Source organism: Nocardia sp. NPDC002869 (assembly GCF_046764065.1).
GTDB lineage: Bacteria > Actinomycetota > Actinomycetes > Mycobacteriales > Mycobacteriaceae > Nocardia > Nocardia rhamnosiphila.
This window is the reverse complement of record NZ_JBKOOL010000022.1, coordinates 1-51393: the sequence shown is the minus strand read 5'-3', so window position 1 is coordinate 51393 and position 51393 is coordinate 1. Positions and strand designations below refer to the sequence as shown.

43 protein-coding genes are annotated in these 51393 nt (G+C 69.1%); 25 read left to right on the top strand and 18 right to left on the bottom strand.

The genetic code is table 11. The features are described from left to right. Positions 1-148 precede the first annotated feature (148 nt). Positions 149-1174 (bottom strand): glutathione S-transferase family protein, encoded by a 1026-nt coding sequence (locus ACLML9_RS06820; protein WP_411944683.1) that lies wholly within the window; start codon positions 1172-1174, stop codon positions 149-151. Positions 1175-1212: 38 nt separating this feature from the next. Between ACLML9_RS06820 and ACLML9_RS06815 the strand changes: the two genes are divergently transcribed. Together ACLML9_RS06815 and ACLML9_RS06810 are read left to right on the top strand one after the other, a co-directional pair. Beyond that, positions 1213-2007, top strand: a complete 795-nt coding sequence (locus tag ACLML9_RS06815) for an enoyl-CoA hydratase/isomerase family protein (protein ID WP_411944682.1) — start codon at positions 1213-1215, stop codon at positions 2005-2007. A 115-nt stretch (positions 2008-2122) separates the two neighbouring features. Beyond that, positions 2123-3475 carry a class I adenylate-forming enzyme family protein gene (locus ACLML9_RS06810; RefSeq protein WP_411944681.1) on the top strand — a complete coding sequence of 451 codons (1353 nt, stop codon included), beginning with the start codon at positions 2123-2125 and terminating at the stop codon, positions 3473-3475. A 3-nt stretch (positions 3476-3478) separates the two neighbouring features. Here the strand turns inward: ACLML9_RS06810 and ACLML9_RS06805 are convergent, their stop codons facing one another. After that, positions 3479-4237: a tyrosine-protein phosphatase gene (locus ACLML9_RS06805; protein WP_411944680.1), complete on the bottom strand. Its 759-nt coding sequence runs from the start codon at positions 4235-4237 to the stop codon at positions 3479-3481. Between the two features lie 470 nt (positions 4238-4707). Here ACLML9_RS06805 and ACLML9_RS06800 point away from each other — a divergent pair, with 470 nt between their 5' ends. After that, positions 4708-5124 carry a TetR family transcriptional regulator gene (locus tag ACLML9_RS06800; protein ID WP_411944679.1) on the top strand — a complete coding sequence of 139 codons (417 nt, stop codon included), beginning with the start codon at positions 4708-4710 and terminating at the stop codon, positions 5122-5124. A gap of 44 nt (positions 5125-5168) precedes the next feature. Beyond that, the gene (locus ACLML9_RS06795; protein ID WP_411944685.1) at positions 5169-6341 is read left to right on the top strand and encodes an amino acid deaminase/aldolase; all 1173 of its coding nucleotides are present in this window, start codon (positions 5169-5171) and stop codon (positions 6339-6341) included. A gap of 117 nt (positions 6342-6458) precedes the next feature. On the opposite strand, the gene ACLML9_RS06790 is transcribed toward ACLML9_RS06795, so the two are convergent. Both ACLML9_RS06790 and ACLML9_RS06785 read right to left on the bottom strand, forming a co-directional pair. Continuing rightward, a complete protein-coding gene (locus tag ACLML9_RS06790; protein ID WP_411944678.1) occupies positions 6459-9800 on the bottom strand; it encodes an AAA domain-containing protein in 3342 nt (1113 codons plus the stop codon). 104 nt (positions 9801-9904) lie between these two features. Continuing rightward, the gene (locus tag ACLML9_RS06785; RefSeq protein WP_411944677.1) at positions 9905-11707 is read right to left on the bottom strand and encodes a DEAD/DEAH box helicase; all 1803 of its coding nucleotides are present in this window, start codon (positions 11705-11707) and stop codon (positions 9905-9907) included. Positions 11708-11767: 60 nt separating this feature from the next. Here ACLML9_RS06785 and ACLML9_RS06780 point away from each other — a divergent pair, with 60 nt between their 5' ends. Together ACLML9_RS06780 and ACLML9_RS06775 are read left to right on the top strand one after the other, a co-directional pair. Continuing rightward, positions 11768-12634, top strand: coding sequence for a carbon-nitrogen hydrolase family protein (locus ACLML9_RS06780; RefSeq protein WP_411944676.1), 867 nt, complete (start codon positions 11768-11770; stop codon positions 12632-12634). Beyond that, entirely contained in the window at positions 12634-13269 is a 636-nt protein-coding gene (locus tag ACLML9_RS06775) for a phosphoribosyltransferase (protein WP_411944675.1), read from the top strand. The genes ACLML9_RS06780 and ACLML9_RS06775 overlap by 1 nt, the downstream gene beginning before the upstream one ends. A 34-nt stretch (positions 13270-13303) precedes the next feature. On the opposite strand, the gene ACLML9_RS06770 is transcribed toward ACLML9_RS06775, so the two are convergent. Together ACLML9_RS06770 and ACLML9_RS06765 are read right to left on the bottom strand one after the other, a co-directional pair. Next, positions 13304-14431 carry an acyl-CoA dehydrogenase family protein gene (locus tag ACLML9_RS06770; protein ID WP_411944674.1) on the bottom strand — a complete coding sequence of 376 codons (1128 nt, stop codon included), beginning with the start codon at positions 14429-14431 and terminating at the stop codon, positions 13304-13306. Positions 14432-14440: 9 nt separating this feature from the next. Further along, positions 14441-15613 carry an acyl-CoA dehydrogenase family protein gene (locus ACLML9_RS06765; protein ID WP_411944673.1) on the bottom strand — a complete coding sequence of 391 codons (1173 nt, stop codon included), beginning with the start codon at positions 15611-15613 and terminating at the stop codon, positions 14441-14443. A gap of 228 nt (positions 15614-15841) precedes the next feature. Between ACLML9_RS06765 and ACLML9_RS06760 the strand changes: the two genes are divergently transcribed. From ACLML9_RS06760 to ACLML9_RS06740, 5 genes are all read left to right on the top strand, one after another. Further along, on the top strand, positions 15842-16564 hold the full coding sequence (locus tag ACLML9_RS06760) for a hypothetical protein (RefSeq protein WP_411944672.1): 723 nt from the start codon (positions 15842-15844) through the stop codon (positions 16562-16564). A gap of 104 nt (positions 16565-16668) precedes the next feature. Continuing rightward, positions 16669-17352: an alpha/beta hydrolase gene (locus tag ACLML9_RS06755; RefSeq protein WP_411944671.1), complete on the top strand. Its 684-nt coding sequence runs from the start codon at positions 16669-16671 to the stop codon at positions 17350-17352. Between the two features lie 38 nt (positions 17353-17390). Next, positions 17391-17774 carry a hypothetical protein gene (locus ACLML9_RS06750; protein WP_411944670.1) on the top strand — a complete coding sequence of 128 codons (384 nt, stop codon included), beginning with the start codon at positions 17391-17393 and terminating at the stop codon, positions 17772-17774. Then, the gene (locus ACLML9_RS06745; protein WP_411944669.1) at positions 17767-19026 is read left to right on the top strand and encodes a WXG100 family type VII secretion target; all 1260 of its coding nucleotides are present in this window, start codon (positions 17767-17769) and stop codon (positions 19024-19026) included. The genes ACLML9_RS06750 and ACLML9_RS06745 overlap by 8 nt, the downstream gene beginning before the upstream one ends. After that, positions 19023-19769, top strand: coding sequence for an ESX secretion-associated protein EspG (locus tag ACLML9_RS06740; protein ID WP_411944668.1), 747 nt, complete (start codon positions 19023-19025; stop codon positions 19767-19769). Before ACLML9_RS06745 ends, ACLML9_RS06740 begins: the two co-directional genes overlap by 4 nt. 191 nt (positions 19770-19960) lie before the next feature. Here the strand turns inward: ACLML9_RS06740 and ACLML9_RS06735 are convergent, their stop codons facing one another. Beyond that, positions 19961-20740 carry a hypothetical protein gene (locus ACLML9_RS06735; RefSeq protein ID WP_411944667.1) on the bottom strand — a complete coding sequence of 260 codons (780 nt, stop codon included), beginning with the start codon at positions 20738-20740 and terminating at the stop codon, positions 19961-19963. Positions 20741-21044: 304 nt separating this feature from the next. Here ACLML9_RS06735 and ACLML9_RS06730 point away from each other — a divergent pair, with 304 nt between their 5' ends. The 3 genes from ACLML9_RS06730 (at position 21045) to ACLML9_RS06720 (ending at position 23555) form a co-directional block, all read left to right on the top strand. Continuing rightward, positions 21045-21335 (top strand): hypothetical protein, encoded by a 291-nt coding sequence (locus ACLML9_RS06730; protein ID WP_411944666.1) that lies wholly within the window; start codon positions 21045-21047, stop codon positions 21333-21335. A gap of 523 nt (positions 21336-21858) precedes the next feature. After that, the gene (locus ACLML9_RS06725; RefSeq protein WP_411944665.1) at positions 21859-22944 is read left to right on the top strand and encodes an S-(hydroxymethyl)mycothiol dehydrogenase; all 1086 of its coding nucleotides are present in this window, start codon (positions 21859-21861) and stop codon (positions 22942-22944) included. Further along, the gene (locus ACLML9_RS06720) at positions 22941-23555 is read left to right on the top strand and encodes an MBL fold metallo-hydrolase (RefSeq protein WP_411944664.1); all 615 of its coding nucleotides are present in this window, start codon (positions 22941-22943) and stop codon (positions 23553-23555) included. The genes ACLML9_RS06725 and ACLML9_RS06720 overlap by 4 nt, the downstream gene beginning before the upstream one ends. 229 nt (positions 23556-23784) lie before the next feature. On the opposite strand, the gene ACLML9_RS06715 is transcribed toward ACLML9_RS06720, so the two are convergent. The 6 genes from ACLML9_RS06715 to ACLML9_RS06690 form a co-directional block, all read right to left on the bottom strand. Further along, a complete protein-coding gene (locus tag ACLML9_RS06715; protein ID WP_411944663.1) occupies positions 23785-24264 on the bottom strand; it encodes a nitroreductase family deazaflavin-dependent oxidoreductase in 480 nt (159 codons plus the stop codon). Positions 24265-24284: 20 nt separating this feature from the next. Continuing rightward, entirely contained in the window at positions 24285-24863 is a 579-nt protein-coding gene (locus tag ACLML9_RS06710; protein ID WP_039824411.1) for a TetR/AcrR family transcriptional regulator, read from the bottom strand. Positions 24864-24881: 18 nt separating this feature from the next. Beyond that, positions 24882-26348 carry an FAD-dependent oxidoreductase gene (locus ACLML9_RS06705; RefSeq protein WP_411944662.1) on the bottom strand — a complete coding sequence of 489 codons (1467 nt, stop codon included), beginning with the start codon at positions 26346-26348 and terminating at the stop codon, positions 24882-24884. Continuing rightward, positions 26348-27385, bottom strand: coding sequence for an NAD(P)-dependent oxidoreductase (locus ACLML9_RS06700; protein WP_411944661.1), 1038 nt, complete (start codon positions 27383-27385; stop codon positions 26348-26350). Before ACLML9_RS06700 ends, ACLML9_RS06705 begins: the two co-directional genes overlap by 1 nt. Continuing rightward, on the bottom strand, positions 27385-28134 hold the full coding sequence (locus ACLML9_RS06695) for an SDR family oxidoreductase (RefSeq protein ID WP_411944660.1): 750 nt from the start codon (positions 28132-28134) through the stop codon (positions 27385-27387). The genes ACLML9_RS06700 and ACLML9_RS06695 overlap by 1 nt, the downstream gene beginning before the upstream one ends. A 71-nt stretch (positions 28135-28205) precedes the next feature. After that, positions 28206-29675: an aldehyde dehydrogenase gene (locus ACLML9_RS06690; protein ID WP_411944659.1), complete on the bottom strand. Its 1470-nt coding sequence runs from the start codon at positions 29673-29675 to the stop codon at positions 28206-28208. A gap of 312 nt (positions 29676-29987) precedes the next feature. Here ACLML9_RS06690 and ACLML9_RS06685 point away from each other — a divergent pair, with 312 nt between their 5' ends. The 5 genes from ACLML9_RS06685 to ACLML9_RS06665 all read left to right on the top strand — a co-directional run bounded on the left by ACLML9_RS06685 (position 29988) and on the right by ACLML9_RS06665 (position 35135). Then, the gene (locus ACLML9_RS06685) at positions 29988-31193 is read left to right on the top strand and encodes a cytochrome P450 (protein ID WP_411944658.1); all 1206 of its coding nucleotides are present in this window, start codon (positions 29988-29990) and stop codon (positions 31191-31193) included. Then, entirely contained in the window at positions 31194-31994 is an 801-nt protein-coding gene (locus tag ACLML9_RS06680; protein WP_411944657.1) for an SDR family oxidoreductase, read from the top strand. Further along, the gene (locus ACLML9_RS06675; protein ID WP_411944656.1) at positions 31994-33217 is read left to right on the top strand and encodes a cytochrome P450; all 1224 of its coding nucleotides are present in this window, start codon (positions 31994-31996) and stop codon (positions 33215-33217) included. The genes ACLML9_RS06680 and ACLML9_RS06675 overlap by 1 nt, the downstream gene beginning before the upstream one ends. Then, positions 33214-33699 carry a glutathione peroxidase gene (locus ACLML9_RS06670; protein WP_411944655.1) on the top strand — a complete coding sequence of 162 codons (486 nt, stop codon included), beginning with the start codon at positions 33214-33216 and terminating at the stop codon, positions 33697-33699. Before ACLML9_RS06675 ends, ACLML9_RS06670 begins: the two co-directional genes overlap by 4 nt. A gap of 284 nt (positions 33700-33983) precedes the next feature. After that, positions 33984-35135 (top strand): MCE family protein, encoded by a 1152-nt coding sequence (locus ACLML9_RS06665; RefSeq protein ID WP_411944654.1) that lies wholly within the window; start codon positions 33984-33986, stop codon positions 35133-35135. Between the two features lie 85 nt (positions 35136-35220). Here the strand turns inward: ACLML9_RS06665 and ACLML9_RS06660 are convergent, their stop codons facing one another. Both ACLML9_RS06660 and ACLML9_RS06655 read right to left on the bottom strand, forming a co-directional pair. After that, positions 35221-36477, bottom strand: a complete 1257-nt coding sequence (locus ACLML9_RS06660) for a sensor histidine kinase (protein ID WP_411944653.1) — start codon at positions 36475-36477, stop codon at positions 35221-35223. Positions 36478-36580: 103 nt separating this feature from the next. Continuing rightward, a complete protein-coding gene (locus tag ACLML9_RS06655) occupies positions 36581-37276 on the bottom strand; it encodes a response regulator transcription factor (protein WP_411944652.1) in 696 nt (231 codons plus the stop codon). Between the two features lie 846 nt (positions 37277-38122). On the opposite strand from ACLML9_RS06655, the gene ACLML9_RS06650 reads away from it, so the two are divergent. Together ACLML9_RS06650 and ACLML9_RS06645 are read left to right on the top strand one after the other, a co-directional pair. Then, complete coding sequence (locus ACLML9_RS06650) at positions 38123-39727, top strand: type VII secretion target (RefSeq protein ID WP_411944651.1); 1605 nt, start codon at positions 38123-38125, stop codon at positions 39725-39727. 108 nt (positions 39728-39835) lie between these two features. Further along, positions 39836-40735: a hypothetical protein gene (locus ACLML9_RS06645; protein WP_411944650.1), complete on the top strand. Its 900-nt coding sequence runs from the start codon at positions 39836-39838 to the stop codon at positions 40733-40735. 409 nt (positions 40736-41144) lie between these two features. Here ACLML9_RS06645 and ACLML9_RS06640 read toward each other — a convergent pair whose 3' ends face one another. After that, positions 41145-42080: a TauD/TfdA dioxygenase family protein gene (locus ACLML9_RS06640; protein ID WP_411944649.1), complete on the bottom strand. Its 936-nt coding sequence runs from the start codon at positions 42078-42080 to the stop codon at positions 41145-41147. 324 nt (positions 42081-42404) lie between these two features. Further along, positions 42405-43175 (bottom strand): deoxyribonuclease IV, encoded by a 771-nt coding sequence (locus ACLML9_RS06635; RefSeq protein ID WP_411944648.1) that lies wholly within the window; start codon positions 43173-43175, stop codon positions 42405-42407. A gap of 109 nt (positions 43176-43284) precedes the next feature. Here ACLML9_RS06635 and ACLML9_RS06630 point away from each other — a divergent pair, with 109 nt between their 5' ends. The 4 genes from ACLML9_RS06630 to ACLML9_RS06615 all read left to right on the top strand — a co-directional run bounded on the left by ACLML9_RS06630 (position 43285) and on the right by ACLML9_RS06615 (position 50245). After that, a complete protein-coding gene (locus tag ACLML9_RS06630) occupies positions 43285-44628 on the top strand; it encodes a serine/threonine-protein kinase (protein WP_411944647.1) in 1344 nt (447 codons plus the stop codon). 252 nt (positions 44629-44880) lie between these two features. Then, positions 44881-46728, top strand: a complete 1848-nt coding sequence (locus tag ACLML9_RS06625; RefSeq protein ID WP_411944646.1) for a serine/threonine-protein kinase — start codon at positions 44881-44883, stop codon at positions 46726-46728. 162 nt (positions 46729-46890) lie between these two features. Then, a complete protein-coding gene (locus ACLML9_RS06620) occupies positions 46891-47667 on the top strand; it encodes an ABC transporter ATP-binding protein (protein ID WP_411944645.1) in 777 nt (258 codons plus the stop codon). Between the two features lie 64 nt (positions 47668-47731). Next, positions 47732-50245 (top strand): ABC transporter permease, encoded by a 2514-nt coding sequence (locus ACLML9_RS06615; protein ID WP_411944684.1) that lies wholly within the window; start codon positions 47732-47734, stop codon positions 50243-50245. A gap of 54 nt (positions 50246-50299) precedes the next feature. Here ACLML9_RS06615 and ACLML9_RS06610 read toward each other — a convergent pair. Further along, positions 50300-51393, bottom strand: a 1094-nt coding sequence (locus tag ACLML9_RS06610; RefSeq protein ID WP_411944644.1) for a VWA domain-containing protein, incomplete at its 5' end; no start/stop codon positions are given.

Sequence of the window (51393 nt, the reverse complement as noted above, 5' to 3'; positions counted from 1 at the left end):
GGCGCATGCGCTTCGAGGCCGAAACGGCGAGACGGGCCTCAACCCTTTGAGGTGTCTCGTAGAACTCGACGCATGGGGTGCGTCGGTGTTCGACGTCCGGGCCCAAGGTTGAACTGTGCGTGGTGCGGATCTTGGGTCCGGGGTGCAGCTAGCGGGGCCCGTGCTCCGCCGGGACCACTTCGGCCGGGACCGGGGGTGGTGGGGGTGTGCCGTCGCCGAAGGGGCGGCCGCCGAGGGATTCGCGGCCGTGGGGGGTGAGCCAGTTGGCGAGGTTCGGGCCCTTGGGGACGACCCGGGTCGGGTTGATGTCGGTGTGGACCTTGTAGTAGTGGTCCTTGATCTGCGTGAAATCGATGGTGTCGCCGAACCCGGGGGTTTGGAACAGGTCGCGGGCGTAGGCCCACAGGACCGGCATCTCGCTGAGTTTGCTGCGGTTGCATTTGAAATGGCCGTGGTAGACGGGGTCGAACCGGGCCAGGGTGGTGAACAGCCGGATATCGGCTTCGGTGATGGTGTCGCCGACCAGATAGCGCTGCCCGGTCAGCCGGTCCGACAGCCAGTCCAGGGCGGTGAAGAGCCGGTTGTAGGCGGCGTCGTAGGCATCCTGGGCGCCGGCGAAACCGCAGCGGTACACGCCGTTGTTCACCTCGCGGAAGACGCGTGCGTTCACCTCGTCGATCTCGGCGCGCAGTGCTTCCGGATACAGCTGCGGCGCTCCGTCACGGTGGTACTCGGTCCATTCGAGGGAGAAGTCGAGGGTGATCCGCGCGTAATCGTTGGTGACGACCCGGCCGGTCGGTACGTCGACGATCGCCGGCACCGTGATACCGCGCGGATAGTCGGGGAAGCGGGCCAGGTAGGCGTCGCGCAGCCGCGGGATCTTCAGCACCGGGTCCACCCCGCCCGGGTCCAGGTCGAAGGTCCAGCTCAGCTTGTCGTGGGTGGGACCGCACAGGCCGAGTGAGATCGCCGATTCCAGGCCCAGCAGGCGGCGCGCGATCAGGGTGCGGTTGGCCCACGGGCAGGCGCGGGCGGCGACCAGCCGGTACCGGCGCGGTTCGACCGGGTAGCCGTCGCGGCCGTCGGCGGTGATCCGGGTGGTGATGTAGTGGGTGTCGCGCTTGAATTCGCCCGGTTCGACGTAGGTGCCCTGTGCGGTTTTCGAATCGGTCATGGCACCAGTCTCGCAGGACCGGCCCATAAGCTGACGGTATGAGCGCTACCGAACCCACCCGGCTGGAACGCACGGTCACCGCCGGCGGTGCCGAAGTCGCCACATTGACGCTGGCGAGCCCACCGCTGAACCTGTTCGATCGAGCCATGTTCGACGCCCTGGTCGCCGATCTCGCCGAGCTGTCGGCGCGGCCGCCGCGCGCGTTGCTGATCCGGGCCGAGGGCAAAGTGGTCTCGGGCGGGGTCGATGTGCATACCTTCGACGGGCTCACCGCCGCGCAGGGAGCCCAGCTGTGGCAGGACCTGTTCGCTCGGATCAGCCATCCGATCGAGGCGCTGCCGTGCCCGGTGCTCTTCGCCGCGCACGGGCTCACCCTCACCGCGGCGTTCGAGATCGCGCTGGCCTGCGATCTGATCCTGGCCGCGCCGAAGGCGAAGTTCGGGCTGGTGGAGATCGTGGTCGGGTTGACGCCGTCGATGGGCGGGCCGCAGCGGCTGGCCGAACGGGCCGGGTCGGGCCGGGCCCGCGAGCTGGTGATGACCGGTGATCTGTACGACGCGCAGACCATGCGCGAATGGGGCGTGGTGAACCAGATCCACGAGGATCTCGACACCGCGGCGGTCGCGCTGGCCCACCGGCTGGCCGAGGGGCCCACGCGCGCGCATGCCGCCACCAAGCGGATCGTCGAAGCGTGGCGGTCGGGCGGGGTGGCGCACGCGGATTCGGTGACCCCGCAGGTGTCCGGTGACCTGTTCGACACCGAGGACCTGCCGCGGGCGGTGCGCAGCTTCCTGGAACTGGGCCCCGGGAAGGCCACCTATCGGGGGCGCTGACCTACCGGATGACGATTTCGTGATCGATCCGGGCGATTCGCCGACTCCGCACCCGCATTTGTGATCTGAGTCATATAGTCACAGGTGCCAGACTTTTCGACTGTGCGGAGGTCCGATGCAAGGCGGTACGACCACGATCATCGGGCCCGCGGCCGGTCCGTCCGGCCCGGTGCGGCAGTCCGGCGGCGCGCCCGGCCCACGGCCGGAGCCGGTGGAGTTCCATATCGTCGACGCCGGCGCCGCGGCGCCGCTGTCGCGGGGCGCGGACGGCATCCTGCGCTACGGCAACCTCAGCCCCGCCCTCACCGAACTCCTCGATCTCCAGGTGCACGCGTTCTCTAACCGGGAGGCCGTGGTCGAGGTCGGCGGCGGCCGGCTGACCTATCGGGAGCTGTGGCATTCGGCCTCCCGGGTGGCCGGTGGGCTGCAGGAGCACGGGATCGGCTACGGGGACCGGGTCGCGGTGCACATGCCACCCGGAGTGCGCTGGGTGCAGGCGTTCCTCGGGGCGCTGCTCAGCGGGGCGGTACCGGTTCTGGTCCAGTACGGGCTGCCGCGCGCGGCGGCCGACAAGGTCATCGCCGACAGCGATGCCGATTTCGTCCTGGGCGCGCCCGACCGGGGCTGCGGCGCCACTCGCAGCGACAGCCGCTGGGCCGCCGACCTGCCCGACGCCGCCGCGTTCATCGACGACGGTGCGGCGCTCGGCGATCTGGCCCTGCTCTGCTACACCAGCGGAGCCGGGGCGGGCGCGGTGCCGACGGGGGTGGAACTGACCAACGAGAATCTGCTCTCCGCCATCCGCTCGATGGTCGCCGCCCTCGATCTGCCCACCGACGGGATGCGCAATCTCGTGCTGCAGCCGCTGGCCCACGCCAGCGGCTGTGTCGATCAGCTCCTGCCCACCTTCGCGGTGGGCGGCACCGTGGTCCTGGCCCAGGGCGCCGGTGCGGTGGCGGCGGCGATCGCCGAGGAAGGCGTGGATACGCTCGCGGCCAGTACCCGTGTGCTCGGCGGCCTGCTGCCGGAGCTGGCCGCGGGGCGTGCCGACGGATTGCGCACCGAGCGGGTGATCCGGATCAGCACGGCCGGTCATCGCGCCGACGTCGCGGAGCCCGGGTCGGCGTCCGCCGGTGATCTCGGTGCGGTGTTCCCCTCGGCCCGGCAGTGGTCGGTGTGGGGGGCGACAGAGACCAGCGGGATCGGGCTGGCGCTGGGGCCGACCGCCGGTCCGGCCGCCGACGCCGACGGTACCGTGCTCGGGTTCCCGTTCGGCGGTACCGAGCTGGCGCTGTGCGGACCGGAGGCCGCGTCGGGGCGCGGCGAGCTGCTGTGCCGCGGCCCCAATGTGACCAGGCGCTACTGGAACGATCCCCAGCGCACCGCCGACCGGTTCACCGGCAGCTGGTTCCATACCGGTGACCATGTGTGCATCGGCACCGACGGGCTGGTCCGGCGCAGCGCCTGAGCGTCAGGCGACGAGTCGTTCCCGCAGGCGCTCCCGCAGGTCGGGCGTGAGGCCCACGGCGCTGAGATACGCATCGAAGTCACCGTGCAGTTCGATCCCGGATTCGAGGCCCGCGCGCAGGTACTCCTCCCGTACCTCGAGCACGGCCGGTGGCAGATCCGCGCCGAACTCGTCCTTCAGCGCGGTGCGCAGTTCGGCGACCGCCTGGTTGCTCAGCAGGTAGTCACCGAGGATCTCGGACTCGGTGACTCCGACCGCGCGCAGCAGCGTGGCGATGGTCCAGCCGGTGCGGTCCTTACCGGCGGCGCAGTGCACCAGGACGGCTCCGCGGTCGGCGACGATCGCCTCGGCCAGGGCCGTGATGGCAGCGTGTGCCTCGGGCCGGGCCGGGAAGTTGCGGTACACGTCCATCATGTAGGCGAGCGCGGCACCGGGCGCGTCCTGCCGGCCGGCGCCCGCCTCGTGCGGGGGCGCGGTGACCGTTCCGTCGTCGAAGGGGGTGATGTTCAGCCGGATCTCCGGGGGCAGGTGGTCGGCGCCGGCGCGTTCGATCTCCAGGTGGCCGCGCAGATCGTGGACCGCCCCCACACCCAGTTCCCGGAGGGTGGCGTGGCCGGCGTCGTCGAGCCGGCTGAGCTGGGCCGAACGGAGCAGGACTCCGGGACGTGTCGTCCCGCCGCCGTGCAGGCGCAATCCGCCGAGATCCCGAAAGTTGAATGTGCCGCTGATCCGGAGATGCCCGGCGAGGGGAGAGCTTGTCACCGCATCAGGCTAACTGCCGCCCGACCGTGCGCGTTGTGTGATGCCGCACAGCCGACGAAGATCACCGGGACCCGGTCGTAGACTGGCCGATGGTCTCTGTCATGAGGCGCTGTGGCGGTACGGGTACGTCTCCCGGGGCGGTCCAGGGTGGGCCGGACGTGCGTGTACCGAGTGTCCGGGGTATGTGGAGTCGGTCCCGAAGAGGCCGTAAAAACAGTCTTCGGGTATGGGTTTCCCGTCAGAACTGTTCTCAAACCCCGAAAACCTTCTAATATCGAGAAGACGGATTGGATAGGCTGCAACATCCCGACTATGCCTACCGATCCGGCCGGCCACTGCGGTGCCGAGTTTTCGGTCCGGAGTGTGCGAGTTGTTTGCCGAGGGAGCTTGCGTTGGGCGTACGTGGAGAAATAGCGGAGGTCCGGATCCGGTCGGCCGTGCGAGAAGCGGTCGATCATGCAGACGCGGTTATGGATATCACCGGATTACGGGCGTTGCGGGTCTTGCTGCACGCCGGGGTGAGCGCCTACTGGCCGCTGGTCAAGTCGACGCCGGTGCAGCAGATCCACGCCTACTCCAAGACCGTGCAGACCCTGTGCCGGCACTGGGATTCGACCGCGGACTATGTACCCGACCCGGTGGTCTCCAAGCGGCAGCGTGCCCAGCAACGCGAGGTGATCGAATGGCTCGAGCTGTGCGCCGCCCGGTCGGGTACCCGCTGGATCGAGCCGGTCGAATCGGTGGCGTCCTACGTGATGATGGTGGTCCAGGGTTCGGTGCTGCGGTGGCTGGCCGATTGTGACGACGAGGTCGTCCTGGTCGCCTTCGACGATCTGGTCTCCAATCTGGTCACCCGGGCGATCGACGCCGGAAACTCGTCCCAATAAAGCTGGACGTTCGACCAGTACGGTGGTTGAGTGGTCGGGTGAGTGTGACCTCGCCGATCGCCCCTCTGCATGCGGCCACCGCGGATCTCGATCCGCCGCTGGCCGCGGTGGACCTCACCGCCCTGCGGGCCAATGCCGCCGACCTGGTGCGCCGGGCCGCGGGCCGGCCCATCCGGGTGGCCAGCAAATCCGTGCGCTGTCGCGCGGTCCTGGAAGATGTGCTCGGCGCCGGACTGACCGCCGCGGGCGGTTTCGCCGGCCTCATGTCGTATTCGCTCACCGAGGCGATCTGGCTGGTCCGGCAGGGCGCTCGCGATGTGCTGCTCGGGTACCCGAGTGCCGATCGCACGGCGCTGGCCGAACTCGGCGGCGACCCGGTCCTGCTCGAGGCGATCACGCTGATGATCGACGATGTGGCGCAGCTGGACCTCGTCCGCGCCGCGGTCGGCAGCGCGACCGTACATCCCCGGGTCTGCCTGGATGTGGACGCCTCGCTGCGAATCGGTCCCGTGCATCTCGGGGTGCGCCGCTCGCCGATCCGGACCCCGGAACAGGCCGCCGAACTGGCCGAGACGGCCGTCGGCCGCGGGTTCCGGGTGGTCGGACTGATGACCTACGAGGCGCAGATCGCCGGACTACCGGACACCTCGCTGCCGGTACGCCTGGTGAAGAAGGCCTCCGCCCGGGAGATCGGCCGGCGCCGGGGCGCGGTGCTGGACGCCGTGCACACGGTGACCGGGCCGCTCGAGATCGTCAACAGCGGTGGCACGGGTTCGATCGAATTGTCCGCCGCCGCACCGGGAGTCACCGAGATCACCGCGGGATCGGGGCTGTACGTACCTACCCTGTTCGACGGATATCGATCGTTCCGGCCCAGGCCCGCACTGTATTTCGCGCTACCGGTCCTGCGCCGGCCCGCGGCCGGAATGGTCACGGTATTCGCCGGGGGATATATCGCCTCCGGGCCGGCGGGAGCTTCTCGCGTACCCGAACCGGTGTGGCCCAAGGGATTGCGGATGCTCGGTACGGAAGGGGCGGGTGAGGTGCAGACGCCGCTGGCCGGAGCCGCGGATCTGTCGATCGGGGATCGGGTGTGGTTCCGGCACGCCAAGGCCGGTGAGCTGTGTGAACGGTTCGACCGGTTGTATCTGGTGGATGGTGACGGCTCGCGCGTGGCGGTACCGACATATCGTGGCGAAGGTAAATGTTTCGGATGAGGCGGCCGAATCCGATACGGCGGGGACGTATTATTCCGGCAGTAATTCGCATTGCTTCCATGTAATTCCGGGAAACTGCGCCGACTGTCCCAGCAGGACGAAACGGTCCGCGAATGCCTAACGATTATCCAGTTGGACGAATCGCGAAATATTCGCCGATTCGTCGAGGGTCTCCGGCAGAAATTCGGTGAGCAGTGGGGAGCGTACGATCACCGCTCGCCGGCGGGCCCGGCCCACCGCGTCGTGTACCAGCGCGGGCGACAGCAGGGCACCGACGGGAATCGGCGAATCCTCGGGACTCGACGCCGCCAGGGAGAGCAGGACCACCGCCGCCTCGCGGCCCCGGAGCAGATCCGGAGTGCCCACCAGCACCTCCTCGAACCGTGCCCGCGCCAGCAGGTTCCGGATCCGGCCCACCTGGGCGCGGAAGGGGGACACCACGACGATGTCGTGCGGTTGCAGCAGCCGGGGCCCGGTGCCGTCGTCCCATCGCTGTCCCAGCAGGTTTCGGATCTGAAGTAGGACCTCGCGGGCTTCGGCGTCGGAGGCGGTGCTGTTGCCGTGGTGATCCACCGGCACCGTGACGATTCCGGGTTCGACGGCGTCGGCGAACGCCTCGGCGGGCGCCGGGTACGCCCGCAACCGGCCTTCGAAGTAGAGAGGTGACAGTGCCTCGCTCAGCCGCGGATGCAGGCGCCGGGTCCGGCCCAGGAAGTAGCCGTGGGTGGCGGGCAGCGTCACGTGACCGGAACTCGGCCAGGTGAGGGCGGGGGTGTGCACCGGCTCCGGATGCGGCCCCGGATCGGAGTCGTACCGGGCGGCCGGATCGCCGGTCAGCAGCAGGTTGCGGGCACTCACCGAGACCGCGGCCGTGGTCGCCAGCGGGAAGGCGTTCGCGTCGGCGATTACCAGGAGGTCCAGCGAATCAGGCGGGATCCGCAGGGGGTCGGTGAAGTCGGCGGGCGTACCCCCCACGACGCAGCCGCGGATCGCGTTCGCCAGGAACCGGGGGTAGCGGTCGGCCTCCAGGATCAGCCATTCGGGAGCCACGGCCACCGACTCGCTCTTGGCGACCAGTTCGGGCAGCACACCCGCGCGCACCACCGCGTCGAGCAGGTTCTCGACCGGCGCGGCGGTCGGCGCGACGATACCTATCCGCCAGTTGTCCTCGGTGACCAGTGTGGCCAGTACATCGGCCAGGACGGCGGTCCGGCCGGTACCGGTGGGCGCCTGCACAGCGAGATACGAACGGTCCAGGTCGCGCAGCACCGCGGTGATCGCGGCCCGCGGGTCTTCCCCGGCGGGCGGGAGAGGTGGCCCGGCGGGCTCCGGGGCGGTGGCACCGAGGCGGGGTGGGCGGCGGGTCAGCAGGTCGAACAGCGGTGTCGCGGGGATCGCGGGCAGCGAGACGAGTAGCTGCCGGCCGATATCCTCTATCGCGTCCGCCGCGGCGACGGGCGGGTCCGGCAGTGCCGGTGCCAGCGCGACCGGTAGTTCGTCGTGCGGTTCGGCCCCGGGCGCCAGGGTCTCCTCCAGGCGCACGGTATCGGCGAAATCGGTGTCCGCCGCCCAGCCGAGGACTGTGGCGGTCCCGCAGGTACGGACGGCCCGCGGCGCGCGTCCCGCGGGTTCGTAGACCACGCAGACCGTGGTGCCCGGCGCGAGGCCCGGACCGGCCAGCCGGCCGGTGAGCCGCAGGAAGCGGCGCACCGTATCGCCGGGACCGATATGCCATTTCGTATCGACCGCGGCCGAATCGGCCACCATGACCCCGGGTTCGGCGGCCCAGTCGGCCGGTGGGTGGGTCAACCGGTCGATATGCGCCCACCAGGCGGTCTGCTGTTCCCGGCGGTGATAGCCGAGCAGTGCGGCGGTCAGCGCGGCGACCCGGTGCGGTTCGGCCGGGGCCTCCGCTACCGGGTCCGGGCGCCGGGCGGCGAATTCGGCCAGGGCGGCCTCGGTGGGCGAGGGTTGCGCCGAGGGCGTTTCGCGCAGCAGCCGGTCCAGTGTCTGGACGTGCCCGGCCGGTGAGTCGCCCCGCTGCGCACGCAACCGGTCCGCGAGCCGCAGCACGGTACGCGCCCCGGAATCCTCCGAGGTGCCACCGAGCACCGCCGCGACGGCAGGCAGCGCGTAGGTCCGCGATCCGGCGACGAAAGCGCCCCGGAATATCGGATACAGGTCCACCAGGGTGCCCGCCCGCAGCAGCACGTCCACGGTCTCCTCGCCGAAGCCGAGCCGGGCACCGCTGTGCAACAGGAATGTACGGGCCGCGGCGGTGTAGTGGTAGATGTGCAGATCGGGATCGGCCAGCAGCGGTTCGGTGAGCGCGGCGAGGATATCGGTGAAGGCCCGGCGCCCGGCGGCACGCAGTTCGTGCCGTCGCGCGAGGACCGGCGTGACACCGGGGAATTCGAGGCGGATCTCACGGGTCAGGCGGACGGTGTCGCGGGCGGCGACCTCGATCCGTAACCGGCCGGGGGCGATCTCGTCCACGTGGAGTGCGAGGTCGCCGGGGGTGGCGGCGGGCAGCATGTCCAGGGCGGACGGGTCGGCGGTGACGTATTCGCCGCGACCGGACCGTTCCTGGCGCAGCTGGACGACGGCCTGAGTGCGCAACCGGGTCAGCAGGCGCGGGGGTAGCTCCGGCGCGGCGACGGTGCGGGTGGTGAGCCGGTCGATGGTGGTGACACCGGCCGCCCGCAGCGCGGCCCGCGTGGGCAGGTCCATCCCGGCGACCAGCAGCAGATCCCGGGCCTCGGCGCGAGCGGCGCGGCAGACGGTGCACCGGTGACAGGCACGGAAGCGCGGATCGCCCCACTGCACCGGCAGCAGTTCGCTGGAATGCTCGGCCAGGATCTCGGTGATCCGGCGCCGACGGGCCAGATACACCGGCCGGGTGTCGGACAGCGCGACCACCCGGATTCCGGCCTCCGAGTGGACCGACACCTGCGGGTCGACCCGGATCGACCTTTGCTCGAACAGTGCGGCGGCGACGGTGATCCGCAGCGCCGTGGCGACCGGTCCGGAACTGCCGGTATCGACGCCGTGCAGCCGGATACCGTCGGCGGTGCGGGTCAGCAGATCGGCGGATGCGAACACCTCACCGTCGAAGACGACCGGGTTGCGCACCGCCGGCGCGCCGGTCTCGACGGCGGCCAGGGTCTCGGTATGCGCGGTGGACACTGCCGCGAGCGAATCGGGAACCGCTCCCGGCGGGGAGATCTCGATCAGCGTGCCCGGGTACCGCTGCCCGATATCACCGAGTACCCGGTCGAATACTGTGGCCTCGTCGATATCACGCGCGTGATCCGCTGTCGCGCAGTCGCTGTCGTCACCGGGGAGCGGGCCGACGGTGCCCAGTTCGGCGTCGAGCGCACGCAGCAGCGCGAATTCGCAGCGCGCGGCGCGCACCAGATCCGTGGCGCCGTACACCACCCGATCACCGACAACGAACAACTATGGCCCTCCTGCGCCCAGTGCCACCCCGGCCGACGCTCGCGCGCGGGCCGGACGGGCCCCACTGTAGCCACCGGGTCGGACCTGGTGGAACGGGTCGTGCGTCAGGAACGCGGTTTCCGGCGATCCTGACGTTTGGGGCCGTCACGGCGGGGGCCGCGGCCGATCGAGCGATACCCGGGCGCGCCCTGATCGAGCTGCAGCTGGATCAGCACACCGCTGATGCGGGTGCTGCGCAATGCCTCCAGTGTCTCCGGCGGCAACTGGGCGGGCAGTTCCACCAGGCTGTGGTCCGGCCGGATACTGATATGCCCGAAATCGCTACGCCGCAGGCCGCCCTCGTTGGCGATGGCGCCGACGATCGCGCCGGGCACCACCCGGTGCCGTTTGCCCACGCTGATGCGGTAGGTGGCCAGCTCCGCGCCGGTCGCGCGATGCCGGGACGGACCCCGGCGCTCCTCGAAGCCACCCTCCTCGAACCGGCGCGGCGCCCGTTCACGGTGCGGCCGCTCCACCGGCTCCGGTTCGGGTTCGAGGAAGAAGCTCTCACCGTCGTGCGCCACCACCGCCAGCGCGGCCGCGATATCGGCCAGCGGGGTGTTGTGCTCCTGCTCGTAGTCCTCGATCAATTTGCGGAACAGGGCGAGGTTGTCCGAGCTGAGGTTCTCGGTGATGGCGTCGCCGAACTTCGCGACCCGCTGGGCATTCACATCGTCGACGCTGGGCAGCTGCATCTCGGTCAGCGGATGCCGGGTGGCGCGTTCGATGGATTTGAGCAGATGGCGTTCGCGCGGGGCGACGAACAGCAGGGCCTCGCCGCTGCGGCCCGCGCGGCCGGTGCGGCCGATGCGGTGCACGTAGGACTCGGTGTCGTGCGGGATGTCGTAGTTCACGACATGGGAGATCCGGTCCACGTCGAGTCCGCGGGCGGCGACATCGGTGGCGACCAGGATGTCGAGGGTGCCCGCCTTCAGCTGGCCGATGGTCCGTTCCCGCTGGGCCTGGGCGATATCGCCATTGATGGCCGCGGCGGAGAAACCGCGGGCGCGCAGTTTCTCGGCCAGTTCCTCGGTGGCCTGTTTGGTGCGCACGAAAATAATCATGGCCTCGAAGGACTCCACCTCGAGGATCCGGGTGAGCGCGTCGAGTTTGCGCTGATGCGATACCAGCACCCAGCGCTGGGCGATATTGGTGGCGGTACTGGTCTTGGCCTTGACCGTGATCTCGACCGGTTCGCGCAGGTACTGCTTGGAGATCTTGCGGATGGCCGCGGGCATGGTCGCGGAGAACAGCGCCACCTGCTTCTCGGCCGGGGTGTCGGCGAGGATGCGCTCCACATCCTCCTGGAACCCCATCTTCAGCATCTCGTCGGCCTCGTCGAGCACCAGATAGCGCAGCTTCGACAGGTCCAGGGTGCCCTTTTCCAGATGATCGATCACGCGGCCCGGCGTGCCCACCACGACCTGGGCGCCGCGCCGGAGACCGGACAGCTGGACCCCGTAGCTCTGGCCGCCGTAGATCGGCAGGACATGGGTGCCCGGCATATGCGTCGCGTAGCGGCCGAACGCCTCGGCGACCTGGATCGCCAGTTCCCGGGTGGGCGCGAGCACCAGCGCGGCCGGCTGCTTGCCGGTGGGCTGCTCCTGCAGCAGGCCCATCAGGATGGGGATGGCGAAGGCCGCCGTCTTACCGGTACCGGTCTGCGCCAGACCGACCACATCCGTGCCCTCCAGCAGCGACGGGATGGTCGCGGCCTGGATAGGGGAGGGCGATTCGTAGCCGACATCGGCGATGGCCGAAAGGATGCGGTCATCGATACCGAGATCTGCGAAGGACGGTCCGGCGGTTTCGGGTTCGGTCTCGCCGGAGTGCTCGCCCAGGTTGTCGTCGCCCTCATTGGTGCTCATTGACCAGAAGTTTACTGGTACGGACTGGTCGCGTGGCCCACCGGCCCATACGGTGTGAGCATGAACGCCGCCCCCACCGAGCTCTCCGGCCCCCCGCACGACGGCGCGACGGTTCTCGCGGTCGTGCAGTTCGCACCGCATACCGATATCGATGCCAATCTCGTCGCACTCACCGCGCGGGTGCGGGCCGCGGCCGAGCAGGGCGCCCGGATCGTGGTGGCTCCCGAGTACTCGATGTTCGCGCTCGGCCGGCTCGACGAGCGGGCCCTGGCCGCCGCGCAACCGCTCGACGGCCCGTATGTCACCGCATTGGCCGGACTGGCCGCCGAAACGGGGGTGTACCTGGTCGCCGGGGTGGTGGAGACGGCCCCGCCCGGTGACGAACGGATCCACAACACCCTGGTCGTGCTCGGTCCCGACGGATCGCTGCGAACGCGCTACCGCAAGGTGCACCTCTACGACGCGTTCGGTCAGCGCGAATCGGAGGTGGTGGCGCCCGGGCCGGTGGACGAACCGGCGCTGTTCACCGCCGACGGGCTCACCTTCGGTCTGCAGACCTGTTTCGATCTCCGGTTCCCGGAGGGGTTCCGGCGGCTCGCCGTGGCCGGCGCGCAGGTCCTGCTGCTGCCCGCGCAGTGGATTCCCGGACCGGGCAAGGTCGACCAGTGGACCACTCTGTTGCGCGCCCGGGCCATCGAGAACACGGTGTATGTGGCCGGGGCCGACCAGTGCGGGCCGCGCGGCGCCGGCGCCTCGATGATCGTCGACCCCGCGGGCCGGGTGCTGGCCGAACTGGCCGATGCGCCCGGTGTCGCCGTCGCCGAGCTGGAGTCCGGCCTGGTGGACCGGGTCCGCCGCACCAATCCGAGCCTTGCGCTGCGCAGATTCGTGGTGACCGCGCCGGAAGCGAGTAGCGTCGAAAGGTAATGCTCTACGCCGACCGTCTCACCGCCGGGCGCGCACTGGGAAGCGAACTGACGCACCTGCGTGCGGAGCACCCGCTGGTGCTCGGACTGCCCCGGGGCGGGGTTCCGGTGGCGGCGGCGGTCCGCGATATCGTCGGCGGCGACCTCGATATCCTGCTGGTCCGCAAACTCGGGGTGCCCTGGCAGCCGGAACTCGCCGCGGGCGCGATCGGCGAGGAGGGTGCGCGGGTGCTCAATGCCGATGTCCTGCGCCAGACCGGACTGGACCGGGCGCGGCTCGAGGCCATCGAGGCGGACGAGCGCGCCGAACTGGACCGCCGCCGCATCGTATGGCGCGGTGATATCCCGCCGATCCCGCTGCGGGACCGGACCGTGGTGATCGTCGACGACGGGGTGGCCACGGGGGCGACCGTGGTCGTGGCCTGCCGGGTGGCCCGGGCCCGGCAACCGCGGCGGATCGTGGTCGCGGTGCCGGTGTCGGCGCCCGAGGCGCTCGACCGGATCCGCGCCGAAGCCGACGAGGTGGTGTGCCCGCAGGCACCGACCGCGCTGGCCGGGGTGGGCGGTGCCTACCGCGATTTCCACCAGCTCGACGACGCCGAGGTGACCGACCTGCTCCGGCCGGACGCCCGGTGAACGGTACCGGGCGTCCGGAGCCGGGTGGGCCGGGTTACAGCTCCGGCTGAGCGTAGTCGGCGACCTGCGCGGTCAGCACCCGCAGATGCTCCAGCGAGCTACCGAGCGTGCGCTCGATGGCGGTGAGCCGGGCCACATAGTGGCTCACCGGGTATTCGGACGTGACGCCGATACCGCCGTGCATCTGGATCGCTTCCTGGCCGATATGCTTCGCCGACCGGCTGACCTGCAGCCGCGCCCGGGACGCGATGACCGGGTCCCCGGCACCGTCGACCAGCGACGCGGTGAGGTAGTAGCTCATACTGCGGGCCAGCTCGAGCGAGACGTACATGTTCGCGGCACGCTGGGCGAGGGTCTGGAACTTCGACAGCGTGACACCGAACTGTTTACGGGTCTTCAGATAGTCGGTGGTCAGCCGCAGCGACTCCGCCATCGCCCCGATCGATTCCGCGCACAACCCGGCCTGGGCCCGGGCGAGCACCTCGTCCACGGCGCTCGTGGCGTCGCCGCCGGTGCCGAGCAGTTCGGCGGCCGCGCCGTCGAGGACGATCTGGGCGCCACGCAGGCCGTCGACCGTCGCGTAGGAGGTACGGGTCACCCCGGTGGCGTCGGCGGCGACCAGGAACAGGCCCAGACCACCGTCGGGCAGGGTCGCACTGACCACCAGGTCGTCGGCGCAGTCGCCGTGCGGTACCGGGTTCTTGGTACCGCTGAGCGTGTAGCCCTCGCCCTGAGCGGTGGCCGCGGTGGCGATCGCGTGGTCGGGCCAGCGGGTGCCGGGTTCACCGTGCGCGAAGGCCAGCAGTTTCGATCCGGCGGCGACCTCGGGCAGGATGCGCTGGCGCTGGTCGGGCGTGCCCACCGCGCTGACCAGCCCGCCCGGTACCAGGACCGCGTCGAGCAGCGGTTCCGGCGCCAGCCGCCGCCCGATCTCCTCGAGCACCAGCATGGTCTCCACCGGGCCCGCCTCCATACCGCCGTCCTTCTCGGCGAAGCTCAGCCCCAGCACGCCCAGTTCGGCGAGCTGATTCCAGACCTGACGGCTCCAGCCGAGGTCGGTGCCGATGACCTGCAGCCGGGATTCCGGGTTGTAATGGCGATTCAGCAGGTCGCGCACCGTGTCGCGGAGCAGGGCCTGTTCATCGGTGAGATCGAAATCCATTACCTGACCTCACAATCCGAGGATCGAGGAGGCGATGATGGTGCGCTGCACCTCGCTGGAACCTCCGTAGATGGTTGTCTTGCGATAGTTGAGATAGCTCGGGCCCGAGCGCTGCGCCCAGTCCGGCGAGGCGATATCCGCGGCGTGTACCGGCAGCGCGTCGGGGCCGGCGATATCGAGGACCAGCTCGGTGGCGGCCTGCTGCAGTTCCGAACCGCGCATCTTCAGCACCGACGACGCGGGGTTGGGCTTGCCCTCGGTCGAGTTCGACACCACCCGCAACTGGGTGAGTTCCAGCGCGAGCAGCTCGTTCTCCAGTTCGGCGATACGCGCCGCGAACAGCGGGTCTTCCAGCAGGGTCCCGGAACCCGACCTGGTGGCGGCCGCGTATTCCTTGGCCACGCCGATCCGCACCTTGGTACGGGCGACGGCGGTGATCCCGGTGCGCTCGTTGCCGAGCAGGAACTTGGCGTAGGTCCAGCCCATGTTCTCCTCGCCCACCAGCTGGTCGGCGGGGACCCGCACGTTCTCGAAGAAGACCTCGTTGACCTCGTAGCCGCCGTCGATGAGTTTGATCGGCCGGATGGTGACACCGGGCGATTTCACGTCGAAGAGCAGGAAGGAGATCCCGGCCTGTTTCTTCGGAGCGTTCGGGTCGGTGCGGACCAGGCAGAAGATCCAGTCCGCCCACTGGGCGAGGGTGGTCCAGATCTTCTGGCCGTTGACGATGTAGGAGTCACCGTCGCGCACGGCCGTGGTGCGCAGCGAGGCCAGGTCCGAACCGGCGTCGGGTTCGGAGAAGCCCTGGCACCACCAGATGTCGAGGTTGGCGGTGGCCGGCAGGAACCGCTTCTTGAGTTCCTCGGAGCCGAACTGCGCGATGACCGGGCCGACCATGGTGGCGTTGAAGGTCAGCGGGTCCGGCACGCTGGCCAGCTGCATCTCGTCCTGCCACAGATGCCGCTGCATCGGGGTCCAGTCCTTGCCACCCCATTCGACCGGCCAGTTCGGTACGGCCAGGCCGTGTTCGTTGAGGATCCGATGGGAGGTCACGACGTCCTCGCGGGACAGTTCGTGACCGTATTTCACGCGTTCCCGGATCTCGGCCGGGATCGCGGTGGTGTAGATCTTCCGCAGCTCGTCACGGAAGACGGCCTCGTCGGGAGACAGAGTCAATTTCATACACATCTCCAATTATGTCTCGATTGTCCCGGCATAGAATTTACACCCCTCCCCGATCCTGCCGTGTCGAGTGCATCACATGTGCCGGGAGCGCAGGGCCGATCACGGCGGACGAGAGCGGAGTGTGACCAGGCGGCGACCGGGCGGGCCTGGTACTTTGCTGCGGTGGGCGGGGGGTCGCCGGCCGGATCCGGCACCGTCGCCCCGATCGGATGTAGGGAGTCAGCAGTGCACAACAAAATTGTCGCGCGCACCGCGGCCACGGCAGCCGCCCTCGGAATCAGCGCAGCGCTCGCCTTCACACCGGCGGCCGCCGCACCCGCGCCGACCCCGGCCGAAACGGCGATGCAGGCGCTCACCGAGCAGACCGCCGGCAAACCGGAAACGCACGCCGGAGTGGACGCGCTGGACCGCTATGCCGACTACGTCGCGGCCAACCACATCAGCACCATCGGCGTGTACACACCCTTCGTCTACGCGGCGCCCACCTTCGGCTGCGGCAGCAACGGCCCGATCACGACCATCATCGCGGCCGGCACCGCCAACGGTCCCAGCGCCAACATCAGCGGTACCCCCGGCACCCTGACCTTCCACGCGACCCCCGGGCATCCGGGCATCCCGCAGGCCTCCGGCCTGGTCGTCGCCTGGATCAATATCAACAACGGGCGCAGCGGTCTCGACATACTCGACGATCTGACCGAGTTCGGCACCCCGTCACTGTCCCGGACCGTGGACAGCGGTCCGGGTATCGTCCTCGCGTCCATGTGGGGCACCATCGACTACCCGGGCGCGCTCTGTGTGATGACGCCCACGGTCGGCATGTTCCCGGTGCCCGAGGCGCCCGCGCCGGCGCCGCAGTCCGCGCCCGCCGCGCCGCCCGCGGAACCGGGCGGTCCGGCTCCCGCACCTGCGCCTGCGCCGGAACCGGCGCCCGCGCCCGCCCCGGCCTAGATCCCCCGGCGCGGACGATACGGTCCGCGGTGGCCCGGACGAGACGGCCACCGCCGCCGATCGTGGGCCACCAACGGCCTGTCATTCTTTGCCAGAATCCGGCCATGGGTTTCTTCGACGGCGTGCGCGGCCGCCTGCATTATCGGAACCGGCCGGTCGCCGGGGCCGCGACGGGCCTGGTGCTGCTGCCGGGCACCGGCCAGCACAGCGGGCACTACCACGAGTTCGCGCGGCAGCTGAACGGGGCGGGTATCGCCGTCTGGACGCTGGATCCGGCGGGCCAGGGCCTCAGTGAAGGTGATCCCGGCGCCCGCCCGGTCCTGTCCGAACTCGTCGCCGACGCGGCCACGTTCTTCGCCCTGGCGCGGGCGCAGGCTCCGGAACTCCCGCTCACGCTCATGGGGCATTCGCTCGGGGCGATCACCGCGCTCGCGACCCTGGGCGCCACCCCGCCCGCCTTGGACCCCGCCGTCGCGGCGACCCCGGCCGTACCCGCCGACCTGCCGGCCGGACTGGTGCTGTGCGGTACTCCGGCGCGCGCCCTCGACGATCGCGCCGAGGCCGCCGGGCCGCGGCTCCCACCGGTCCTGGCCGTCCACGGGGCGGACGACCGCCGGGCGCCGATCGACCCGGTCCGGGCGTGGGCGCGGCGGCGCGAGGCGGTGGAACTGCGCGAATACGCCGATGCCGGACACGATCTGCTGCACGAGCGCGTGCGCGCCCGGGTGACGGCGGATATCGTGCAGTGGACGCAGGAGATCGTCGCGGGGCCGGTGCGACGACCGTGAAACCCGCTGTGTGACAGCGGAGCAGGAAGGGGGACACGATGCAGCCGAATGCGATCACCACGCTCGATTCCGCCGTCGAAGACGGGCAGCTGTGGATCGACGGCGTCCTGGTGGCCGAGGGTGCGCCGGAACAGTGCGCACTGCGCTACGAACAACTCGCCGACCAGGTGGACGCGCAGATCGACACACTGTCCGCGGCGGTATCGCTGCCCGGCTTCGGGGGATTCGATTCGGGTGCGGCACTACGCTCGGGATTCGAGGGCAAGGCCACCGACGCGATCGCGGCGCTGCGCCGGTACTCCGATACCGCCCGGCAGCTCGCGCACACCTTCCGGGCCGCCGCGGCGGCCTACCGCGAATCCGATACCGATATCGCCGCGGCGCTCGGCGCCGCCGCACCGACGGGAGCCTCCGGTGCGTGAACTACCCCGCGCCGGGGCACGCGGTGTCCACTACCGCGTCGATCCCGAGTACGCCCCCACCGTGGAAGTATTCGACAACCTCACCCACCGGCAGATCCATGCCGGGGTGGCCGCCATGAACCCGTCGGTGCTGCAGAGCGGCGGGCAGGCCTGGCAGGGCGCGGCGACCGGCCTCGCCGACGCGGTGGCGCAGGCGCATACCGAGATCCGCGGCGCCATCGCCGACGGCTGGCGCGGATCGGCGGCCGGTCTGGCCGCGGCCGCGGTCCGCGATTTCGAGGCCGCCGGCCGGCACCTCGCCGATGTGCTCGCCACCGTAGGGCAGCGGCTCGGCCGGGCCGGGGACGCCGCGGAGACACTACGCGCCGCGGTCCCCGAACCCGGCGGCGCCGAACCGGATCTCGCGGCGGCGCTGCTGGACCCGCATGCGGCCACCGGCAATATCGCCGCGCAGCGGGCCGCCGACGACGATCGCGCCGAGGTGGTCCGGATGATGGACAGCGTCTACACCGGCGCCTTCATTCCGACCGGCGCCCAGATCCCCGCCTTTCCCGACCTACCGGACGCGCTGCCCGGCACCGAGGTGCCCGGCGGTGCGGCGGCCGCGCCCGCGGCACCCGGCCCGGAAACCACGGCGGGACAGCGGCCTCCCGCCGCGCCCGCGGGGACGACCGTGGCGGACCAGCAGCCGGCCACGGCTCCGGCCGGAGTCGCGGCCCCGGATGAACCCGGTTCGCCGGCGGTCACGGTCTCGGGTGTCCGGCCCGATACCCCGCACCTCGCTCCGGCCGGGTCCGGCCCCGAGAGCACGACCGCGGCGGCCACCGGGCAGATCGCCGCGCCCGCCACCGCGCCCGCGGCGGCGCCGGTCACCGCTGGAGCCGCGCCGGCGAGTCCGGCCGCGGCGGCGGGTATCCCGCTGTTCGCCGCCCCGGTCCGCCCGGCGGGCTCGACCGGTGACCAGGAACGTTCCCGGGACGAACAGCAGCGGGCCGCGGGAGGCGAGGCGGTCACCGGAATGGGCGCGGGGGCCATCGGCGGGTTGATGGGCGGTGCCATGGCAGCCGATACGGTCCGGTCCGGCACCCCGGTGGCGCCGCGCACCGAGCGGACCGCTCCGGCCGAGGACGATCTCCACTTCGCCGACGAGGAACTCACCTATCTGGAAGCGGGCGAACCGGCGGGGCAGTTGATCGGCGCCCTGGAGCCCACCATTCCGCCGGTGCTGGGCGAGTGGACGGAAGAGGAGTGAACTGGCTCCTCACCCCGGACCAGTTCGCGCTGGCATGGGAACGGACCGTCGGCGACCGGATTCCCTATCCGCTGGCGGTCCGCCTGTCGGCTCGCGATTCCGTCGAGCGCACCGCCCAACTGCCCGCCCTGCGACAGTGGTGCGACGGCACTCTCGACGCCGACCTGGAGGCCGCGCTACGGGTGCTGGCCGGCCCCGAGGTGAGTGTGGAGACGTTCGGACAGGACGGGGACCGGACTCCGGCCGTGCGGATACTCGCCGCCTCGGCGGGCCGTATCGGGGTGGTCGCCACCCAGCGGCCGGGCCCGCAGCCGGACCGAGGCGGCGAACTGCGGATCACTGCCGGCACCGCCACCTCGCTGCCGGTCCGGGTGATCGCGGCCCTGCCGGCCGCGGCCGCCGGCGCCGGGGGGCGGCTGCGCGCGGCGCGCAGCGAGGTCGTCGAGGACGGCCGGGACCGGGTGACCGTCCCGGTGTCCGGGCCCACCGTGGCGACCCGGATCCGTAAGCGGCTCACACTTCCCCGCGACGGAATCGGCCAGATGGTGGTGTCGGTGCACCGGCGCACCGGGCCGGCGCCGTTCGGTGTCCTGTGCTGGGTGGATATCACCGGCGACGGCCGCTACGCGGTCCACACCGGCAAGGATGTCGAGATCGCCCCGGTGGGCGCCGAAGGTTTCACCAATGCCCTGCGGCCCATGATCGCCGCCGCCCAGCGGTCGGTCGCCTACGCCGAACACTGAGTTTCGAGATCTGCTCGGCGGAGCCTGCATTCGAAGTCCGTCCGGCGCCGGCCGCGGGCCGTGGCGCGCAATAGGGAACCGGCACGGTGCCGCAACTCCCCGGCGGCGCGCAGCTGTCGAAACAGCGTGATCGGCCCTCTCGGCGGCGGGGAGAGAGAAGCAGCAGCCGGCACTCGTGGCCGGCCGGTGGATCAGTTACCAGGTGCGACGGTGCCGGTCGGGGTGGGCAGGGGCGGCTGGTCGGCGGAGTCCGGTGTGGTCGCCTCGCCGGTCGTGGGTGCGGCGACCCGGGGCGCGACGGGGATCTGCGTGGGCGTCGACTCCGCCGGGACGTCTTCCGCCGGATCCGTTTCCGGGTACCCCGGCTCGTCTCCCGCGACCGGCGGTTCGGCCGGCACCGGGGGCGGAGATCCGGCGGGCGGCGGGGCGGGGGGTTCGCTGGGTGGTGCGACCGGGGGTTCGGCGGGCGGCGGGCCCGCACCCTCGGGCGGAACCGGGGCGATCACCACGGTGGTGACCGGAGACGGTGCGGGCAGCGAGGATTCGGTGTGGGCCGGTTCCAGCGGCGGGCTCGGCAGCGAGGCGGTGCTCCCACCGGACTCGGCCGGGGCGGCCGAGTCGGGCGTGGCGGACAGAGTGACCCGGCGGGTGGTCTCGCCGGCGGTCGGCTCGGCGCCGGGACCGGTGGATGCGGTGACCGAGATCTGGTATTCGGGCGGGAGGGTGCGCCGGGGCGGCGGCTCCGGGGCCATCCGCCACGACGGGGACGGTGGTATCAGCACTTTCGCGATACCGGTGGAGGGTTCGCCGGTGAACCCCGCCGGTTCCGCGGCCTGCGGACCCGAGCGGATCGGGGGCGGCGGCACATAGGTGTCCTCTTGGCCGATTCCGCACGCGCCGATGAGCACCAGCCCGAGGGAAACCGCCCCGGCGGCCGCCAGTGGTCCGGCGACCTTCGTTTTGCTCTCCATCGGTGACGCTCCTGTGATATGTCAGTGGCCCAACCTTAATTCAGCGCGCCGGGGAGAACTAGACCCCCGTCTGCTGATCCCCTGGTTACCGGGTGTAGAACGGCGGAGAAAGGGGTACGGTTCAGGTATCGAATTGATATCAGCCGCGTGTCGCGGGCTTGTGTCGCGTAACAATCTTCGGGTTGTGGTCGTAGCGTATGTTGCTGAAGTGACGCATGAGGCACCCGGTGTTTTTCTCGGTGACCGTGCACTGAAGTGGTAGGCGCGAAACGATTTCCGGATCGGCGCCATCGAGGAGTAGATGATGGGAGACCAGACCACCACCGACCTGCCGGGCGCGGCGGAGGAATCCGCCGCAGCGGAGGCTCCGGAGCCGGCGGATCCTGTATCGGGTGGTACGGGTGTGACAGTGGGCAGAGTACTGGGCTGGCTGGTCTTCGCCGGTGGGCTGGGTGCGGCGGCTTTCGGTATCGGCACCCTGCACGTGGTCATCACCGTGATCGGTCTCATCCTGGCGTGCACCGCGGGGCTGACCCTGTTGAAGTTGCGCGCCGACGGGCCCGGTCCCGAACCCGAGGCGGGTATCGCCGGCTGAGCCGGCGATCGCGGCCCGTCCCCCTTTCCGGCACTCGCGAGCCGGGCGGTCGCGCGGGTTCGGGCGGCTGCGATTGCGCACTGAGTGGGACAGGTGTCCGATCAGTTTTTCGGGCAGGTGTTCACTCCGCCGCGCGGCCCGTGCGGCCGGTTTTCCGGTTGATCGGGCGTTTGCTCGACTTCGGCTTCGTCGGTACTTTGGGCTCCGGTCGGGTGGGATCGGAAGGAAGAGAAGAACATGATCGAAGCCGGGTCCGCGGCCCTGAATCTGGCGAATCTCGTCACGTCCATCGCCGCCAATGTGACCTATCTGCTGCAGGCCTGGGGAGTTCTCTGAGTGTTTGCCGACAGTGTGGCGGTGCGCCGGGCGGGTGCGCCGCCACACTGCGTTCCGGCTGCTCGTTCGTTGCTGATCGCCCCGGGGGTCGGCCCGCCGGGCGCGGTGGGCACTGCCCGTGTGGCGCGCGGGCGGATAACGTATGCGCTATCGCGCATCGTCGTATTTCCGCCCGAGAGGAGATGCTGTGCCACAGCAGGTTCGAGGTGTCATCGCCCGCCGTTCCGGTGCCCCGGTCGAGCTGGTCCCGATCGTCATACCCGACCCAGGTCCCCGGGACGTGGTGGTGAAGATCCAGGCGTGCGGGGTCTGCCACACCGATCTCACCTACCGCGAAGGCGGGATCAACGACGAGTTCCCGTTCCTGCTCGGCCACGAGGCCGCGGGTGTGGTGGAAACGGTGGGTTCGGCGGTCACCCATGTGGAACCGGGTGATTTCGTCGTCCTGAACTGGCGGGCGGTCTGCGGCCGGTGCCGCGCGTGTAGGCGCGGCCGCCCCTGGTACTGCTTCGACACCTTCAACGCCAGTGTGCCCATGACGCTCGAGGACGGCACCGAACTCACCCCGGCGCTCGGTATCGGCGCCTTCGCCGACAAAACCCTCGTCCACGAAGGACAATGCACCAAGGTCGATCCGGCGACCGACCCGGCGGTGGCCGGTCTGCTGGGCTGTGGCGTGATGGCGGGTGTGGGCGCGGCAGTGAACACCGGCAATGTCGGCCGCGGCGATTCGGTGGCGGTACTGGGCTGCGGTGGGGTCGGCGACGCGGCGATCGCCGGCGCCCGGCTGGCCGGCGCGGGCACCATCATCGCGGTGGACACCGACGCCCGGAAACTCGACTGGGCGCGCGAACTCGGCGCGACCCACACCATCGATGCGTCCGCCACCGACGCGGTCGCCGGAATCCAGGACCTCACCGGGGGATTCGGCGCCGATGTGGTGATCGACGCGGTCGGCCGCCCGGAGACCTGGAAGCAGGCGTTCTACGCGCGCGATCTGGCCGGCACCGTGGTGCTGGTCGGGGTGCCGACCCCGGATATGACGCTGGAGATGCCGCTGATCGATTTCTTCAGCCGCGGTGGGGCGCTGAAATCGTCCTGGTACGGGGATTGCCTGCCGGAGAGGGATTTCCCGATGCTGATCGACCTGTATCGGCAGGGCCGGTTGCCGCTGGACAAGTTCGTGACCGAGCGGATCACGCTGGACGCGGTGGAGCAGGCCTTCCACACCATGCACGGTGGACAGGTCCTGCGCTCGGTGGTGGTCCTGTGACGGCCCGGGTCGAACGGATCGTCACCGAGGGGCAGTTCTGCCTCGACGGCGGCTGCTGGGATGTGGCGAACAATATCTGGCTCGTGGGCGACGGCAATGAAGTACTGATCATCGACGCCGCGCACGACGCGCAGCCGATTCTCGGCGCCGTGGCCGGGCGCCGGGTGACCGCCGTAGTGTGCACGCACGCGCACAACGATCACGTCACCGTGGCGCCCACCTTGTCGGCGGCGACGGGTGCGCCGATCTTCCTGCATCCCGGCGACGATGTGCTCTGGCAGCAGACCCATCCCGGCGTGGAGTACCGGCCGCTGGCCGACGGTGAGGTTTTCCGGGTCGGTGGCGCGGAACTACGGGTCCTGCACACGCCGGGGCATTCACCGGGGTCGTGCTGCCTGTACTCCGCGGCGAGCGGTGAGGTCTTCAGCGGCGATACGTTGTTCGAGGGCGGCCCCGGCGCGACCGGCCGGTCCTATTCCGACTATCCGACCATCCTCGCCTCCATCAACGAGCGACTGTTCGCGCTACCCGAGCAGACGGTGGTCCATACCGGGCACGGACCCGACACCACTGTCGGCGCCGAGCGGGCCAATGTGCCCGCGCAGGCCTGAGAATCCATACGCCGATTCGGCGCTGCCCCACGGGTACCGCCGAATCGGCGCGCTCCGCGCCGCCGAGAGGTGATCGCCGAAGCTCCGGACCAGGGGCGCCGCCGCGGCCGGCGGGCGTTCTCGGCCCACGGGCGGCCCGGGCGATACCGGCACGGAGCCGGCCGCGCGGTGGTCACCACGGCGAACCGCGTGATCGGTGGCCGGGGACCGGCCGAGAACACCTGAACCGTCAGACGGTGCGGGGGACCAGCACGAACACCGGGATGCGGCGTTCGGTCCACGACTGGTAGTTGTCGAAATCCGCGTACAGTTCGAGCAGTTTCGGCCACAGCCGGTCCCGTTCGGCGTCGTCGGCGAGGCGGGCCCGCACCGGGATCCGGTCCTTGCCGATCTGCACGGTGGTATCCGGCTGCGCGACGAGGTTGTAGTACCACTGCGGGTTCTTCGGCAGCCCGCCCTGCGACGCGACCACGATGATGTTCGCATCGTCGCGCAGGAACAGCAGCGGCGCCGTGAACTGCTTACCGGATTTGCGGCCGGTATGTTCCAGCAGCAGGGTGGGCACCGGTTTGCGGAAGCCCGACCCGACCCGCCAGGTGCCGCCGATCCGGCCGCCCGTCTTCCGGTAGGCCCAGGTATTGATCTTGGACATGTACTTGATGGCAGTCGGCACGAACGGCGAGTCGAGCTGTTTGGGGCGGTTGTTCATACTTCTCGGAGCTCCGATGCTCAGCGCAGGATCAACAGCGCGGATTTCTCGATGAGGTCGGCGATATCGGCGTAGGAGGCGTAGCCCATACCGGCCCGGACGAGGGCGCCCGCGTAGACCAGTTCCAGCGAGACGACCACCTCCGGGTCCGGGTCGGGGCCCAGCGCGCGTTCGATCCGGGTGCGGATCTCCAGGCCGATGCGGGCGCGCAGATGGGCCACATCGGGATCGCGGCCGAGCATCGCGCTGGTGACCGCGCCGGAGACCTCCTGGTCGTCGGCGACCAGCATGGCGATGGCCCGCAGCTCGGCCACCACCCGGACCGTGGGGTCGGGATCCTCGCTGACCGGTGAGGGCGCCGCCACCAGCCGCCGCCAGAAGATCTCGGCGACCAGATGTTCCTTCGACGAGAAATAGGTGTACGCGGTGGCGGTGCCCACACCGGCCGCGGCGGCGACCATCCGGATGGTCATTCCCGCGAACCCCTCGCGGGTCAGTACCTCCACCGCGGCCTTCGTCAGTTTGTCGACCGTATCGGCCTGTTTCGCGGACAGGCGCCGACGGGTGGCTTCGACGACGAGGGGTTCACCTTCGGACATGTGTCTGAATGTACCGTTTCAGTTCTTCGCGGCCGCAATCCCGGCCCGGCGCCCGTAGAAACTGCCGTCACCCAGCGAGGTCCCGCTGGCGTATCCGCCCGCGCAGACCCCGGAGGTGCAGCGGCCCGCGGCGAACAGCCCGGGGATGGGTTCGCCGTTCACGTGCAGGACCCGCGAATCCAGATCGGTGCGCAGACCGCCCAGGGTGAATCCCGCGGTGAATCCGCGCATATCGAACGCGGCGAACGGGCCCTCCAGCGGTTTCGTCCACTCCGCTTTCTTGCCCAGCAGCGGATCCTGACCGTTCGCGGCGTGCTTGTTGTACAGCTCGACCGTGGTCTGCAGGGCCAGTTCGGGCAGGCCGATATCGGATTCGAGTTCGGCGATCGTCTCCGCCGCCCAGGTCGGCGGCTGGCGGAAGAACGGGGTGGAGGTCTCGGTGGTCAGCGATTCCTCGTAGGCGGCCTCGCCGATGATCAGGAATGCCTGGTTCTCCTGGTGGAACAGGGTCATCTGCCCGATCCGCCCGGGATAGGTGTCCTCGGGGACATACCGCTGGCCGCGGCCGTTCACCAGGATGCCGCGCGCCATCATCTGCGGATCGCCGAAGAACGCGACCTCGGTGGCGTCCATATGGGCCAGATCGGCGCCGAGCGCCTGCGCGATCCGGATGGCGATCCCGTCGTGTTCCTCGATGGCGGCGCCCGGACGGCCCATGAGCCGCGGCGCGAAACCCTCGATCATCTGATCGTGGTAGGCGAAACTGCCGGTGGCCAGGACGACCCCGCGCTCGGCCCGGATGGTCAATTCCTTGCCGTACTGTTTGGCGACCACTCCGACGACCCGGTCGCCGTCGACGATCAGGCGCTGGATCCGGGTGTCGTATTCGGCTGCGACTCCGAGCTTCTCGGCGGTTTCGGCCAGCGGTTTCATCAGCATGTAGCCGCCGCCCTTGGAACCGGTCTGCTTGTTGCTCATCTGCGGGACGTGGCCGCGCGGAGCCGGGTCGGCGACGGTGTTGAACGGGGCCGCGTTCTCCCCGCCGGAGTACATCAGTCCCTCGTCGTGCGGGGGCTCCCAGCCGGGTTCGTCCCAGAATTCCTCTTTGAAGGGCACGCCGTTGGCCACCAGCCACTCGTAGTGTTCGACACTGCCGCGGCAGTAGTCGGCGATTTTCGCGCGGTCCACCCCCGGACCCAGCGCGGCGACCATGAACTTCTCCATGTTCTCCGGGCTGTCGGCAAAACCGAGTGCCTTCTGCAACGGCGTGCCGCCACCGAGATAGATGAAACCGCCGGCCAGCGCCGCCGCACCGCCCCAGCCGCTGGTGCGTTCCAGGATCAGCACGCTCGACCCGGCCCGCGCCGCCTCGATCGCGGCGCAGACACCGGCGATCCCATAGCCGGCCACGACCACATCGGCGGTGCGGGCCCACGCGGTGACCTCGGCGGCGGGTAACGGTCGGAGAGAGATGGGGTCGGCCATTATTCGGATTCCTTACTGTCGTTCTGCGCGCCGGCTGCCGGGGTCCCCGGTGCGGCCTGCTGTGCGGCGATGGTGGCACGTCCCGATGCGGGGGTGGGGTGGCCGTCCCGCTCAGCGGTGGGGGCGTCTTGCGGCGGGGCGGCGGCTCCGTACCGCGCGGCGGCGATCTCGCCCCGTCCGACGCCCAGCCCCTCGCCGAGGCGCGTCAGCGCCAGCGCGGCCAAGGGGAGCTCGGCGTCGACTCGGCCGCCCAGGTCGAGAGCCAGTGACAGATCCTTCTCCCCGAGTTCCCGGACATGGGTCAGAATCGGTAACCAGAAATCGCCCTCCTCGATGGGGGCGGTGGTACCGCGCAGCATGATCGAACCCGCCCCGCCGGTCACCGCGTCGGAGTGGCGGACCACCTGGCCCAGCGCGCTGATATCGAGCCCGGCTGCCTCGGCCAGCCGCTGTGCCTCGGCGGCGGCGGTGAACGAGATGAAATGCAGCAGGTTGCGGGCCAGCTTCATACGGGTACCGGCCCCGACCTCACCGGCGTGGACCACGAGATCGGCGAAACAGCCGAAGGGTTCGCGCACCGCCGCGACCGCCTCGGCACTACCGCCGATCATCACGGCCAGCCGGCCGCTGTTCGCGCCCGCGGCCCCGCCGCTGATCGGGGCATCGACCAGGTGCACGCCGCGTTCGGCGCAGAGCCGGGCGAATTCGACCGCGGACTCGTCGCCGATGGTGGAGTGCACGGCCACCACGGTGCCCGGCGCGGCGGTGCTCAATACCCCGTGCGCGCCGGTGAGTACGCCGCGGACCTGCCGGTCGTTCACCACCGCGATACTGATGACCCCGCATTTCGCGGCCAGTTCGGCCGCGGTGGCGGCGGCCTCGGCGCCCGCGGTGGTGAACGGTTCCACCGCCTCGGGCCGGGTATCGCAGACGGTGAGACCGCCGGACCAGTCCAGCAGTCTCTTCGCTATCGGCGCGCCCATATCGCCCAGGCCGATGAAACCGACCCGGGTGCTGCCGGCGGCGTCCGCGCTCACTACCGGATCACCTGGCCGCCGTCGACGCAGAAGATCTGCCCGGTGACCCAGGAGGCGTCGTCGGAGAGCAGGTAGAGCAGGGCGCCGGCCATATCGTCGGGTGTGCCCATCCGCTTGAGCGGCAACCGGTTCACCATATCCTCGACCATGCTCGCGGGCGTGGTGGTCTTGGTGGCCTCGGTATCGGTGGGCCCCGGGGCGATCGCGTTGACCCGGATGTTCGAGCCGCCGAGTTCGGTGGCCAGCTGCTGGGTGAGTCCGTTGATCCCGACCTTCGCCAGACCGTAGAAGCCGGAGTACACCCAGGCCGCCGTGGAGGACTGGTTGACGATCGAACCGCCGCCGCCTGCCGCCATGTTCTCCCAGACCGCGCGGGTCATCACCAGGGCGCCGTCCAGGTTCACCGACATGAACTTCTTGTAGTAGTCCCAGGGCACGGTGAGCAGCAGATCGAGGTTCATCCCGCTGTAGATGGCGGCGTTGTTCACCAGATGGTCGATCCTGCCGTACTTCTCGACGGTGAAATCGGCCAGTGCCTTCGCCGATTCGGGATCCGAGACGTCGACGGTGTGGAACGACGCGGTACCGCCGTCGGCCACGATCTTCTCGGCGACGGCGGTACCGCCCTCTTCGTTCAGATCCGCGACGACGACCGACGCGCCCGCGGCGGCCAGCGCCTGCGCGTAGACCTCGCCGATACCGCGGGCGGCGCCGGTGACGATGGCGGTCCTACCGGTGAAACGAGCCATGGGATGAGCTCCTCGTTGATCGGGAAAGCTGGGTCGGAAAAGGTTCCGCTGCTGTGGGGCCGGTCGCGCGCCTACTGCGCGGTGGCGACGAGTTTGGTCTCCAGGTACTCCTCGAACCCGGCGACGCCCATCTCGCGGCCGATACCGGACTGTTTGTAGCCGCCGAAGGGCGCGTCGGCGCTGTACCACATACCGCCGTTGACGCCGAGCGTGCCGGTGCGCACCCGGTCGGTGACCCGGCGGATCCGCTCGGGGTCCTTCCCCCACACCGCGCCGGACAGGCCGTAGGGGGAGTCGTTGGCGATCCGGATGGCGTCCTCGTCGCCGTCGTAGGGGAGCACCACCAGGACCGGGCCGAAGATCTCCTCCTGGGCGGCCTTCGCGCTGTTGTCCAGGTCGGCGATGACGGTGGGTTCGACGTAGAAACCACGGTCGTGTTCGGCCGGGCGGCCGCCGCCGGCCACGATCCGGCCGCCGTCGGCGCGGGCGCTGTCGATATAGCCGAGCACCCTGGTGCGCTGCCGGTCGGAGATCACCGGACCGCAGACGGTGCCGGGGCTCGTCGGATCGCCCGGACGGATACCACGCATGGTGTTCGCGGCGGCCTCCAGCGCCTCCTCGTACTTGTGCCGCGGTACCAGCAGGCGGGTGGACAGGGCGCAACCCTGGCCGGCGTGCACACACAGCGAGAACCCGGCGTAGCCCACCGCGGTGGCGAGATCGGCGTCGTCGAGCACGATGAACGCCGACTTCCCGCCGAGTTCGAGGAAGGTCTTCTTGAGATTGGCCGCGGCCGACGCCATCACGGCGCGGCCGGTATTGGTGGACCCGGTGAAACTGATCAGATCGACCCGCGGATCACCGGAGAGCTGTGCGCCGAGGCCGTGATCGGCGGAGGTGACGATATTGACCACCCCGGGCGGGATCTCGGTCTCCTCGGTGATGATCGAGGCCAGCGCCGCCGCGCACCACGGAGTGTCCGGGGCGGGTTTGAGGACGACGGTGTTGCCGGCGGCCAGCGCCGGGCCCAATTTCGCGAAGTTGATCTGGTGCGGGAAGTTCCACGGGGTGATCGCGCCGACCACGCCGACCGCTTCGCGGCGCAGCGCCCGGTGGGTGCTGATGCCCATCGGCGCGGCCACCCCGAGTTCGGTTTCCCATTCGTAGTTCGCGGCCAGTCGGGTGGGGAAGCCCAGGTCCTCGACGGGTCCGTCGAGCTGGGGTCCGCTGGTGAACATGATCGGCGCGCCCACCTCGGCGACGGTGATCTCGCGCAGCTCCTCCGCGTGCGCCTTCAGGCCGGCCTGCAATTGCTCCAGGCAGCGCACCCGGAACGCGTGGTCCCGGGACCATTCGGTGGCGTCGAAGGCGGTGCGGGCGGCGGCGATGGCGGCATTCATATCGGCGGCGTCCGCGTCGGCCGCGATGCCGATGACCTCTTCGGTCGCCGGGTTCACATTGTCGAACACGCCGTTGCCGCCGGGCACGAGGCTGCCGCCGATCAGCAGTCGAGAACTGTCGCCGGGCAGAAGACTGTTCATGAAAGACCCCAATACTGTCTGGACAGGTGTATGGAATATAGTCCGGACTCTTTCTCGAGTGCAAGAACGGGTTCTATCGTTCGGCGCTCCGTGCTGATCGTGCCGCACACTCGCCCCGGAGGGGTGGGGTAGCCTGGGTCGATATTCCCGTTCGGCTGTCCCAGTGCTCCTGAGCAGTCAATTCCCGTACGATCATTGTCGCGCGGGCGCGCCGCTGGTACCGTCCAGACACATGTCCAGCTATGTGTCTCTCCCCCGCGGCCGATCGGTCGCGCCCGGCGAGAACTCGTTATCGAAACAGAGGTGGGTCCGATGACGGCCGCATCGTTGGAGCCGGTGGCGTTCGATCCCTACGACTACGTCTTCCACGAAGACCCGTACCCGGTCTACGCCCGGCTGCGCGCGGAGGCGCCGCTCTACTACAACCCCGAACTCGATTTCTACGCGCTGTCGCGGCACGCGGATGTCACCGCGGGATTCCGCAACGCCGCCGCGCTGTCGAATGCCAACGGCGTCTCGCTCGACCCCGCGGCCTGGGGTCCGCACGCGCACAAGACCATGTCGTTCCTCGCCATGGACGACCCCCGGCATATGCGGATGCGCAAGCTGGTGTTCAAAGGTTTCACCCCCAAGCGGGTGGCCGATATGGAGACCCGCATCCGGCAACTGACACTGGGATACCTGGAACCGGCGCTCGAGCGCGGTGAATTCGACTGGATCCAGGACTTCGCGGGCAAACTTCCGATGGACGTCATCTCCGAGCTGATGGGGGTGCCGGCCGCCGACCGCGACGAGATCCGCCATATGGCCGATATGGTCATGCATCGCGAGGACGGGGTGACCGATGTCCCGGATTCGGCGATCGAGGCCTCGCTGAACCTGGTGGTCTACTACTCGGACATGGTCGCGCAGCGCCGGGAGAACCCCACCGACGACCTCACCTCCGCGCTGCTCGGAGCCGAGATCGACGGCGACCGGCTCACCGACGACGAGATCATCGGATTCATGTTCCTGATGGTGGTGGCCGGGAACGAGACCACCACCAAACTGCTGGGCAACGCCCTGTACTGGGCCGGCCGCAACCCGGCGGAATACGCCAAGGTCGCCGCCGATCCGGAGCGGGTCCCGGACTGGGTCGAGGAGACCCTGCGCTACGACACCTCCAGCCAGATCGTCGCGCGGACCGCCACCGCGGATCTGGAGTACCACGGCCGGGTCGTCCCGGCGGGGTCCAAGGTGCTGCTGCTGATCGGTTCGGCCAACCGGGACGGCGAGGTCTTCGACAATGCCGACAGCTACGACCTGGACCGCGCCGAGAAGGGCAATCCGGCCAGCTTCGGCGCCGGTGTGCATTTCTGTCTCGGCGCCCATCTGGCCCGCCTGGAAGCGACGGTCGCGCTGCGCGAATTCGCCGCGCGGGTGAAGTCCTACCGGGTGCGCGAGGACGAATTCGTCCGCGTGCACTCGTCCAATGTGCGGGGCTTCGCCAAGCTCCCGATCTCCGTGGAGGTGCGGTAGATGCCCCGGTTCGATCCCCATCCCGAGAAGCGGCCGACCATCGTGGCCGGCGCCTCGTCGGGTATCGGCGCCGCCACCGCCGCGGAGTTGGCCGCGCAGGGCCATCCGGTGGCGCTCGGCGCGCGCCGGGTGGAAATCCTGGAAGAACTGGCCGGGAAGATCCGGGCCGAGGGCGGTACCGCGTTCGCCCACCGCCTCGATGTGACCGACCAGGCCTCGGTGGACGAATTCGTCGCCGCCGCCGAGGCGGCCATCGGGCCCACCGAGGTCCTGGTCTCCGGGGCCGGTGATATCGAATTCGGCCTCATCCAGGACATGGACCCGGCCGATTTCGCGCATCAGGTGCAGATCCATCTGATCGGCGCGCATCGGATGGCCCATGCGGTGCTGCCCGGCATGCTGGCCCGCCGGCGCGGCGACGTGGTGCTGATCAGTTCCGATTGCGCGCCGCTGCCGCGGCCGTGGAACGGGGCCTACAGCGCGGCCAAGGCCGGCGTCGAGGCGATGGTGCAGCAGCTGCGGATGGAACTCGAGGGCACCGGTATCCGGGCCTCGCTGGTCCGGCCCGGTCCGACCGTGACCGGGATGGGCATGAACGCCTCGCCCGAGGTGGTGGGGCCGCTGCTGGAGTCCTGGCAGGCCTGGGGGCTGGCACGGCATCCGTACATGCTGCGGGCCTCCGATCTGGCCCGGGCGGTATCCGCGGTCGTCGGCACCCCGCGGGGTGCCCATCTCGTGCTGGTCGAGGTGCAACCGGAAGCGCCGCTGCGGCCGCTCCCGGGAGAAGGAAAGGACTCCTGATGTCAATGGCACTGCCCCCGGGTTTCGATTTCACCGACCCCGCACTGTGGGCCGCTCGCAGTCCGGTCGAGGAATTCGCGCTCCTGCGCCGGACGGCGCCGGTGTGGTGGAACGCCCAATCCGACGAGACCTCGGGCGGTTTCAACGACGGCGGCTACTGGGTGGTCAGCACGCTGGAGGACGTCAAGGAGCTGTCCCGCAACCCGGAGCTGTACTCCTCACAGCAGAAGGGGTCCATCGTCCGGCTGCCCGGCGATATCACCCCCGACCAGATGCAACTCACCGAGGCGCTGCTGGTGAACATGGATCCCCCGAAGCATTCCAAGGTGCGGCGGATCATCTCCAAGGGTTTCACCCCGCGGGCGGTGGAGGGTTTGCGCGCGGCGCTCACCGAGCGCGCGCACCGCATCGTGCACGAGGCGAAGAAGAGCGGCGGTGGCGATTTCGTCACCCAGGTCGCCTGCGAACTGCCCCTGCAGGCGATCGCCGAACTGCTGGGGGTCCCGCAGGAGGACCGGCGCAAGGTGTTCGACTGGTCGAATCAGATGCTCAACTACGACGATCCCGAATACGGCGACCCGACCGTGGCCTCGGCGGAGATCCTCGGCTACGCCTGGAACATGGCCGAACAGCGGCGGTCGTGTCCGGCCGACGATATCGTGACCCAGCTGGTCGATGCCGATGTCGACGGGGAGGGGCTGGCCTCCGACGAGTTCGGGTTCTTCGTCATCCTGCTCGCGGTGGCCGGTAACGAGACCACTCGCAATGCCATCACCCACGGGATGAAGGCGTTCGTGGACAACCCGGAACAGTGGGCGCTGTACCGGGAGCAGCGGCCGCGGACCGCGCCGGACGAGATCGTGCGCTGGGCCACTCCGGTGACCGCGTTCCAGCGCACCGCCACCGCCGATCACGTCCTGGGCGGGCAGGAGATCAAGAAGGGGCAGCGCCTCGGATTGTTCTACAGCTCGGCCAATTTCGACGAAGAAGGGTTCGACGAACCGTTCACCTTCGATATCCTGCGCGATCCGAATCCGCATGTCGGATTCGGCGGTACCGGCACCCATTACTGTGTGGGCGCCAATCTGGCCCGGCTGGAAATCGACCTGATGTTCAACGCGATCGCCGATGCCATACCCGACCTGAAATCCGTTTCCGATCCGGTACGGTTGCGATCGGGGTGGATCAACGGAATCAAGAGTTGGCAGGTGCGGTACGAATGAACATTCGGGATATTCCGGTGAACACACTGTCGGGTTCGGCGTCCACGCTCGGTGAGCTGGTCGGCGACCGGGTGGTGCTGCTGGTGAACGTCGCGTCGAAATGCGGTCTCACACCGCAGTACACCGGGTTGGTCGACCTGCAGAAGAGCTACGGTGACCGCGGTTTCAGTGTGGTCGGTGTGCCGTGCAACCAGTTCATGGGGCAGGAGCCGGGCAGCGCCGAGGAGATCCAGCAGTTCTGTTCCATCACCTACGGTGTGGACTTTCCCCTGCTGGAGAAGGTCGAGGTGAACGGCGACGGCCGGCATCCGCTGTACCGGGAGATCATCGAAACGCCCGACGCCGAGGGCGCGGCCGGTGATGTGCAGTGGAACTTCGAGAAGTTCCTGATCGACCGGGACGGCAGTGTGGTGGGGCGTTTCCGGCCCACCACCACACCGGATGCGGACACGCTGGTCGCGGCGATCGAGAAAGCGCTGTAATCGATGCCGTAACGGCTTATGATCGAGGCCCGATCACCCAGTGGTGAGCGGGCCTTTTTCACTTTCTACCTGCGAAAACAGCGTGATACGGCGCAATCCGGACGTGATCGGTGAAAACCGCCCGCCCGGATTGAATCGGCCATAACATGGACAACTGTCTGGACATAAATCCGGTTCAGTTCGGCACGCCGGGGCGCCGAACGGCTTGAGGCAGGTGAGTGGTGGTACCGATACACAATCGGTCCGATCGGCCGACAACGACACCGCACAAAGTCTGGGCCGTCGTGCGGTACAAGCTCGCGGCCCTGGGGATGGTGCTGGTCATCGCCCTGGCTGTGGTCTTCTCGCTGGTCATGTTCTTCGGCGGGTTCACGCCGAAGGAACCGGTATCGGTGGTGGTACCGCGCAGCGGGCTGGTGATGGATCCCGACGCCAAGGTGAAATTCCGGGGCGTGGAGGTCGGCCGGGTCGGCAAGATCGAATCCGGTAACGGGGAGGTCCGCCTCGAACTCGATATGAACCCGGACCTGATGCGCCTCGTCCCGGGCAACGCCGGGGTCGATATTCGCTCCACCACGGTGTTCGGCGCCAAATACGTGAACTTCCTGGAACCGGCCCAGCCCGCCGGCCGCCTGCGACCGGGCCAGGTCCTGCGCGGCGAATCGGTGACCGTCGAATTCAACACGCTGTTCGAGCGGCTCACCGAAGTCCTGAACATGGTCGAACCGGTGAAACTGAACGCCACGCTCACCGCGCTCGGTACCGCGCTGCAGGGACGCGGCGAGCGACTCGGCGACCTGCTGGTGAACGCGGACCGGCTGTTACGCGAGATCAATCCGAGCATTCCCGCGCTACAGCACGATTTCCGGGCCACCGCCGCGGTGACGAACGTCTACGCCGACACCGCCCCGGATCTGCTGCGCACGGTGGACAATGCCACCGCCCTCGGCCACACGCTCACCGACAATGAGCAGAGCTTCGACGCCTTGCTGCTGGATACGATCGGCCTGTCCGATACCACCGGCGCGGTTCTGACCGAGAACGAACAGAACCTGGCCACCGCGCTGGACCTGCTCCGGCCCACCACCGAACTGCTCGACGCCTACAAACCTTCCCTGGACTGCGTCATCCGCGGTCTGGCCAAAGCGATGCCGCTGGCCGACGACCTGATGGGCGGCCGCAACCCGGGCGCCTCGTTCAACGCCAGCTTCATGTACGGGGCCGAGGCCTACCAGTACCCGAACGATCTGCCCAAGGTGAACGCCACCGGCGGGCCGCGCTGCGCGGGCGTCCTGGACCGGGTGCCGGGCAGCCACTCCGATTACGTGGTCACCGACACCTCGGAGGTCAATCCGTTCATCCCGTCCACCCGGATCTATCAGAACCATCCGACCGTGTTCGAGTTCCTCTTCGCCGGTCTGCCCGGTATGCGCTGAGTCCGCGCCGGGCTACCTTCCGTAGCGGTGCCGGCCGTTCTGCAGTGCGGCTTCGCTGACAGGGAAGTAGCTGCTGCGCTCCGACTCACAGCCCTGGGTCGATCCGGACGCGCAGGCGTACGCCACCCAGCGGACTGGAGTGCAGTTCCGCTGTGCCGGAATGGAGTTCGGCTTGTTGCCGGACCAGGGCCAGGCCCAGGCCGGAGCCGGGGGACCCATGACCCTTGACGAAGCGGTCGAAGGCGGTCGGGAGGAGCGTTACGGGGATGCCGGTGCCATCGTCATCGATGGTGATCTCGATAGCGTCGGAGCCGCCGCGGGCCGAGACCGTGATGGTGTGCGCGTGACCGTGCTGTACGGCGTTGGCGACCGCGTTGGTGACGATGAGCATGAGCCCGCCGGGTAGACCGGTCACCGTCATCCGCGGACATTCGGTGAGATCGATGTCGACTTCGGGGTATCGGCGGCGCGCGTCCTGTACGGCGCGGTCGAGGGTTTCGCAGAGGTCGAAGGGGTCGAAGGCGTCGGATTCGGTGAGTTCGCCGACGGCGAGTTGTTCCAGATCGGTCAAGGTGTTCTCGATCTGGCGCTCGGCGAGCAGGACATCGGCGAGTATTTCGCGCTGCTGTTCGGCGGGTGGTTCCTTGGTGGCCAGAACTTCCAGGTCGGTGCGCATCGCGGTGAGCGGTGTGCGCAGCTCGTGCGCGCAGACCGCGGCGAAGTCCCGGGCGCCGGCGAGTGCACGATTGGTGGCACCGTGTGCGGCCTCGAGTCGGGCGAGCATGCGAGTGATGGCATCGGAGAGTTCCTCCGCCTCACGGGCGCCGCGGCCGCTGAGCGGTGGTAAATGCTCGAGGGTGTCGATGTCGTGGGTCGCGGTCGCCAATCTGCGCAGTGGCCGTGCGGCGTAACCGGCCAGGAACCAGCCGAGCACCGCCGCGAGCAGCACGCCCGCGATACCGATTCCGACACCGATGAGCTGGCCGCGACGGATGGCCGAATCCGCCGGCGCACGATCGGGCTCCAGCCGCACCACCAACCCGGACCCTCCCGCGACGACGGTGTGGATTGCACCGGGCTGCCCGGGTGGAGAGAGATCCGGTGGTGGGAAGGTCAGGGCGAATTCCGGTGGCGGGAACGGGCCATCGAGGTCCGGTGGCGAGGCGGTGCGAGTCCGAATCACCAGAGGCGGCGCCGCGTCTCCCGGCGGTGCGAGCGCCACGCCCATGGTCGAGACTGTTTCGTCGAACTGCCGCGAACCCGTGGCGTCGAGCAGCGCGGTATAGGCGATGCCGAGAGTGAGCGCGACAAGCGCCGCGACAACCCCCGAAACCAGCGCCACGCGAGCACGCAACGACAGGGACCCTGTGCCTCTCGTCGGCCTCACCGGCCGACCCCGCCGACTTGTCCACGCTGGGTTCGATCGTGCTGATGCCGATATTCGTTCATGCTTCCTCCCGCAGTACGAATCCGACCCCGCGCACGGTGTGGATCACCCGCGGCACACCGTGCATTTCCAGCTTCCGCCGCAGGTAGGAGACGAACACATCCACCACGTTGGTGTCGGTGTTGAAGTCGTAGCCCCATACCGCGGAGAGGATCTGCTCGCGGCTGAGTACAACGCCGACGTTCGCTGCCATGTGGGCGAGCACCTCGAACTCCCGTTTGGTCAGCTCCACCTGCCGGCCGCTTGCGTACACCCGATGTCCGGACCGGTCGATCCGCACCTGCCCGACCTGGCGTTGGTCATCACCGGGCAGCCGGATCTGTATCGGCCGACGACGCAGCAGCGCATGTAGGCGGGCGACGAGCTCGCCGAGGTCGAAGGGCTTGGTCAGGTAATCGTCGGCGCCACGTTCCAGAGCGGCGATGCGATCGCTGACCGCGGTACGGGCGCTCAGCACGCAGATAGGGAGGTCGTTGCCCATGGCGCGCAATGACGTGACCACGCCCGCCCCGTCGAGGTTCGGCATATTCACATCGAGCACCATGGCGTCCGGCTCGGCGCTGCGCACCAGAGCGAGGGCTTGGGCGCCGTCACGCGCGCTCACCACCTCGAAATGCGAAAGTTCGAGCCCTCGCCGCAGCGACGCGAGAACTCGGGCCTCGTCGTCCACGACCAGGATGCGTTGTCCGGTCACTGAGGCGCACTCTCCCTTGCAGGTCTCCGGCTGGGGACTGCGGTAGGAATCAGGCGTGAGCCGGGGTCTGATTCGGCCCGTACGGAGGTCCCCGGGAACGCGCCGCGCACCTCCTCGCTGCCTGATTTCACCCATAGGGTAGCCACAATGGGCGTCATGGCACCACCATAGAGCCGCCCTCGGTCAGCTGCCGCTACTGAAAAGACGTCCGCGACCGGGGCGGCAGATATCTGCAATGGATCTCGAACCCTGGTGCCCCGCTTCGTCATCAGGCGGAACAAGCGCGCCGGGAGTCAACAGCTACCCGAGATCGTCAACAGGGCAAACACGGCTCTGATGTGCCACGGCCTGGACCCGGCCGCTCACGACCTCGTTCCCGGCGCTCCGCACCGGAACTATCTAACGATTTCCTAATCATTGCTCAAGAAGTTCTGAAGACGCGCTTCGTACTGTCGACTTTCACTCGAGCGAACCGGAAAGCCGTCTCGGCGCGAAGGAGGGGACCATGACGCCACGCCTCGGACCCGCGAGTTGTGCCTCACCGTTCTCATCGAAACGACGCTCGACGCGGCAGGGTCGTCGGTGGCGACCGCCGCCCGGTTCGACGCCCGCGCAAATCGGTTCGAGCGGCAATGCGGCGTGAGCGGAGGTAGACCGGGCCCATCACGATCGCGACCGCATGTCGAACGTAGTACGGTCGGCGGCGTCCGCCTGCCGGTGCGGATCGCCGCCACATGACGACTGCGGCGGCCACGGTCGGATGTCGGAGTTCTCCCACATCGTTTCTCCGACCCATGTGCACCGCACCCGAAGAACGCTGGACATCACAGCAGGAGAACCGCCGGTATGACCGAACCACTGGACATCGATCTCGACCTGTTGCGGGAGTTGGCGATCCACCATGAGGAGGAGGCCGACAAGATCCGTGCCCGGGTAGCGCCGCCCGCCGAGTGGCTCGACAGCTATCTCGCCTTATACGGCAACATTGCACTGCCGGTCTATGAGGCGCTACTCCGCTATGTCGACGCCCGGCAGGCCGACGGCAACGCACTCGCCGATACTCATCAACTCACCGCCGACAATCTGCGCACCGCGGCATGGCAGATGGAGTTGGTCGATCAGCAGAGCGGGCGAAGTACCGAGCAAGCGGCTTCCGCCGGAGAACACTCGAATTCACCGGCTCTCGCCGGGCCTTTTGTTTTACCGACCCCCGCAACGCACTCGAATTCACCGAGCTTCGCAGGCGACACCGGCTCCGCCGCAGACTCCTCGAGCCACCCGAGCTCCACCACTACGACGAACGTTCCGGCCTCGGACCCGCGGTTGATCGACGCCCTCGGCCGATCGGTGACGGCGGCAACCAACGATGCCGGCACTGCCATGGTCGGTTTCGGCGGTCGAGACGGCAGGCGCGAAACACCGTGGTCGCGCGCAAGTAACACCTCGGACGACACCGACCTCGACCTTGCCAGGAAGCAGCTGAGCACAATAATCAACAGCGCGCCGGACATCCCCGGGCTGGATTGGGCGGTTGCGGTGATGCGTGCGGGCGATCTGGTGCAAACGTTCGTGACATCGAACCAAGGCCGCGGTTGGCTACCCGCGGGCGCACAGTTCCCGAGCACGATCGCCACACCGTGGGCTCCGAAAATAGCCAACACCCTGGACGGTGTGGAAACCGCCTGGGAAGGTGCCGCCGATCCGGCGCGGATTCTGGTCGGATTCGGATCGGTGTGGGGAGCGAGGCACAATTCGCGGATGACGGCCCTCGTCACCACCGGCACGGTGGACGTAAGCCTTCGCGGCGCCGTCCCCGACGCCGCGGCCGAAGGCGCCATCACCCCCGGGCTGTATCCGATCGACACCACCGCACGTCTCGTCGACCGCCTCGGCATCTACAGCTCGGACGGCCTGGACCCGGCGATCGACACGGTGCCGGACACCATGATCTCGGTCTGCATCGCCGGCCTCGCCTCCGACGCCCATGCTCGGCTCGGGCGACAGAACCGGGACGGCGGCGAACTCCACAAACTCCGTGAACGCCTTCTGACCCGGCTCGACCGGGGACAGACGGTTCCCTCGGCGTGGTGGGCGGAGCTCCGCCATTCCGGTGCAAACGGGCCCGTGCACCACCTCGGCACCGCCGTGTTCAGCGGTGCCGAACCGCTACCCGGCCAAGCCTCGGAGGCCACACGGATACTCACGCTGGAGCTTCGGGCCGTCGAACTTCTCCTGCTACTCGCCGACAAGCCGTCCCGTCAACTGCTCCGGGATGCCGCCTACAGCTACGCCCAAGTGGTCAACCACCCACTGCTCGCGGCCGGCTCGTCCGCCGCCACACCTGCAGGCCCCGCCACGATCACCACCCCGATCACGGTCGCGCCGCCCCCCGCGGTGAACCTGCCGAGCCCCGCGACCCGGCCCCACCATGTCGTCCGTTCGGCCGGGTGAGCCAGGGAGCCGGCCACCGTATCGGGCCCGGGCCCATCTCCCTACCCACCATCACTCCGGCAGACAAATGCGAACTGACTCCGCATCGACACGAACTCAGGAACAACCATGGCAAATAAAAATCGGTTTCACGTGCGCTTGCCTCGCCCGGATGGCTCCGCGGACCTCCTGCACATCGTGAAAAGAGCCGAAACGGCGCTGCAAAAAGCGGTCGACAGCATGGGGCCGGGTAATGCCGAAGGCAAGCCCAGCCTCCATCTGATCGGTCCCGGTGATGACTCCGGGGATTCGGCACGGCGGACCTATCGGGACCACGTGATCCGTCCCGGGACCAAAGCCGGTGATTCGCCAGGGCGGGACCACCGGTTCGATTCGGCCTCACCCGGGGGTGAGGATATCGGCAGGGGTGCTATCGCCCACGAATACGGGGGGCACCGCAAAAAGGTCGTCCACTGGCGGAAAGACATCGAAAGCGGCGATCAGATCGCCGGATCTGCCGTCGACGATGCCTCCATGATCGGGCCTCGCGCATTGGGCACCCTCCGGGACACGGTCACAACCCTGCAGGATCAACTGTCGGTCCCGGGCAAATTGACCAAGAATCAAGAAGTGATCATGCGCGGGCACATCGACTCCGCGCTGGGGAAGGCTCAGCACGTAGTGCTCCGGGCCCGCCAGGATTCCGAAGACAATGCCCTTCGAATCGACCAGAACCTGCCGAAGAGAGCCCAACGGTACGAAACGCAGGATGGACGCGTCATTCTGAATGCCGGCGATGGCCCGCACTTCCTCAGGACGCCTGACGGCCCCACGGCACGCGCCGCCGACCTACCCGGCCAGATGACCTCCGATGCCCTCTCGCCCAGCGCCGGCATGCCGATACGGAGCCCGGTATTCGGTAGCCAGGAGCCGGGGGAGGGCGGTGGTGGCCTCGGTGCGATGTCCACCTTGATACCCCTGATCCAGGCCATATCGTCCCTCACGCAGAAATCCGAGGAAGACGATTAGCCAGCGCTCCTGTCAGGAGCCGTTCTCGGGCTGCCCCGGCCCGGGACGGACACACATCACGCCACCGCAGGGCTTGTCACTGAGGCTCGCGGGGTTGGGATGGACCGTCGGCCGCCGGTGCGCGGGGGCGCGGAGTTCGTGGCGGTTGCGGTCCCGTGGGCCGCGGGCAGTACGACGTCGTTTCACCGCGCGACCCCCGCAGCGCCGCCACGAGGGGTCCGGACCCGGTCCGCGACACCGGCCCCGGAATCGGCCGGGAAGGCCCCGGTAGCGCCCGGTGCCGCATAGGGCGAACCTGTCGGTGGCCAGTAGTTCATGGCCCCCAGTCTGGCGGATGCCCCCGTGGCCGGTCGCACCCGGGTTTGCCCCGCGGACCTCGGTGCTCGCCGCGGCCGCGGGGCCTACCGGCTCACGAGGCCAGCGCGCGCGGCGACTCGACCACCGAATAGTGACCGGCGTCACCGGTGAGGACGGTGCTCGGCCGGCCGTCGACACCCACCGGGATATCACCGGCAAGGGTGATCCGGGTCAGCCGGCGCGGCTGTCCGTCGTAATCGTCGACCGCGTAGTGCTGGGTGGCGCGGTTGTCCCAGATCGCGACATCGCCGAGCTGCCAATCCCAGCGCACCGTGTTCTCCAGCCGGATCACCCGGTCCTGGAGGATCCGGAACAGCGCCTGTGATTCGGTGGTCGAGAAACCGGCGAAGTTCCGCACGAAATGACCGAGCAGCAGCGCGCGCTTGCCGCTCTCCGGATGGACCCGCACCACCGGGTGCTCGGTTTCGTAGAGCGAGGACTCGAACTCGGCGCGGTGCTCCTCGGTCTTCTCGTCCGGGTGCTCACCGTGGCGGCCCACATAGTCGTAGACATTGGTGTGCACCGCCCGCAGGTTCTGCGCCAGCAGCCGCAGCGGCTCGGGCAGCGAATCGTAGGCGGCCACGGTGGAGGCCCAGGTGGTGGAGCCGCCGTAGGGCGGCAGGGTCACCGCCCGCAGGATCGACGCCTTCGGAATACGGTCCACGAATGTGACATCGGTGTGCCAGCTGTTGGCGCTGCCGTACTCGGAGTCGATGGCCAGGGTCTTCTCGCCGTGCGAGGTGACCGTCGGATGCGGCGTGGTCGGGCTGCCGAGCAGTTCGGCGAACTCGTACTGGCCGTCCTCGGTCAGCTGGCCCTGGCCGCGGAAGAAGATCACCTTGTGTTCCACCAGCGCCTTGCGGATGGCTTCGACGGCCGCCGGACCGAGGTCACCGCCCAGCCGCACCCCGTCGATACGCGCTCCGATCCTGGACCCGAGCTTGACCACGGTGGGGAGGGTGGCGGGGGTGGCGTTTTCGGATGTCATGAGCACCTCACGGATCGAGAGCGGAATCGTTCGCCTCTCGAGCACACCACCGGGCGCGGGCACCGAACAGGATTGCGGTCGCGCTGATCACAACGCTGCGCCACCAGATCTCGGGGTGTGCTGTGCTTGTTTCGGGGTTGCCTGCGGACGCGCACGGCCGGAGCGAATGCGGAGGTACGCAATACGCGCACGGCCGGAGCGAATGCGGAGGTACGCAAAACGCGCATGGCCGGAGCGAATGCGGAGGTACGCAAGACGCGCATGGCCGGAGCGAATGCGGAGGTACGCAAGACGCGCATGGCCGGAGCGAATGCGGAGGTACGCCTAGCCCAGATGTTCGCGCAGATAGGTCAGATCGTCGGCGATACCCTCGGCGGGGGTCTCCAGCACCACCGGCGCGTCGGCGGTCCGGCACACCTCGGTGAGCAGATCCGGATCGATGGTGCCCTCGGCGAAATTGGCATGCCGGTCCGCGCCCGAATCGAACGGGTCCCGGGAGGAATTGAGGTGCACCAGATCGATCCGGCCCGTGATGCCCCGGATCCGTTCCACCACGCCGACCAGTTCCTCCCCGCCCGCCCAGGCATGACAGGTATCGAGGCAGAACCCGGCCCCGTATTCGCCGACCGCCTCCCAGAGGCGGGCGATATTGTCGAAATGCCGGGCCATGGCGTGGTTGCCGCCGGCGGTGTTCTCGATCAGGATCGGGACCGCGAAACCGCCCTTGTCCTGCTGGCGCTCGAACAGTTTGCGCCAGTTGACGAAACCGGCTTCCATCTCGTCGTCGTTGCGCACATGACCGCCGTGCACGACCAGCCCGAACGCGCCGAGATCGGCCGCCGCCCGCGCCTGCTGGGCCACCGCGTTACGCGAGGGCATCCGCAGCCGGTTGTTGGTGCTGGCCACATTGATCTGATAGGAGGAATGGACCACCACATCGATCGGGCTGGCCAGGATCTGCTCGGTCGCCGGATGCGGTGCGGGTTTGTCCCAGCTCTGCGGATCCACCACGAACAATTGGACGATATCGGCGCCGAGTCGCTCGCCGTACCCGATCGGGTCGCTGTCCGTGCGGACATGTGCTCCAATGCGCATGGCGTCAGACTATCGGCCCGAACCGACAACCGGCTCTCGTGTTGCGCCCGGGCGGTGCGGGAAGATACACCGGAAGACACGCGTACGACCCGACGAGGGGGAATCGGCCATGCTCGAGCCCGGTGACGACTTCGCGGGCTATGCCATCCGGCGGCGGCTGGGCGTCGGCGGGATGGGCATGGTGTTCCTCGCCCGGCACCCGCGGCTTCCGCGGCTGGTCGCGCTGAAACTGCTCAACCCGAACCTGTACTCGGACAGGGAGATCCGTCTGCGGTTCGAACGGGAATCCGAACTGGCGGGCCGGCTCGAACATCCCAATATCGTCACCGTCTACGACCGCGGCGCCGAGGGCAAACAGCTCTGGATCTCGATGCAGTACGTGCCGGGTTCGGATGCCTCGCTGGTGGATCTGCACGTCCTCGATCCCCGGCGGGCGGTCCAGATCGTCGCCGATACCGGGATCGCCCTGGACTTCGCCCACGCCAACGGCGTGCTGCACCGGGATGTGAAGCCGGGCAACATCCTGCTCGCGAAGCCGCCCATCGGACAGCCGGAACGGGTGCTGCTCACCGATTTCGGGATCGCGGGGGTGCGCGACGCCGAAACCACCATCGCCGCGGCCGACACCATCACCGCGACCCTGGCCTATGCCGCACCCGAACAGCTGACCGGCGCGAAACTCGACCACCGCGGCGACCAGTACTCACTGGCCTGCACCCTGTTCTGGCTGCTCACCGGGTCGGGGCCGTATCGCGGCAACAATCCGGCCGAGCTCATCCAGGCTCATCTGACCGCACCGGTGCCCCGGCTCACCCGGATCCGGCCCGGGCTGCCCCCGGGGCTCGACGAGGTCCTCGCGCGGGCCCTGGCCAAGAATCCCGCCGACCGGTTCCTCAGCTGTACCGAATTCGCGACGGCCGCCGCGCGCACACTGCGTCCACCGGGACCGCGTGGCGGGCCGCCAGGGGTCAGATTACGGCCTGCCCAGCGGTATCCGGCGCCGACCGGGCCCGCACCGGGGTACGGATCGGGGGAGTTCCGGCAGCCCGGGCCGCGGAGCGTGCCGGCGTATCCCTCCACCGAACACCGCCGCCCCGGCCCGCCGCCGCCGAGGTATCCGTCCACCGAGTACCCGCATCCGGGCCGGGTCCCGCCCTACCGGTCCGCCGAATACCGGCAGCCCGCACCGCCGCCCGGCCCAGGCGGCCCCCGGCCTCCGGCCGGACCGCAACCGGGTTCGGCCGAGTTCCGGCAGCCCGGCCCCGATGCCCGGCACGCGCCCGACACCGTATCCCCGGCGGACGAACGGGCCGCCCGCCCCGACCGGGCGCACCGCTCGGGTCCGGCCGAACCGGCGATGATCGATCTGCCCGGCTTCCGCAACCGTCCCGGGATGACCCCGCCGGTGGCGCAACCTCCCCGGCCGCCCCGGGATCCGGGCGCGACGCCGTAGCGCCGGGATCCCGTGTACCCGCGGTGGGTCGGCCCGGCACCGGGAGCCCTGCGGCGCGCCGGTAGCGCAGTGTCGGTGTAGCGACCGTGCTGTGGCTGCGTGTGCGGACCGGTGAGAGCCCTCGGCGCTCCATCGACTGCTGCTATGGTTTCGATGATTTCGTGTGCCCGGACCGCTGCGGCCCGGACACGCTTTTCGTCTACGCCTGCGTACCGGTGGGTCCCGGTCCCGCAGGCGGGAATTGGAGCAGACATGCTGGCCAACGGCGATGTTTTCGCCGGCTATGTCATCGACCGGCAACTCGGCCGGGGTGGGATGGGCTCGGTCTACCTCGCGAAACATCCGCGGCTGCCGCGGATGACAGCGCTCAAGCTGCTGAACCGCGAGATGTTCTTCGACAAGGAGGTGCGCGCCAGGTTCGAACGGGAGGCCGATCTGGTCGCCCGCCTGGACCACCCCAATATCGTCACGGTCTACGACCGCGGTCTCGAAGACGAACAGCTGTGGATCTCGATGCAGTACATCGACGGTATCGACGCCGCCTCGGTGGATCCGCAGAAGTTGCCGCCCGAACGCGCTGTCCAGATCATCGCCGAAACCGCGTCCGCGCTCGACTACGCGCACGGTATGGGAGTGATGCATCGGGACGTGAAACCGGCCAATATCCTGCTGGCGCGCTCGACCGGCGGCCGCGGCGAACGGGTCTACCTGACCGATTTCGGTATCGCGCGCCTGCGCGACGACACCGGACACCTCACCCAGACCGGTACGTTCACGGCCACGCTGGCCTACGCCTCACCCGAACAGCTCACCGGTGCCGACCTCGATCACCGCTCGGACCAGTATTCGCTGGCCTGTTCGCTGTACTGGTTGCTCACCGGCAGCGGACCGTTCACCTCCACGAACCCGGCGGGGGTCATCCAGGGGCATCTGCAGTCGCCGCCGCCGTCGCTGAGCGCGGCCCGGCCGGAACTGCCGCCGTCGCTGGACGCGGTCCTGGCCAAGGCGATGGCGAAGCGTCCCGACGACCGGTTCACCTCGTGCACCGAATTCGCCGAAGCCGCCAAACAGGCTCTCACTTCGCCGAGTTCCCCGGCGATCCCGCTGGCCGCACCGCCGCCCACCATGGTGAACCCGTCGTATCAGTCCGGGCCGTACAACAGCGGGGCGAATCAGTACCCGAGTACCGTGGCGCCCCAGCCCTACGCCGGGGGCGTACCGGCGCAGCCCTATGCGAGCAATGTGCAGGGCCAGCCCTATGCCAATGGTGTCCAGGGTCAGCCCTACGCCGGCGGGGCGCCGGGCCAGCAGTACGCGAGCGGATTCCAACAAGGTCCCGGCGACGGGCACCAGCAGCCCTACGGCGGCACTCTCGGGTACACCACACCCGTCGGCCAGCCGTACGGCGGCGGAACACCGGGCGGATACACCCAGCCCACGAGCTATCCGCAGCCGATGGCTCAGGTCCAGCAGGCGCCGCGCCCGCCCAAGTCGAACACCGGGCTCATCGTCGCCATCTGTGTCGGGCTCGTGGTGCTGATCGTTGTCGTCATCGGCGTGGTGGCCCTCGCCGGGAGCGACGGAGGCGGCGGAACCGACCCCACGGCCGCCGGCGCCGGCACCCAGACCACCGTGGCCCCGGTACCCGCGACCGCGGACTCCATCAGCAAGGAATTCCCGCGGCTGGTGCCCGGGTCGACGTCCGAAGAGGTCGGGTACCACGACGCGAAATGCTGGGAGACCGACAGCAGCTACATACCCAGCCCCGACGACGGCGAACCCGACTTCGGTAAATGGGCCTGGCAGTGGCGCTGCTACGGCGGTAACAACAATGACGACCCGTTCTACCGGATCTACGCCTACGCCTCCGCGGCCGAGGCGGAATCGGTGGTCAAGGGACTGCCCGCGACCTCGGAGAAATCCACCGACGCCAACGGCGGCCAGACCTACACCAACTACGCATGGGACAGTGACGGCCCGAAGATGGTCACGGTGTTCACCAACGATCCCGAACGAGCCCAGTACCTGATGTACACCGACGGCGTCGTCGGCACCATCGACGAGATGCTGACCTGGTGGAAGTCGGCACCGCTGAACTGAGTGACGTAGCGATAACGGCGGGTCCCACGGCAGGTGGGCCCGCCGTTTCGTCTTCCACCGGCGGGTGTCATCCCACCCGCGTACCCGGCGACCCCTCAGGGGTACGAGCGGTCAGGGCGATCCCGGATGGCGCGGCTCGCGGCGGCCCGACACACTGGACCCATGACTGCTCACGCTGTCGACGTGGACCCGGCCGAGCCGGGCGCCCCGTCCACCGTCGCCGCCGGCGCCATCGAACTGACCAAGGTCTACGGGTCCGGGGATACGCGGGTCACCGCGCTGGACGCGGTAACGGTCGATTTCGCGCGGGGCGAGTTCACCGCGATCATGGGGCCGTCCGGCTCCGGGAAATCGACCCTCATGCACTGTCTGGCGGGATTGGACGAGGCCAGTTCGGGCCTGGTGCGGATCGGTGACACCGAGCTCACCGACCTGTCCGACAAACAGATGACCGCCCTGCGGCGGGACCGCGTCGGCTTCGTGTTCCAGGCGTTCAACCTGGTCCCGACGCTGACCGCGCTGGAGAACATCACCCTGCCGCTCGATATCGCCGGCCGGGCCCCGGATTCGGAATGGATCGACACGGTGCTGAAGCGGCTCGGTCTGGAGGACCGGCTGGGCCACCGGCCCAGCGAACTGTCCGGCGGCCAGCAGCAGCGCGTCGCCTGTGCGCGGGCGCTGGCAGCTAAACCGCAGATCATCTTCGGTGACGAACCGACCGGCAACCTGGACTCCCACTCCTCCGGCGAAGTGCTGTCGATCTTGCGGGCGGCGGTGGACGAATTCGGCCAGACGGTCGTCATCGTCACCCACGAACCCACCGCCGCGGCCTACGCGGACCGCGTGGTCTTCCTGGCCGACGGCCGGATCGTGGACGAGATGCGGGATCCGACCGCCGACTCGGTGCTGGACCGGATGAAAGCCCTGGAGGTCCGGTGACGCACCCCGGAATGTGTGAGCGTCTCCGACCGGCGCAGGCGGTCCGGTAGTGGCCGCCGATCCCATGCGCAGGGTGGCGCTGCGCAATCTCGCCGCGCACAAGGTGCGGCTCGTCCTGACGCTGCTGTCGGTGGTCCTCGGGACCGCGTTCATCGCGGGGTCGTTCGTCTTCACCGATACGCTGCAGCGCACCTTCGACGGGATCTTCGCCAACGAGGCCAAGGGCGTCGATGTGCGGGTGAGCCCGGAGGAGCGGCAGTCCGCGGGTATTCCCCAGGACGTGGTCGACCGGATCGCAGGCATGGACGGGGTCCGCACCGTGGCCCCCGGTATCGAGGGGTCGGTGGTGCTGCTCGATCCGTCGGGGAAGAAAGCGGTGCAGACCGGCGGCGCGCCCAGCTCGGGACAGGCCTATCTCCCGCCGCAGCGGGCGGTCGCCGAGCCCGATCCGTTCGTCGCCGGCGTACCCCCTGCCGAACCCGGCCGGATAGCCCTCAACACCGGTGCCGCCGAACGGGCCGGCCTGAAGGTCGGGGACCACACCAAGGTGCTCATCCCCTCCCACGGCGGACCGATCGACGTCACACTCACCGGCATCTACGCACCGCCGTCGGATACCGGCGGTTTCATCGGGCTGCAGTTCACCGAGTCGCAGGCCAGGGAACTGTTCACCGACGGCACCCATGTCGCCTACGTCGATATCGCGGCCGAGGGCATACCCGGGGACACCCTGCGTGACCGGCTGTCCATGCTGTACCCGGACTATAAGGTGCAGAACGGTGACCAGGTGCGCGCCGATATGCGGGCCCAGCTCTCCGAGGCGCTGAACTTCCTGAACTACTTCCTGCTGGCCTTCGGCGCCATCGCGCTGATCGTCGGCACCTTCATCATCTACAACACCTTCTCGATGCTGGTGGCGCAGCGGTTGCGCGAACTCGCGCTGCTGCGGGCCGTCGGCGCGAGCCGCGGTCAGGTGGGCCGGTCGGTGGTCGGGGAGGCACTGGTCGTCGGCGTGCTCGGCAGTCTGCTCGGCCTACTGGCCGGTATCGGGCTCGCCTACGGACTCGCCGGGCTGCTGAACGCGTTCGATCTCGGCTTGCCGACGGGCCGGATGGCCGTCCTGCCCCGGACGGTGGCGGTCGCCTTCGCGGTCGGCCTGCTGGTGACGGTGGTGAGTGCGTACGCCCCGGCCCGCCGTGCCTCCCGGATCCCGCCGGTGCAGGCCATGCGCGAGGAGTTCGCCTCCGCCGGTGACACGTTGCGGGCGCGCACGGTGACCGGCGTGGTACTGGCGATCGCCGGCATCCTGCTGGTGGTGCTGGGTGCCCGTAACACCGGCGGCGGGGCGGCCGCCGTGGTGGGCGTCGGGGCGCTGGGCCTGATCCTGGCGGTGCTGTTCGCCTCGCCCGCGCTGTCACGCCCGGTGCTGGCCGGACTGGGCGTGCTCACCCGGCCCTTCGGATCGATCGGGCGGATGGCGCGCAACAATGCGACTCGCAATCCCCGCCGTACGGCTGCCACCGCCTTCGCGCTGACCCTGGGACTCATGCTGGTCACCGCCATCGGCATGCTCGGCGAATCGGCGAAGGTCAGCATCTCCCGGGTGGTGGACCAGGGGATCGAAGCCGACTACGTCCTCACCGGGCCGCAGATGATGGGCGTGCCGACCGGCGCCGCCGACGCGGTGCGGGCGAAGGTGCCCGAGGCGGCGCAGATCGTGGGCCTGCGCGGACTGGCGCTGAAGATCGGTGACGACGACGAATTCGGCACCTCGCCCGACGGCCCCCTGGACCAGGTCGTGAACCTCGACATGCTGAGCGGTTCGGCGACTCTCGGCGACTCCGAAATCCTGCTCGGTGAGGACGAAGCGACCCAGCACGGGGTGACCACCGGTGACCGGTTACCGGTGAAAACCCTCGACGGTACGGAGATCCCGTTGACGGTGGCCGGGGTCTACGCGGATTCGCGGGTCCTGGGGCCGCTGATGGTGCCTTCGACGGTCTACGAGCGGGCGGTTCCGATATCCCTGCGGGCCGATGTCGCGGTACTGGTCAAGGCCCGATCGGGGGCCGACCTCGCGTCCATGCGCACCGATCTGGAGCGTGCCACCGAGGAATTCGTGATCGTGCAGGTTATGGACCGCGAGGAGTTCAAGGGCGAGAACGCCAAGCAGATCAACAACCTGCTGGCCATCCTCTACGGGCTGCTCGCACTGGCGGTGGTGATCGCGGTACTGGGCATTGTGAACACTTTGGCGCTTTCGGTGGTGGAGCGCCGCCGGGAGATCGGCATGCTGCGCGCGGTGGGCACCCAGCGGGCGCAGGTACGCCGCACGATCTACCTGGAATCCATGTTGATCGCGGTGTTCGGTGCCCTCGTCGGGGCGGTCCTGGGCCTGGGCCTGGGTGTCGGATTCCTGCGCACCCTGCGGGATCTCGGCCTGGACCGGATCGCGGTGCCGTGGGATCAGTTGGTGTACATGCTGGTCGGCTCCGCGATCGTGGGAGTGCTGGCCGCGCTCTGGCCGGCGATCCGGGCCGCCCGCACCCCACCGCTGGCCGCGATCGCCGACCTGTGAATCCGGCTCCGTGGTCCGGCCCGAGCGGGCCGGGTCACGGAGTGCGCGCCGGTTTCAGCGGTGCTCGGTTCCCCAGCGCATGAGGTCCCCCCGGTTCAGGGCCTGGGCCAGCAGGTCGGGGAACCGGTCGGGGGTGCAGGCGAAGGCCGGCACGCCGAGTGCCGCCAGCGCCGCGGCGTTCTCGCGATCGTAGGAGGGCGCGCCGTCATCGGAGAGCGCCAGCAGTACCACCACCTGGACACCCGATTCCTTCATGGCGTGCACGCGGCGCAGCATCTCCTCCCGGACCCCGCCCTCGTAGAGGTCGGAGATCAGGAAGAACAGGCTGTCGGTGGGGCGGGTGATGAGCGACTGGCAGTAGGCGAGGGCCCGGTTGATGTAGGTGCCGCCGCCGAGCTGGGTGCCGAACAGTACATCGACCGGGTCGGACAGCTTTTCGGTGAGGTCCACGACCTCGGTGTCGAACACCACCAGTGAGGTGCGCAGCGACCGCATCGACGCCAAGACCGCGCCGAACACCGAGGAGTACACCACGCTGGAGGCCATGGAACCGGATTGGTCGATCGCCAGGATCACATCACGATGCACCGCCTGGGCCCGCCGGCCGTAACCCACCAGCCGTTCGGCGATGATGGTGCGCTGTTCGGGCAGGTAATTGGCGAGGTTCTTGCGGATGGTGCGGTCGAAATCGATATCGCGCGGTGTGGGCCGGGAGGTCCGGGCGGACCGGTTGAGCGCCCCGCTCACCGCGGCCACGGTACGGGTCGCGATCCTTTCCTCGATCTCCTTGACCACTTTCGACACCACCATGCGGGCGGTGGCCTTGGTGGTTTCCGGGATGACCCGGTTCAGGCTCAGCAGCGTGCCGACCAGGTGCACATCGGGTTCGACCGCCTCCATGAGCTCCGGTTCCAGCAGCAGCTGGGTGAGGTTCAGTCGCTCCACCGCGTCCCGCTGCACGACCTCGACCACCGTCGACGGGAAGTAGGTGCGGATATCACCGAGCCACCGAGCGACCCGCGGCGCCGACCCGCCGAGGCCGCCCGCCCGGTCACCGCGGGAGCGGCCCGCGCCGCTACCGCTGTCGTAGACCGCGCCGAGGGCTTTGTCGATGGCCTTGTCGTCGGCGGTGCCGAGGCCGCCGAGCG

Bases quoted from the DNA above. Each gene is read 5' to 3' on its own strand.
- ACLML9_RS06620 (WP_411944645.1), top strand. From the start codon at position 46,891: ATGACTGCTCACGCTGTCGACGTGGACCCGGCCGAGCCGGGCGCCCCG.
- ACLML9_RS06755 (WP_411944671.1), top strand. From the start codon at position 16,669: ATGGGTTTCTTCGACGGCGTGCGCGGCCGCCTGCATTATCGGAACCGG.
- ACLML9_RS06780 (WP_411944676.1), top strand. From the start codon at position 11,768: ATGAACGCCGCCCCCACCGAGCTCTCCGGCCCCCCGCACGACGGCGCG.
- ACLML9_RS06705 (WP_411944662.1), bottom strand. From the start codon at position 26,348: ATGGCCGACCCCATCTCTCTCCGACCGTTACCCGCCGCCGAGGTCACC.
- ACLML9_RS06735 (WP_411944667.1), bottom strand. From the start codon at position 20,740: ATGGAGAGCAAAACGAAGGTCGCCGGACCACTGGCGGCCGCCGGGGCG.
- ACLML9_RS06675 (WP_411944656.1), top strand. From the start codon at position 31,994: ATGTCAATGGCACTGCCCCCGGGTTTCGATTTCACCGACCCCGCACTG.
- ACLML9_RS06650 (WP_411944651.1), top strand. From the start codon at position 38,123: ATGACCGAACCACTGGACATCGATCTCGACCTGTTGCGGGAGTTGGCG.
- ACLML9_RS06730 (WP_411944666.1), top strand. From the start codon at position 21,045: ATGGGAGACCAGACCACCACCGACCTGCCGGGCGCGGCGGAGGAATCC.
- ACLML9_RS06810 (WP_411944681.1), top strand. From the start codon at position 2,123: ATGCAAGGCGGTACGACCACGATCATCGGGCCCGCGGCCGGTCCGTCC.
- ACLML9_RS06685 (WP_411944658.1), top strand. From the start codon at position 29,988: ATGACGGCCGCATCGTTGGAGCCGGTGGCGTTCGATCCCTACGACTAC.
- ACLML9_RS06645 (WP_411944650.1), top strand. From the start codon at position 39,836: ATGGCAAATAAAAATCGGTTTCACGTGCGCTTGCCTCGCCCGGATGGC.
- ACLML9_RS06640 (WP_411944649.1), bottom strand. From the start codon at position 42,080: ATGACATCCGAAAACGCCACCCCCGCCACCCTCCCCACCGTGGTCAAG.
- ACLML9_RS06670 (WP_411944655.1), top strand. From the start codon at position 33,214: ATGAACATTCGGGATATTCCGGTGAACACACTGTCGGGTTCGGCGTCC.
- ACLML9_RS06630 (WP_411944647.1), top strand. From the start codon at position 43,285: ATGCTCGAGCCCGGTGACGACTTCGCGGGCTATGCCATCCGGCGGCGG.
- ACLML9_RS06715 (WP_411944663.1), bottom strand. From the start codon at position 24,264: ATGAACAACCGCCCCAAACAGCTCGACTCGCCGTTCGTGCCGACTGCC.
- ACLML9_RS06710 (WP_039824411.1), bottom strand. From the start codon at position 24,863: ATGTCCGAAGGTGAACCCCTCGTCGTCGAAGCCACCCGTCGGCGCCTG.
- ACLML9_RS06635 (WP_411944648.1), bottom strand. From the start codon at position 43,175: ATGCGCATTGGAGCACATGTCCGCACGGACAGCGACCCGATCGGGTAC.
- ACLML9_RS06615 (WP_411944684.1), top strand. From the start codon at position 47,732: ATGCGCAGGGTGGCGCTGCGCAATCTCGCCGCGCACAAGGTGCGGCTC.
- ACLML9_RS06775 (WP_411944675.1), top strand. From the start codon at position 12,634: ATGCTCTACGCCGACCGTCTCACCGCCGGGCGCGCACTGGGAAGCGAA.
- ACLML9_RS06800 (WP_411944679.1), top strand. From the start codon at position 4,708: ATGGATATCACCGGATTACGGGCGTTGCGGGTCTTGCTGCACGCCGGG.
- ACLML9_RS06750 (WP_411944670.1), top strand. From the start codon at position 17,391: ATGCAGCCGAATGCGATCACCACGCTCGATTCCGCCGTCGAAGACGGG.
- ACLML9_RS06680 (WP_411944657.1), top strand. From the start codon at position 31,194: ATGCCCCGGTTCGATCCCCATCCCGAGAAGCGGCCGACCATCGTGGCC.
- ACLML9_RS06690 (WP_411944659.1), bottom strand. From the start codon at position 29,675: ATGAACAGTCTTCTGCCCGGCGACAGTTCTCGACTGCTGATCGGCGGC.
- ACLML9_RS06625 (WP_411944646.1), top strand. From the start codon at position 44,881: ATGCTGGCCAACGGCGATGTTTTCGCCGGCTATGTCATCGACCGGCAA.
- ACLML9_RS06765 (WP_411944673.1), bottom strand. From the start codon at position 15,613: ATGAAATTGACTCTGTCTCCCGACGAGGCCGTCTTCCGTGACGAGCTG.
- ACLML9_RS06820 (WP_411944683.1), bottom strand. From the start codon at position 1,174: ATGACCGATTCGAAAACCGCACAGGGCACCTACGTCGAACCGGGCGAA.
- ACLML9_RS06815 (WP_411944682.1), top strand. From the start codon at position 1,213: ATGAGCGCTACCGAACCCACCCGGCTGGAACGCACGGTCACCGCCGGC.
- ACLML9_RS06785 (WP_411944677.1), bottom strand. From the start codon at position 11,707: ATGAGCACCAATGAGGGCGACGACAACCTGGGCGAGCACTCCGGCGAG.
- ACLML9_RS06770 (WP_411944674.1), bottom strand. From the start codon at position 14,431: ATGGATTTCGATCTCACCGATGAACAGGCCCTGCTCCGCGACACGGTG.
- ACLML9_RS06695 (WP_411944660.1), bottom strand. From the start codon at position 28,134: ATGGCTCGTTTCACCGGTAGGACCGCCATCGTCACCGGCGCCGCCCGC.